Source organism: Aliagarivorans taiwanensis DSM 22990 (assembly GCF_000429505.1).
GTDB classification, from domain to species: Bacteria; Pseudomonadota; Gammaproteobacteria; order Enterobacterales; family Celerinatantimonadaceae; genus Aliagarivorans; species Aliagarivorans taiwanensis.
Genome location: NZ_AUBZ01000032.1, coordinates 1 through 57,671 on the forward strand (window position 1 = coordinate 1; position 57,671 = coordinate 57,671).

Below are 57,671 nucleotides of genomic sequence, written 5' to 3' on the forward strand. Positions count from 1 at the left end.
CAAACTGATGAAGCGGATGGCTTACGGCTATCGAGATACCGAGTATTTCTTTTTGAAGATAAAAGCAGCATTCCCCGGAGATCCGCGATGAACCTTTTATTTTAGTCTGACAGTTGGTATTGCTCTGACAGGCGATGGCACAACCATTTGTAGAGATTAAATGCGGTAGGAGACTTAGCCGTTGGCAGCAAATTGTCATCCAGGAAGGACTCGCCGCGAAAAGTCAGCACATCACCATGTTGGCTGACCTCGCGAACTTCCAAGCCCTCGATGTAATCTTCGTGCTCTCGCAGCAACTGATTGGCAAGGCTAATAAGCTCTTGAGCGGAGATCTCTTGTTTACTCATGTCTTTCGTTCTCTGGTATGGGTTATGTTCATTCTAGCGAATCCCGATTGATTGTCGCAGTAACCAATAAGCATTCACTAAACGGCATGCTTAAGTGGCTTGGTTGGCGGAGCGCGCTTTCCCCCGCCACTGCTGCACTAACAATCCAGAGATAATCGCCACCAAACCAACGTAGGTGGCAGGCTCAATGCTCTCCCCCAGGATCTTGTTGATAAAAAGCAGCGACAAGAAGGGTGAGATAAAAATAAGATTGCTGATACTGGAGGTGTTGTTGGTGTGCTTGAGAGCCATCACCCAGCAGACAAACGCTAGCCCCATCTCAAATACACCAACATAGGCCGCGCCAGCCCACGCCTTTAACTCAAACGGCGGCAAGCCATCGCTCCACCAGCAATAGACAAAGGTCATCGGTAGGCTCATCACAAAGGCCACCAGCAAGCTGGCGATGGGGTCTTGCTGATTGCGGGTGTTTAAGATCCAGTAGCCCGCCCATAGCAGGGTCGACAGCAGGGCCAGCACCACCCCGGGCACACTGTCGAACTGCATGGAAAACACATCGCCGCGGGTGGCAATGATCAACACGCCCATATAGCCCAAGGCCATCGCCAGCAGATCTTGGCGACGCAGGCGTTGACCTAAAAACGGCACTGCGAGCAATGACAGAGTAATAGCCCAGGTGTAATTAAGTGGCTGCGCCTGTTGCGCGGGCAGCAAGTCGTAGGCTTGAAACAGCACCAGATAGTAAAGAAAGGGGTTAATCGCCCCAAGGCTTAGCAGATACCATGGTCGCGAACGGGCACACTGCCACACCAACGAGAGCCGCCCTTGCTTAAGCAGACATAAAAGCAGCACGATGATGGAAAACAGCGAGGCCAGCAGCACTAGCTGGGCAGGGCTAACGACCGCGAGCGCCAACTTGAACGCGGTCGCCACCGTGGACCACATTAAAACCGCAGAGATACCAAAGGCATAGGCGAGCTTTTGAGATGTCATGATAAGTACTGCTTGATAAAAGGCAGAGTGTACCGAGGGGGGGCAGAGCTCGCAATCACAAGCCGCAGCCAAGGCTACGAGTTGGCTTTGTAACGGCCGAATAGCTGCACCTGATCGCGCCCGTTGCGCTTGGCCCGGTACATCGCTTTGTCGGCGCTCTCCAGCAACACTTGGCTGTCTTGGCCATCGTAGGGAAAGACGCTGGCGCCAATGCTCAGGGTAACCGGCAGCTTGTCACCATTCGGCAGGTAGACCTCGACATTCATCTTCTGCCGTAGCTTGTTCAAGGTCTGCTCGATATCATCAATCAGCAGGTTGTTTTGCAGCAGCACCACGAACTCATCGCCCCCCAAGCGGGAAAGGTGGTCACTACGGCGCAAGGTTTCACGCAGCCGCGCCGATACCTGACAAAGCACCTGATCGCCCATCTGATGACCAAGCTCATCGTTGATCCGCTTAAAGTGGTCGATGTCGATAAACGCCACCGCCAGCAGCCCACAACGGCGCTGAGTCACACTGATCGCCTGCTTGAGCGAGTCCTCAAAGGCCAAACGATTGGGCAGCCCGGTAAGGCTGTCGTGGTGGGCCATCTGATAAAGTTTTTGCTCACTGTACTTGAGCTGAGAGATATCGGAGTAGTTGACCACGTAGTTGCACACATCGCCGTGGTGGCCGTAGATCGCGCTGATCGTAACAAGGTAAGGGAAGAACTGCCCCGCCTTGCTGCGATTGTAAAACTCGCCATGCCATTGGCCGTTGCGCAGCAGCAGATCAACAATGTCTTCCACCTCTTGCCGCTCCCGCTCAACCCCGGGGTCCAAGCATTGCGGGGGATTACCGCGCAGCTCTTCCACCGCATAGCCAGAGAGCTGGCAAAACGCTGGGTTCGCTTCCACGATGCGAAACTGCTGGTCGGTAATCGCGATGGCATCACCGCTGTGGCTAAAGGCCTTGGCGTTGAGCTGCTCTAACTGCTGGCGCCGCTTAGCGATATCAATATCCACCACACTGAGCAGCGAGTGCTGGCCCTCCAGCCTTACAATGCCGAGCATCACCCACACCCCTTGGTGCTCCAAGCGGCATTCAAAGCGCTTTGGTAGCGCTCCGCGATAGCCGTTGCAGCCTAAGCGATGCCACAGCATCAACTGCTTGCTAAAGCCGGCATCAAATAGCTCCCAGTAAGGGCGGTTCAGTAGCTGTTCGACCTGATGGTTAGCGAGTGTAGCCAAGGCGCCATTGGCCAGCTGGATCCGTCCACAATCATCGAACAGGGCATAGCCAACGCCGCTTTGCTCCATGGCATATTGCAGGCGTTGCTGGGATTCAGTGTAGTGAAACACCAGCAAGGTACGCTTGGTGTCTTGCGAGAACAGCATCAACTGCCAGCCCGGCCACTCAATATCCACCCGGGCGCTATCGCCCACCAGCAGGCGGCTCAGCTCCTCTTCAACCGCGTTCACCGCCGCCGGATGCAGCACCTGCTTGATGCTCATAATGCCACCTTCAACCATATTGGCATCGGGCAAAGGGCGGTAGAGGCGGTACTCCTCCACCGTAAGCTCGCCGTCGATAATAAAATAGTTATGGCCAAGCGCATCAAGAATAGACTTGCTGAGGATGGGCTGGCCCATCTCGGTGAGCTGTTGCTCGATCACCTCCACCACCAGCGAAACAGCCTCATGATGCCGCTGAAGCTGGGACTCGATCTGCTCACCCCACAGGCACAGGATCAATCCCTCTTGATAGATATCTTGCTGGAGGTAGCAGGCATTACACTGCAGGGGGGCAACCGCGAGCTCGGCCACTGGAAACCATTTATCCAAGCCCGGCTCACGGGGAGGAAGCGACTGATCAACCACAGACAAACAGGCGGTGGGAAGTTCACAGCTAAGCTCACCCGCCATCGCCGAACACACCCCGCCCTCATGGTTCACCCGCAACAGCGCCGCGGCAGAAAAGGTGGTGGCACGCACACAGCTATCTAGCAAGACCTGCCAATGGCTATGCTGATACGCGTCATGCTGGGGCTTAAGCGCTTGCTCCATGTCCGTTATCCTGCCTCCCTGGCTAATAATGAATATGTAAATAGTAAGTTAAGCGCGAAGTAAAACCTAGCCTTCGTTACCAGTCTAGCAATACAAAGGCACTAAAACTGTGGGGGCTTACACTGAAACGTCAGAGAAGAGTTACAGCTAGCGGGAAATAGCGGAGAAATATTCGGAAGAGAAGGGAATGGCCAGAGCTAAATTCTGGATAAGCCTTGGCCAACACCCTATAACATCAAGAAAACTTAGTCGCCGTAAACCTTAATGGTAACTTTTTCCATCAACGACATGGCCAGATTATTATCATAATAAGCAGCTTCGTTGATAAAGGCGGGATACACCACCTTCTCGCCTTGATAGCTTATATCCTCGCCATTAAAGCTGCGGAAGATCGGGTCGCCGGGATGGATGGCCTCAAAATCATGGTCTTGCACCCGGCTATGCACCATCGCCGTTCTGCGCCCTTGTTCATCCACTGGCAGGGTCAGGCTTTCCAGATAGAGGTAGGCCTCTACCTGTTTAGGCAATTCGGGCAAGGCATCATCGCTATACAGTTGGATGAAGTCGAGGATATGCCCGGTCATGGTCTCCATCTGCTCAAACACATCTTGGCGTATTACCGATTGCGACTGCGGGCCAACCTCCACAATCACCCCAAAGCGGCCGCAGCTAGCCAGTAGGTGATGCTGATCTTTAGCCAGGTGGTCTTCATCGCGGAAGATTACCGCTTCTGGCATCTTCATCTTCAGGTAACCGGCCAGCAGGTTGTAGACCGGATCTTGCTGAACCAGCAGCAAGCACGGCCCCATGTTTGAGGTGGTGTTATGCAGATCAATCACAAAGTCGCTGTTTGGGGCATCCTTCGGCCCCAAGTGCTGATGCAATACCTTGGCGCGGCTCTGCTCGTAGTTAGCCAGCGTCGCATCGGCCAGGTCTTTGCTGGCAAACTGGCGGTTCAAATCACTATCGATATAGCGTTTGTTCTCGCCATGGGCCTTGGGGTTGGCAAACACGGTTTCCACCGTCAATCCGTCGCGGGCGATCAACTGTGGCTGTTGCTGCCACTTTTCAACTAAATAGATCCCGGTGAACTCATTACCATGAGTTCCGCCCACAATAGATACCTTATTGATTTTGTCTGCCACCATGCATCTCCCTGCTCTATTCCACACCAAAAGTTAAGTTGTTGAAGCTTAATTACAAAACAGCCCAAGCACAATGCTCGGGCTGGATAGTTTCAGTGCCAATAGCGACAGCTCTTACTCGTCGCGCTCCTGACGAGACAAACGGTAGGCCTTCGGTGTCAGGTTTAAGTCTTTCTTAAACACCGCGTACATGTACTGCAGCGACGGGTAACCACATAGCTCAGCGATATCCGCGGTCGACAGGTCGGTGTTACGCAGCAGGCTCATCGCTTGCTCCAGCTTGGCGCAGTGGATCTCTTGGTGAACCGAGTGGCCAATGTCTTCCTTAAAGCGCTTCTCTAAGTTCGAGCGGCTTACCTTCACATAATCGAGCACCTGCTCAACCTTGATACCTTTACAGGCGTTATGGCGGATAAAGTGCATCGCTTGAATTACATAGGGGTCTTTCAAGGCTTTGAAATCGGTGGATTGACGCTCCACCACCTTCTCTGGCGTCACCAAGTGGCGGATCGCGCCAAGATCTTGGCCCTGCAGCTGGCGGTGCAACAGCTTCGCCGCTTGGAAACCCATTGCCCGGCAACCTTGGGCAACCGAGCTCAGCGACACCCGGCACAGGTGGCGGGTCAAATCTTCATCGTCGATACCGATGACCGACACTTTGTCAGGCACGATAATGCCCAAGTGGTCACACACCTGCAGCAGGTGACGAGCGCGGGCATCGGTGACCGCTAGAATCCCAACCGGCTTGGGTAGCGACTGCACCCAATCGGCCAAACGGTTCATCGAGTACTGCCACGACTCCGGGGTAGTTTCCATACCGCGGTAAACGGCACACTCGTAGCCATCGGCGGCGACCAGCTCAGGGAAAATCATCTCACGCTCAGCAGCCCAGCGGGTTTGCTCGGTGAGCGGTAGACCATAGTAAGCGAAGTACTCCAGACCTTTTGACTTGAGATGCTCATAAGCGCTTTGCACCAGAGCGCGGTTGTCGGTGGCCACATAAGGGAACTTAGGATACTTCTGCTCGTCTTCGTAAGAGCTACCAACCGCCACCACTGGTACCTTCACGCCAGTAAGAGCCTGCTCCACTTGAGGATCGTCAAAGTCGGCGATAATACCATCGCCAACCCAATGTTGTAGCCCGGAGATCCGAGTGCGGAAGTCTTCTTCTAAAAAGATGTCCCAGTCACACTGGGAAGCCTGAAGGTAGTCACCAATGCCGTGAATCACTTCTCTGTCGTAAACCTTGTTGGCATTAAACAGCAAGGTGATCTTAAAGCGTTTGTCGAACATGCAGAGCTCCAACGTTAAAGCTACACCGCGTCCACGTCGGTGTTAAAAACCAGCGATATTGCCTTGAGAAAAAGCGTAACTGGCCCAAGGCCGTGGGATGTTACCAAATTTCCCCCTTGGCTAGGAATAGCTTTGAGTTTAACCGCAGATTAAACAAATGGCTGAGGCACATATCAAAGAAAACTGTGAGACCTCGCACGCATCCCAAAAACCACAAGACACCGAGAAAAATTCGTAATTGAGACCAATAGCACGGATCGTGGAGGATCGCCGCATATGCGTCGCAACAGCGCACTAAAGTGACATCAAAGAGGAATCTTCATGTACATCGGTATTGATTTAGGTACGTCAGGCGTAAAAGCGGTACTGCAAAACGAACAGGGCGAGATCGTCGCTCAGCACAATGCGGGACTCACCGTTTCTCGTCCACAACCACTTTGGTCTGAGCAAGCGCCAGCCGACTGGTGGGCCGCCACTCAAGACGCACTCGATGCGCTGGCGCAAGCTGAAAACCTGGCCTCAGTGAAAGCCATTGGCTTTAGCGGTCAAATGCACGGTGCCACCTTGTTGGATGCCAATGGCGACGTACTACGCCCCGCAATCCTGTGGAACGACGGCCGCTGTGCAGCGCAGTGTGCTGAGCTAGAAGCCAAGGTACCTAACTCACGCGAGATTGGCGGCAACCTGATGATGCCAGGCTTTACCGCACCGAAGCTGCTGTGGGTTAAGCAAAACGAGCCGGAAGTGTTTGAGCACATCGCCAAAGTACTGCTGCCAAAAGACTACCTGCGCTTCTTGATGAGCGGCGACTTTGCCTCGGATATGTCTGACTCCGCCGGCACCATGTGGCTGGACGTTGCCAAGCGCGACTGGAGCGAAGAGCTGCTACACGCCACCGGCCTAACCGTTGAGCAGATGCCAAAACTGTTCGAAGGTAGCGACATCACTGGCCACCTTAAGCCTGAACTGGCTGAGCGTTGGGGCATGCCTGCGGTACCTCTGGTTGCCGGCGGTGGCGACAACGCAGCAGGCGCAGTTGGCGTGGGCATCACCAAGCCTGGCCAAGCCATGCTGTCACTGGGCACCTCGGGCGTATACTTCGCGGTAAGCGATGGCTACCTGAGCAACCCAGAATCAGCACTGCACGCCTTCTGTCACGCCTTGCCGGGAGCTTGGCACAGCATGTCAGTGATCCTGAGCGCCGCATCTTGTCTGGACTGGGTGGTTAACCTGACTGGCCAGAAAGACGTACCAAGCATGCTACAAGCGGTAGAAGCTGCGCCTGAGTCCAATGACCCTGTGGTATTCCTGCCTTACCTGTCGGGCGAGCGTACCCCGCACAATAACCCAGAAGCCAAAGGCGTGTTCTTCGGTATGACCCACTCAACCGGTCCTCTGGATCTGTGCCGTGCGGTACTGGAAGGCGTATCGTTTGCCTTCGCCGATGGTCTGGATGCATTGCATGCCACTGGCCTTGAGCCAGAAGAAATCACCCTTATCGGTGGCGGTGCACGCAGCAAGCTATGGCGCCAAATGCTGGCCGACGTATTCGGTAAAGCTGTAACTTACCGCTTGGGTGGCGAAGTAGGCCCAGCACTAGGCGCCGCACGCCTGGCGCAACTGGCTGTTACCGAAAATGCTGATCTTGACGTTATCTGCCCAGTGCCAGAGCTGGTAGAAGTTCACCAGCCAAACGCTGAGCAGCACGCGCTTTACGCTAAGCGTCGTGAGACCTTCAAAGCCTTGTACCCTAAGATTAGCGAGCTGTTCTAAGCCTTAGCTCGAATACTGCGCAATCAAAAAAAGCGGCCCGATGGGTCGCTTTTTAGTTTCTATCAGCCACAAAAAATCCCATCGAGATGACTCAATGGGATTGCGTTCAACAAGCTCGCTTACTGCTTTTGAATAACCGTTAGCGCGCCTTGCTTCATCATCGCATTCAGCAGGTTTTGCTGCTCGTCTGGCGTTGAGATCATGCCGTTGGCATAGGCGTAGTTTGAATCAACCGATTCCATATCGAAGCTTTGTGATAACAGGAACTGGACCTCATCGCGACTGGCAGTCTCGCTCTCTGCATCGCCCTGCAACAGGGAGATCTCAAAGCCTAGCGACTCACCAAGGGCGAAGTCGACCACGCTGGGGCTAGGGATCACTTGGCTAGCCGCCGGAGCACCTACCACCGTCTGTACGAACAGGCGATCGTTTACAGCGTTCATCGCTGCAAAGTAGCTGCGCTGCACCGCAAAATCAGCAGGACTGAACGAGCGGCCGTAGTCGATGCAGTAGTTCGCAGCAGCGCAGGACTGACTCACTCCAGCCCCTGCGATGCTTGCCATACCGCGCGGCAGTTGCACACTGATATCTTCACCATCCAAGGCCACAAAGCTTTCGAACTGCCAATTACTTACGCTATCGATACCGCTAAACAGGGCAGCCCAGAAGCTAATCTCAGCATCGTCAAACTGGGTCAGCGGCTCACCATGATATAGGTATTGCCACAAGTAGTTCTTGTTCTTACGCTGCACCAGAACTGCGCTGCCAGCATCCAGCTCAAGGCCTGCATCAACCTCCCAGAAAACCTGGTCGCCAAAATACTCCAGTTGCAGCGGATCCTTCGGGGTTAAGTCTTTATCGAACACGTGAGCACTGGTGGCAAAGCCGTAGCCTTCCAATTGGGTGGCTCGCTCGCCATCAAAGTTTTGAAAAGCGGTCACCAACACATCATGGCGTGGCGGGATAGGGCTCTTCACCGGAATATCGGTCGAACCATCCCGCCCGCCGAGATAGTTGGCATCTGGGGTATAGCTGGTTTGGAAGTAGGCCGAGCGCTGCTCATCTCGCACATCTACCACTGCGTTGTCATTGATGGCAAAGGTGTTATCGAAACGACTGCCGCTCAAACAGCCTTCGGTGCGAGTGCCATTACGCAGGTTAACGGTCATCGAACTCAGCATCTCTTTTTGCACTGAGAACATGTAAACCTGCTGGTTGCCGACCCCTTCGGTGTACTCCTCAAGGGAGACAAAACCGCCATCGGGGATCTCAGCGGTATCGATGCGGGCTTTAAGGTCTGGGGCAAGTTCGGTGTCGGTGATGGTTTTAATCACGCTGCCATCGGCATCATGGAACAATATATTGAACGGGGTAATCGCGCGCTCTGCAGTCCAAACCAAAGAATCGCTGCCAGCAACCTCGCCGTACACGATACAACCACTGGCGACGTTAGCCGCCTCTTTTTGCACTACCTGAGCCATCTGCCAATGGTAGACTGGCGGAGGTGTTGGACCACTACCACCACTGCTCCCACCACAACCAACAAGTACCGCTGAGGTAGCCAAAGCTACCGAAATCATCTTGTTCACTTCACACCCTCAAATTAGATAGTCAAAAATTTGCTACGGGAGAGCATGAAGCAAGTTGTTTACCAAAATAACTTCAATTTTGGCATTTTTATCTTATTTTTTAATCATTTACCTGACGAAAAACTGAATCACAGCGTGATCCGCAAAGACGCTTGCTGAAAGTAGAAGTACCACAGCCAAATACCCGCTATCACGCCAAACAGCCCAGCCACGCCGAGGTATAAGATCGGCATCGCCAAAATGGCCACTGAGGTCCCCACCCCGATATGCACTTGAAATACCTTGATCAGTATCTGACCGAATGAGAACAGCACCTCTTGTTGTTGGTGCTCCTTACGCAGCATGGGTAGCCATATTGATGCCGCCAGTCGACACAAAAGGATAAAGATGACCGCCACCAGCGCAACTTGTAGAACAAAATCCATGGTCCACTCCCTGTTGCTTGAGTTCTTTTAGTAAAGCGAATCTCTCAGAGCAAGTCTTTGAGCTTACATGCAAAAATGCGCACTTACTGCTCTGAGTAGCAGCACGAACGATCAGGTAGAATTCCACCAAACAGGCACAAAAAAGCCCGAAATACAGGAGAGGATTTCGGGCAACTTGAACTAGCGGAGCACTACTAAGGCACTAGCAGCGCCGAGGCTAGCCAATATGCAGCCATTGTAATCAGCACCACGCCCACAATATTCAGGGCGAAGCCTGCTTTCACCATCTGCTTGATCTGCAACTGGCCGGAGGCAAACACGATGCTATTGGGCGGCGTGGCCACCGGCATCATAAAGGCGCAGCTGGCCGCGAGCGCCGCTGGTACCACCAGCATCAAGGGGCTCTCTCCCATCGATACCGCAATAGGGCCGAGCAGTGGTAAGAACCCTGCCGCCGTGGCGGTATTGGAGGTCACTTCGGTGAGGAAGATAATCGCAGCGGTGACAATCGCAATCACCAACAGCAGCGGTAGGTAAGAGGTCTCACCCAAGCTGGCACCGATAAAATCGGCCAGGCCAGAGCTTTTGATCTGCGCAGCTAGACTCAAGCCACCACCAAACAGCATCAGCACGCCCCAAGGCAGCTTCTTGGCGGTATCCCAATCCATAACCATCACCTGTTCGCGCCAGTTCACTGGAATCAGGAACAAACTCAAAGCAGCCAACATCGCAATACCGGTATCGGTGATCGGCAAGCCCGTCATGCTGGCCAGCAATGGCCGGAAAATCCAGCCAATCGCGGCTAAGCAGAACACCACTGCGACCGCTTTTTCGGGACCACTCATGGCGCCCAGTTGATGCAGTTGCTGACGCAGTAGCTCGCGCGAGCCTTCACTGCCGCCATCACCCAAGCGATAGTTAATCTTGGTCAGCCATACCCAGCAAATCGCCAACATCACCATCGAGATGGGCACGCCCACCATCATCCACTGGCCAAAGCCTAAGTGAATGTCGTAGCTATCCGCCAGATAGGCCGCCAACAGCGCGTTTGGCGGTGTGCCAATCAGGGTTCCCAAGCCGCCAATGCTGGCCGCGTAGGCAATCCCCAACAGCATCGCTGGGGCAAAGTTATCGTCGTTGGAGTCCTTGGTGACCAAGGTAATAATCGACATACCGATGGGCAGCATCATGACTGCGGTGGCGGTATTGCTCATCCACATACTCAAGAACGCGGTGATCAGCATAAATCCGCCCACTTGCTGAGCCGGTTTATCGCCCACCGCCAGCATGGTGGCCAAGGCAATCCGCCGATGCAGCTGCCAGCGCTCCATCCCCAAGCTGAGGATAAAGCCGCCCATAAACAGGAAGATCAGCGGATGCGCAAAGCTGGCGGTAGCCACTTTAATCGTTGCGATTCCGAGTAAGGGCGAGAGCACCATAGGTAGGAAGGAGGTCACCGGGATGGGCACGGCTTCGGTCACCCACCAGATCGCCATCAGTGTGGCCAAACCCATAGTACGCCACGCCAGCGGGCTCAAGCCTTCAAAGGGAGGCTCTGCCACCAACGTCAGCAGCAAAACCACCGGGCCCAGTATTAGGCCAATCAGTTTCGCTTGGTGCTGTTGAGCATAACTCGGGTTTGCTAAGGCAACGGTCATAAGCCCTCCTGGCTAAACAAGATCGTTAACAGAAAATTCACATACTATTTGTAAGGAATTATCAATCCACCACCCTGCTGGCCCAACTAGACAAAGGTCGTAAGGCCGCCGCATCAGCTCACAAAAAGCTACAAATTATTGATAATTGGATAAAGTCGCAGCTTAACGGCTGCTTGGAAGGAGGCGGCTACCGACAAAAGCGAAAGCCGCAAGTACGAGATACGAAAAGATAAGCGCGATACTTTAAGGATTAGTGAGTTAGGCAACGCTTCATGGTCAGCACCACATCGCCTGGCAGGGTCACTTCAAAACCGAAGCGTTGATACAGCTCTTGGGCACGGCAGCCACGAAACACCCGCAAGCGCAGGTTGTGGATGCCTTCCGCTTGGGCTTCTTCGATCAGTGCTTCCAAGGCCCAACTGCCCAGACCCTGATTCTGAAAATCCTCAGCCACCTGCAGATCACGGATATACCAGTCATCACCTTGGGCCTGCCAGCGCACCACCCCAACTACTTGCCCATCCACCAGCAACTCATAATTCTCGCAGTCCTGCCAGCTATCAACGAAGGCCTGAGCGTTCCACTCAACCTGTTGCTGGGTATAGTAGTTCTTCATATTCAGGCGCACTAAGCGCTGGGCGAGCTGATAATTTTGGGCGGGGCGGTATTCAAACTTCATAAACCATCCTTAGCATGTGGCCGCTTGGCCACTAACGGCTCGCATCATGCGAACCAACGAGCAATCCGTCGATTATACCAATCTGGATAAGTTAATGGCCAGTTATTGCGCAGGGAAAATCATTGAGGACAAGGAGGCGCTTGCCGTAACTAGTGGACTAATTACAAAAGCGCTGACGCTGTGATCAATGATTTTAACCAGCAAGAATGGTCAGTTACTTATGTAGATTGGTATAACATCAGCTTTAACTCTTTATTGCTGACCACCGGTTGATGCTCCGCTAAACCAGCTCAAAGCCGTGCTCGCTAAAGCTTAATCGATGGGTCACGCTGGGCAGGCAGTCTTCTTGGTGGTGGGTCACATACACCAACTGGCAAAGCTGCTGCTCGGCAATCCGCTCCAAGGCAGAGAGCACTACTTGGCGATGCAGAAAATCCAGCCCCTGACAGGGCTCATCCAGCAACAACAGTCGCGGCTGTTTGATCAAGGCCCGGGCAATCAACAGCAGGCGCTGCTGGCCATAGGACAGCTCTTTGAAGGGCAACAGAGCCAGCTCTTCCATCCCCAATAGCGCCAGCCAATCCATCGCCAGACGCTGCTGCGGCAGCGAGGCCGCTTGATAGAGGCCAATCGAATCGAACAAGCCCGATAAGACCACCTCGATGGCCTTGCAGCTGACCCGGTATTGCAGATGCAGCGCCGACGAGACAATGCCCAACTGCTCCTTGATCTGCCAGATACTCTCGCCGCTGCCACGGCGATAGCCCAGCACCTCGATATCGTTGCTATAGCACTGTGGATGATCGCCACTGATAAGGCTCATCAGGGTGGATTTACCGCAGCCATTGGGGCCACTGACCTGCCAATTCTCGCCGGGGTTAATCTGCCAATCCAGCCCGGAAAACAATTCTTCACCGCCATAGCTGACCCGGCCATTGCGAATGCTAAACAGCGGCTGCTCGGCTTGCTCTGGCGCGTCACTGCGCAGCTGTTCGGTGAGTTGCTTGGCTTGTTGCTGGGCCAAACGCGTTAGCTGCTCGCGCTCGGGATTGTTTAGCCACTGCTGACGGCTAAAGGTGCGTGAAAGCCCCTGCTCGTCGAGCAAAGCGACATGGCTAATACACTCAGGCAGCTCCTCATCACGGGAGGTGATCAGCAGCAGCTGGCAGCCCTTGGCTACCTCTTCCAATAGCGTCATCAGTTGCTGCTGGTGCTCCACATCCAAGCCAGCAAAGGGCTCATCCAGTAGCAGCAATCGTGGCGACTTTAATAGCGCCAGCGCCAGCATTAGTCGGCGACTCTCGCCGGTGGAGAGCTGGCGAAAGCCACGTGTTAACAAGGGGGAGAGATCGCACTGGCCCACCACCGTGGTAATCAGCGACGGATCGTCGGATTGCGAGTGCAACAGCTCAGCCACGCTATGGCCAAACTCCTGCACTTGGCTAAAGTCGCTGTCATCTTGCTCCAGCTCTAGCTCCAACAAGCGTTGTTGCTCGGCTAATGACACCAGTTCCACAGGCTCGGGCAGGTTTTCCACCCAGCCCTGCTCAGCGGTGTACAAGCCCGCCAGCCACTCACCTAACAGGCTCTTGCCACTGCCGCTGCTACCAAACAGCGCCCAATGCTGACTAGCTAGATCCCAATCCTTGATGGCTAATTTGTGTTGGCTTCCGGCCAAGGCTAACTGGCAAATTCTCATTAAGCTCTCCTATGCTAAGCAATGTCAGCTTAACTGTGTTAAGTGATTAAGAGAAAGGCAAAAAATGCGCATATTCAACAAAGCGTCATCATCTTCTGGTAGACGTGAATAGTTTTTCTCATCGCATCGGTCTTTCTCATGGCAACTCAGTTTTACACTCATACAAGGACGCATAAGTGACTAGAAAGCCCGAGAAACCCTATGTAAGCCCCGGCATGCCCCAACTCGACACCAGTGGAAAAACCACATCATTTTTCGAGTTCTGGCCTGCGTGGGCGATGTACTTCCCGGTCGCAATCCAGTGGCTGCTGCTCAGCCTGCGCCACCGCAGCTTGATGCTGCCCTTACTGGCCAACCCCAAACTGCCGCTCTCAGGGATGGTTGGCGTGGCCAAGAGTGAACTGTTTGAACAGGCCCGCGGCCAATGCGCCGAGACGATCCTGCCGTGGATCAAAGTGATACGCACCGCCCCCTTTGCCGATGAGCAGCTACCGAAGATTGTGCAAGCCATGGAGCAAGCCAATCTGGCCTTTCCACTGGTCGCCAAGCCCGATATCGGCTGCCGTGGCGTAGGCGTAAAACTGGTGCACAACGAGCAAGAGCTGGCGGGAGCCTTCCGCCACTACCCAGCTGGTGCATCGATGCTGCTGCAAAAGCTGGCCAAGCACGAAGCCGAAGCGGGGGTGTTCTATGTACGTCACCCTAAAGCCGAGCAAGGCAAGATTGTCTCTTTGGCACTGAAGTACATGCCCTACGTGGTTGGTGATGGTCGCTCAAGCCTAAAAGAGCTGATCGCCCAAGACCCACGCGCCAGCGAGCTGCAACACCTGTATCTGCCGCGCCATCAGAATCATCTGGACGACATCATCCCTGAGGGTGAAGCGTTTCGCCTGATCTTTGCCGCCTCACACAGCCGCGGCGCGATCTTCCGCGATGCCAATGACCTGATTACCCCAGAGTTAAGTGCCGCCATCGATGGCCTGATGCAAGATTTGCCGGAGTTCTACTACGGGCGTTTGGATATCAAGTTCGCCGATATCGAGGCGCTGCAAACCGGTAAGGGCCTGGAGATTGTTGAGATCAACAGCGCCAGCTCGGAGTCGCTGCATATCTGGGATCGCGCCACCCCCTTGAGAGAAGCCGTTCGTTCGCTGCTGTTTCAGTATCGAACCCTGTTCGAGCTGGGAGCCGCCCAACGTAAGCGCGGCTTTCGGCCACCACGCCTCCGGGAGCTGCTACGACGCTGGCACCTGGAGCGCACCCTGACCCCGCACTATCCAGAAACTGATTAGAGAATAACTATGACGGAGCAGTACAATCCCTTTCGCATCACCGTGGGACCTCGTTGGTTTTCAGCCACACTGGAACGGGCACTCGGCCTTTACCCATTGGCAGAGAAATACCAACAACGCCCAGAGCGCAGCAAGGACAATGCCGCAGAGTTTTTAGAGCACACCACCAAAGCGCTCGACTTCGACCTGCTGCTAAACAACCCCGAGGCACTGAAATCACTGCCTGAGGAAGGCCCTTTGCTGATTGTGGCCAACCATCCACTGGGCGGGTTGGAAGGGGTGGCGATGAGTAAACTGCTTCTCAAGTATCGACCCGATCTCAAGGTGCTGACCAACGAGCTACTGGCCACCATCCCCGAGTTTAAAGACCTGTTTATCGGCGTGGATGTACTCTCCAAGCAAGCGGCGAAGAAGAACGCCAAGGGCATCCGAACCGCTAGCAAGCACCTCTCTTCCGGTGGCGCACTGATGATCTACCCGGCCGGCCAAGTATCCTGCATCCAAAAGGGTAGCTGGAAGATCTGCGACCGCCAGTGGAACAACTTAGTTGGTCGACTCGCCCGTCGCTACAAGCCCCATTGCCAAACCTTCTATGTGCAAGGCCGCAACTCCCGACTGTTCTACCTAAGCGGGCTGATCCACCCGCGCCTACGCACCCTGATGCTGCCGCGTGAGCTGCAAAACAAGGGCGCTCAGCAGTTCACCATGCAGGCTGGCGCGCTGATCTCCCCCAAAGATTACGCCGAGCTGGAGAGCGATCAGGCGGTCACCGACTACCTGCGTGTGGCCACCGAGCTGCTGAGCCTGCCCGCCAGCCAACAGCGAACCGAGGACAGCAGACTGCCGCCGCTGAGCCTGGTGGAATCCCTGCCCAACGGACGGGTATCGATCCGCCAGCAGTTAGATGAGCTGGAGCCGCGTAAGCTGTTAAGCCAACGCGAGTTTAGTGTCTATTGCGCCCCCTATGCCGAGCTGGGGCCGCTGATGGACGAGATCGCACTGGCTCGCGAGGTCACCTTCCGCGCGGTTGGTGAGGGTACCGGTAAGACCCTCGATAGCGACCAATTCGATCCACACTACTGGCATCTGTTCGTGTGGGATGACAAGGCCCATGCCTTGGTGGGCGGCTATCGCATCGGCCACGCCAAAGAGATTATCCGCGAGCACGGCCTGAACGCGCTGTATAGCCGCTCGCTCTACCACTTCGATGAAAGCTATATCGAGCGCCTTGGCGACTGTCTGGAGATGGGCCGCTCCTTTGTGGTACCCAAGTACCAGCGCCATCCACGCGCGCTAGACCTGCTGTGGCAAGGCATCGGTCACTATGTGGCGAAGCAGCCAGAGCACCACACCCTGTTTGGCTGTGTCAGCATCTCCCGCGAGCTGTCGACGCTGGCACAGGCCTTTATCTCCGATTCGATGGTATCGGCCTTCTGCGCCGAGCAAAAATACCTGCAGAAGGTAAAACCTCTGACCCCCCTTAAGGTGAAGGGCAAGGTGTGGGACAAGGCGATCTTGTCCTCCATCAGCAGTATCTCAGCAATCAACAAGCTGGTAGGGCAGTGCGAGCCCGGTCGCTCGATACCCATCTTGCTGCGTCATTACCTGGCGCTAAACGGGCGTTTTGTCTGTTTTTCAGTCAACACCAGCTTCAACCAATCGCTAGATGGCCTGATTGTTGTCGATTTACGTAAGACCCCGGAGAAATATTTACGACGTTACCTCGGTCCACAAGGATGTGCCGATTTTCTGGCGAAATGGAGAGACGATGAAGCTGCTGCTTAATGCAACCATAGATACTCTGGAACAAGTTAAACAACTGATTGGCTTTGCCTCGGGGCCTTTATATAACCAGCCCTCGGCGCATAGCCAGTCCGGGATAGGCCGCCATGTTCGGCATATCCTCGACCATTTCTGGGCGCTGCAGCTGGGCATGGAGCAAGGCGTGATCGACTACAACCAGCGCCAGCGCGACTCAGCACTAGAGCAGCAGCCTGATCTGGCACTGGCCCGCTGCCAGCAGTTAATCGAATGGCTCGATGGTCAAATTGAGCAAGACAACCCGCTGCAGGTCATCTCCGAGATATCGGTGCATGAGCAGCAGAACATCGAGGTCAGCAGCCTGCTCTCGCGTGAGCTGCTCTACTTGATTAACCACACCATCCACCACATTGCCTACGCCAAGCTGCTCGGCCAACAGCTGGGGCTGCAGTTTGACGCCGCACTGGGCCTCGCACCCAGCACCGCCAGCTACCTGCGAGGCCAGGGCTGATGTGTACCCTGAGCCTGCTGCGCAATGGCAAGGATTGGCTGATCACCATGAATCGCGACGAAGCGCGCGATCGCCATGAAGGTCAGCTGCAGATCCGCCAGCACGGCACCTTGCACTACTGCTATCCGCTGGACCTGCGCGCCGCCGGCAGTTGGTTTGGCTTTAATCAGCAGGGCATGGCAGCGGCCTTACTCAATCGCTACCAAGACCCACAAGCGCTACACAAGCAAAGCCGTGGCGCGCTGGTACCGATGTTGCTGCAACACGCCGATATCGATGCCGCGCTGCAGCAGCTGCGCGCGCAGCTGCTAAGCCAGTTCAACCCCTTCGATTTGTTGCTGTTTGCCAATCACCAACAGTGGCACCTGAGTTGGAATGGCCAGCAAGCTAGCTGGCAACAGCTGGATAGCCCGGATAGCTGGATCCTTAGCTCATCATCCTTTGAAACCGACGCCACCTTGGCCTATCGCTATCAACGCTTCGAGGCATGGCTAAACCAGCCCAAAGCCGAGGAGACCGAAGCGCTCGCCGATCAGATACTGGAAGACGTCCACCTTAACCGCGACGATCCGATTCGTTCAGTGATGATGGACCGCGAGATCGCCCACAGCAAGAGCATCTGCCAGCTGCTGCTGAGCAACCACCGTAAACAACTACGCTACTTCGATGAGACGTCGCTGAACCTTAGCCGCGAAGGCGTGAGCCCCAGCGAGCTGCCGCGACGCCTTGTGACCTTCAAGCCGGACCCCAAGGAGGCCCTATGAAGCACTCACCGCTCGCCCTGTTACTGGTACTGGCCAGCATCTTTTTGCCCGGCCAGGTAATGGCAGCCAAGGACCCGATCTTCACCCCGTGGAGCAGCAATAAAGCGATTCGCGGCTATGATCCAGTGGCCTACTTTACCCAGCAAGCCGCGGTAAAAGGCAGCAAGCAGTACACCTTGGAATGGCAAGGCGCTGACTGGCTGTTTAGCTCAGCGGAAAACCTGGCCGCCTTTGAGGCCGAGCCAGAGCGCTATGCCCCCCAATACGGCGGCTATTGCGCCTATGCCTTGGCCAACGATGAGCTGGCCCCCATCGACCCAGAGCAGTTCACTATTGTCGATGGCAAGCTCTACCTCAACTACAGCGCCAAGATCCAACAGCGCTGGCTGAAGAATCGCGATGAATACATCAGCGATGCCGATGGCCATTGGCCAACGGTGCTAGAGCGCTAATGCTCAAACTCTATCGCCAAGGACTACAAAGCCTCTCACCGTGGCAGATATCACTGCTGGCAGCGGTCATTTATGGCAGCTGGGCGGGTTGGGTGAACAGCGACCATGGCAGCATGGTCGCGCTACGGGCAGGGCTGGTGCAAGCCAGCTATGCCTTTGTCTCAACCGCCTTAGTCACCTACATTGCCCGCTACTTCCTGCTCAAGCCCTGGTCGAGCCCTTGGCCGCTGGCCGCCGCATTGGGCGTGGGCTGGAGCTGCTTGCTGGCGATCCCGCTGTCGCTGCATCACTGGCAGAACACTCCAGATATCTTTGAGGCGATTGCGCCCGGATTAGCCATCGGTACCCTTTATCTGTACAGCTACTGCCACTACTTCGACGGCAATCGCGCTGAAGGCGCTAGCTAGCAGGGCCACCACGATGATCTGGCGGCTAGCGATGCTCTGGCGTATGGCACTGATACTCACCAGTGCACTACTCGCCGCGTGCAGCAGCCGACCACCCGCTCCCCTCGACTGCCATCAAGCGTTAATCGCGCTAGAGCAGCAGATCAGCCGCGATATCGGTATTAGCCTCGGCAATCCCATCGACAACTTACCTGCCTTGCGCAGCGATCGCTTTGTCGAAAGTTGGCTGACAGAGCCACTCGAGCAGTCTCAAGCGCAAGCGCTGATCACGTACATGGCGGCGCTGGCCAAGCGAGCATGGCAACTGGAGTGGGCCCAGCTTTCCCCTGAGCAGCAGCTCGCTTGGGAGTCGCGACTAGCCACTCAAACGCCACAAGGTGAGTTACCACTTACCCACTGCCTAGAGCAGCAGCAATCGACCTACCTACAGCAATGGCAACACACCCTTATTCAGCTGCAAAGCCAACAGCCGGACGATGATTATCAAGACTGGGCGCGGGTACTTGGCCTGTACCCCTTGCTAAAGGGGCCGTTTAAACAGGCCGTTGAGAAAGAGCAGGCACGCCTTGCAGCCGACTGGCAAGCACATATCCCCAACCAAGACCATGCCCTCTACTTGCCTGACGACCATGCAATCGCACCTCTCTGGCCAGCAGCCGATGCGCTAGGCCTGCCCCAGTTTAGCGCCGCCCAGTGGCAGCAACTGGCCATGGCCTACGCACCGCAGTGGCAGATCGCGACCAATGACCCTGCCAATCGGCCGGGTCGGGTTGAGTATCTTCAAGACGAGCAGCTTAGAGTAAATATCGAGAAGCCCAGCTACTACCACTTTGTCAGCTTTGGCAGGCATCACCGGCAGACCACCACTCAACTGAACTATCTGTTGTGGTTTAGCGAGCGGCCCAAGCTCAGCCGCTTCGATTGGGTGGCGGGGCAGCACGACGCCCTGTTGTTTCGCATCCATCTCGACCAGCACGGTGAGCTACTGGCCATGGACAGCGTGCACCTCTGTGGTTGCTGGTATCAGCTGATGCTACCCGAGGGGCGCGGCTATACGGCACAGATGCAAGGCGAGCCGGTGATGATGCAGCGAGTAACCAGCGACTTGCCGGTCAGGCTGCAGGTATCTGCGGATGAGCATCATATCGTTGGGGTAGCAGCGGCCAGCGAGTCGAGCCCTGCCAGCAACCAGATTGCACTCACCGCTCTGCCTTGGGATAGGCTGTATCAGCTAAGCGAGAGCCCAGCGCCGAATAGTTCTGACAAGAGCGCGTTTAACCGCGAGGGGATCGTGCCCGGTTCCCAGCGCCCGGAGCGCTGGTTTTTCTGGCCGATGGGGGTTGCCGATGCGGGTAGCCTACGCCGCTTGGGCGATCATGCCATCGCCTTTGTCGGCAAGCGCTATTTCGACCAAGCCCGGCTGTTAGAAGGCCTTGGCGTCGAGTGAGTTACTCGAATTTAAGCAGGCGAGCGTCCACTACCATCACTGCGTAGGGGCCAATCCCGCTGCCGTTGCCCTTGCGTCCCCATGCCAGCTCTGGCGGGATGACAAACTCATAGCGGGAGCCCAGCGGCATCAGCTGCAGGCCTTCACGCAGACCGGGGATCGCCTCTTGTAGCGAGTATTTGTCGGGCAGGCTTTCTTTATAGGTATCAGCAATCACCGCGCCGTCGGCCAGCAAGATACGCTGGTTAACCGTCACCGTGTCGAACTCGGTAGGGGTCGGCCCTTCCACCTGCTCAATCACCCGATACATCAGACCTGAAGGCAGACAATGGACATCTGCTTTCTGCTGATATTTGGTAATAAACTCTGCGCCGTTGTTCTTGTTACTGCCTGCCGACCCTTTAGCCCGGCGGCGCTGGTTGTTTCGTGCCATACGTCTTTTGATAACTTGCTGAAAAGCTCATCATTATACTCACATCTGAGCGGCTACGCAGCGACTGGGGCCGCTAACTGCGGCTGACATCATCCTGTTCTGTGGTGGTGGCAGTAGGGTTACTGGCAGTCTCCTCCGGCGCCTGCTCGCTCTCGGCGGTCGATTCTTGCTGCGATTGCTGCACCGCTGCCACCAATTGTTCAACTTGCGGACTCGGACGGTGCTCAAGTTTCCATGACAGGTAGAGCAGCATGGCCAGGCACAGCAGGTGTAAGGCTTCAAAAATAGCCAGCAGTAGCGGTAGGTTTAGCTGGGGCGCCAACGCCCGGTCGAGCAGATAGGCCAGCGCACAGACCCGCAGCAGCCACATGCCATGGCGGCTGGCATAGAGCAGCGAGTAGGCCGCCAGCACACTGACAAAGAACAGGCTAAGCGCCCAAGGGAAGCTCAGTGGAAACGGCCCCAAGCGGGTGATCATATCCGATACCTGGAATGCCCCCGACAAGGCCTGCGACAACAAAGCCAGGCTACCCAACAGGGCATAGGCGCTGACCGTAAAGCGTAACCAGCCACGATAGCGAACAGAAAGTAAGGAGTTGAGCTGGCGCATCACGGCCTCCAACGATAGCGAGCGTCAGCTCAATACTAGGGGGAGAGTGACAAGGCTGTCCAAAGTTCCTGCCAATAAGCGCGACCGGGTCAAACAAAACCGCCTTCCGATACAATAAGGCCCCGCTATTTGCAGGGCCTTCATTGAGCATCAAAGCGGATTACACACTCATCCACTGCTTAACTTGCTGAGGATCAACTGCTTGCTTGTCACCTTGCAGCACCACGTTGCCCCGGTCCAGCACGGTGTAGTGATCGGCCAGCTCAACGGCGAAGTCGAAGTACTGCTCCACCAGTACGATGGCCATATCGCCACGGTCCCGCAGGTGAGCCAGTACCCGTTGAATGTCCTTGATGATCGAAGGTTGGATCCCTTCGGTAGGCTCATCAAGCATCAACAGCTTGGGCTGCATCACTAGTGCTCGGGCAATCGCCAGCTGCTGCTGTTGCCCCCCACTGAGGTCACCGCCACGTCGAGCCAGCATCTTTTTCAGCACCGGGAACAGACGGTAGATCTCATCGGGGATCACCCGCTCAGATTTTGGCAGGACCGAGAAGCCGGTTTTCAGGTTCTCCAGCACCGTCAGTTGGCTGAAGATCTCCCGCCCCTGCGGCACAATAGCAATCCCCAGCTTGGCGCGCTGCGCCGCCGAGAGCTTGCTGATGTCCTTGCCTTCAAAGCGGATCGCACCGCCTGAGATACGTTGCTGTCCGGCCAGCGAACGCAGCAGCGTGGTCTTGCCCACACCATTGCGCCCCAACACACAGCTGATTTGGCCAAGCTCGGCCTTTAGATCGATACCATACAGCGCCTGACTGGCACCGTAGTGGCTATCTACATTAGCAATTTCTAACATATATTCCCCTAGCGCCCCAGATACACTTCAATCACTTGTTGGTTCTGTTGAACCTGCTCCAGCGTGCCTTGTGCCAGCACCGAGCCCTCGTGCAACACGGTTACCGGGCAGTCCAGTGCTTTCACAAAGTCCATATCGTGCTCCACCACCACCAGCGAGTGGTCTTGGGCCAGCTGCTTAAACAGCTCGGCGGTCAGCGCGGTCTCTTCATCGGTCATCCCGGCTGCCGGTTCGTCGATCAGCAGCAAGCGTGGCTCCTGCATAATCAACATGCCGATCTCCAGCCACTGCTTCTGGCCATGTGAGAGTGAGCCAGCCAGCCAACTGCGCTTGTCCTGCAGGCGGATCAGCTCCAGCACCTCTTCGATGCGGCCAAAAGACTGATTGCTCAGCTTATGTAGCAGCGATTGGAACACCCCGCGGCCGCCAGAGAGCGCCAGCTCGAGGTTCTCGAATACCGTCAGGTTTTCAATCACCGAGGGCTTTTGGAACTTACGACCAATCCCTAAGTTGGCGATTTCCGCCTCGTCGTGCTGGGTCAGATCGATGTCTTGTTCGAACATCACGATGCCTTCATCAGGGCGAAGCTTGCCGGTAATCACATCCATCATGGTGGTTTTGCCGGCACCATTGGGGCCGATAATCGCCCGCATCTCGCCGGGCTCCATAATCAGTGACAGGCTGTTGAGCGCCTTAAAGCCGTCGAAGCTCTTGGTGACGCCATCCACATATAGCAGGGTATTCTGTGGAATATGCTTTGGCTTAGACATTGGCGGCTCCTTGATCAAGGTTCTTGGGGGTCGGCTCGGCTTGCTTGTCCGGCTCTGGCGCGACCTGAGACGCTTGCTGAGGCTGTGGCTCAGCCTCAACAGCTTGCGCTTGAACCGGTGCTTCAGTATTAGCCCCTGAAGCCGCCTTGCTGCGACGCATCTTGCTCAGCTGAGCACTCAGCCCCACCACACCCTTGGGTAGCCACAATGTCGTTACCACAAACAGGCCACCTAGGAAGAACAGCCACAGCTCGGGGAAGGCGCCGGTAAACCAGGTCTTACCAAAGTTCACCATCCACGCGCCGAAGATCGCGCCAAACAAAGTGCCACGGCCACCAACCGCCACCCAGACAATGCTCTCAATCGAGTTCAGCGGCGCAAACTCGCCCGGGTTGATGATGCCCACTTGCGGCACATACAGCGCACCGGCGACACCCGCCAACATGGCGGAAACCACAAATACGAACAGCTTAAAGCGCTCCACTCGATAGCCAATAAAACGGGTGCGGCTTTCGCTGTCGCGGATCGCAATCAGTACCCGGCCCAGCTTGGAGTTAACAATAAAGCGACACAGCAGATAGCCACCGGCCAGCGCCAGCGCGCTTAGGCTAAACAGCGCGGCCCGGGTACCCGAATGCTGCAGGTTAAAGCCCAAGATATCTTTAAAGTCGGTCAGGCCATTATTACCACCAAAGCCCATGTCGTTACGGAAGAAGGCCAACATCAACGCGTAGGTCAGCGCCTGGGTGATAATCGACAGATACACCCCGGTCACCCGCGAACGGAAGGCCAAATAGCCGAACAGGAAGGCCAGTGCGCCCGGCACCAACAGCACCATCAGCATGGCGAAGCCGAACATATCAAAGCCCTGCCAATACCAAGGCAGCTCAGTCCAGTTCAGGAACACCATAAAGTCTGGCAACAGTGGGTTGGCGTACACCCCGCGCTCACCGATTTGACGCATCAGGTACATGCCCATGGCGTAGCCGCCGAGGGCAAAGAAGGCGCCGTGGCCAAGGCTCAAGATACCGCAGTAGCCCCACACCAAGTCCACCGCAACCGCTAGCAAGGCGTAGCAAAGATACTTGCCCAGCAAGGTCACCCAGTACGATGACAGATAAAAGGTATCGCCCGGCTCAAACACCAAGCTACAAAACGGCACGATAATCGCCAGTGCCAGTAGCACCGCCAGCAGGGCATTGCCCACCTTATCGCGCATCAGAAAAGATACGATAATAGAACGACTCATCGCTTAGTCCTCCACCATGCGGCCTTTCAGAGCGAACATGCCCCGAGGACGTTTTTGAATAAACAGGATGATAAATACCAGCACCAAGATCTTCGCCAGTACCGCACCGGTAAACGGTTCTGCCAGCTTGTTGGCCACCCCAAGGGTCATTGCAGCCACCACAGTGCCGAACAGGTTGCCGACGCCACCGAACACCACCACCATGAACGAGTCGATGATGTAGTTCTGGCCAAGGTTGGGGCCAACGTTGGTTAGCTGACTGAGTGCCACACCGGCAATACCGGCCACCCCAGAGCCCAAACCAAAGGTCATGGCATCCACCCATGAGGAGCGAATACCCATGGCGTTAGCCATCGCCCGGTTTTGCGTTACCGCGCGCACCTGCAGGCCGAAGAAGGTCTTGCTAATCAGCAGCCACAGCGCTGCCACCACCATAAAGCTGAAGATAATGATGTAGAGGCGGTTATAGGTCAGCGCCAGCACGCCGTTGATCTCCAACGAGCCGCTCAGCCACTGCGGAGTGATTACCGCTTGGTTAAGTGGGCCAAAGATACTGCGCACCAACTGCTGGAGCACCAGACTCAGACCAAAGGTCGCCAGCAGGGTTTCCAGTGGTCGGCCGTATAAGAAGCGAATAATCCCGCGCTCGATCAGCACACCCATGGCGCCCGATACCAAGAAGGCCGCAGGGATCGCCACCACCAAGGACAGTTCAATATGCCCCGGCATCAGCTGCTGCACCACGTAGGTGGTGTAGGCGCCCAGCATGATCATCTCGCCGTGGGCCATGTTGATCACGCCCATCACGCCGAAGGTGATCGCCAGACCCACCGCCGCCAATAGCAGCACTGCGCCTAAGCTCAGCCCGAAGTACAGGTTCTCGGCAGCGCGATTGAGTTTAAGTAGCTGCTGGTTACGCGCCACCGACTCATTGATTGCTGCTAATACCTCAGCGTTTTGCTCGTCAGATTGGGCACGCAATAGCGCATTACGCGAAGGGGCATCCATGCGTCCGCCCAGAAACTCAGCCGAGCTCTGACGCTGGGCGTCATCGCCATTTTCCAACAAGATAATCGCTTGCAGCTCGCGCAGTTTGTCCTGCACCTTGGCGCTGGTTTCAGCAACTAAGCGCTGCTCGACCAAGGGAAGTTGCTCGGCCTCTACGTTGGCCATCAATGAGCGCACCGCACTAAAGCGGGCATCTTCATCGGGGCCGGCTAGGGCCATCATTGCCAGACCCGAGCGGATCTCGCGGCGTATTCTGTTGTTAACGGTAATCCGTTTTATTTTTGATTTGGCTACCTCTCCGAGGGACTCGCCCTGTAGATCGGTCAGCAGGAAGCTCCTGCCACTCTTCGTTGCAATAACCAGCTGGCGATCGGCTTTCACGTAGTAAAGCTCAGCATCTAACATGCCTTGAAGCGCGACCGCGTTACGCGGGTCATCAAACTCCAGCATGGCCTCAATCGCTGCCAGTTTGTGATTACTGCTTTTTCCGGTCAGGCCGCTGGCGGCTTGTTGCCAATCGTCGGCGAGTACGCCGAAGCTCAGTACAACCAGTCCAACAAGACCGAGCAGTTTATTTAGCATAGTTTTCACGACAACCTCTCCTGGTGAAACTACTTTATGTGCGCGCACCGGCGTGCGCTTAGAAGCGGGGCAGCAAGGCTGCCCCGACTTAAGGCTTGGCTAGCTAACTACTGGGATTAGTAGTTTTGGCCAGAACACTGAGAGGTAGTGATGTTGAAGTTGCCGCAGGAGATAGGCGCGGTCCAGTCAGCCACCAGGTTGGCACTCTCTGGCAGGTGATCGGTCCATGCATCACCGATTACGCCACCAGCAGTTTGCCATACCACGTCGAACTGACCGTCTGCTTGGATCTCACCGATCAGTACTGGCTTGGTCAGGTGGTGGTTGGTGTTCATTACCGCATAGCCACCGGTCAGGTTAGGTACGGTAATGCCGTACATGGCGTCACGTACGCTGTCCACTTCCACAGAGCCGGCTTTCTCAACCGCTTCTGCCCACATCTTGAAGCCGATGTAGGTCGCTTCCATTGGGTCATTGGTTACGCGCTCTTCTGAGCCGATAAAGCTCTGCCACGCACCGATGAACTCTTCATTCAGCTCGCTATCGGCGCTTTGGAAGTAGTTCCAAGCCGCCAAGTGACCGACCAACGGCGCAGTATCAAAGCCAGATAGCTCTTCTTCACCCACCGAAAAGGCCACAACAGGAATGTCTTCCGCGGCGATGCCTTGGTTAGCCAGCTCTTTGTAGAACGGCACGTTAGCATCACCGTTAATGGTGGACACTACTGCAGTCTTCTTGCCCGCTTCACCGAATTTCTTGATGTCAGATACGATGGTCTGCCAATCAGAGTGGCCGAATGGGGTGTAAGAGATCATGATGTCTTCGTCAGCCACACCGGCAGTTTTCAGGTAGGCTTCCAGGATTTTGTTGGTGGTACGTGGGTAAACGTAGTCGGTTCCCGCCAATACCCAGCGCTCAACACCTTCTTCGCCCATCAGGTAATCCACCGCTGGGATAGCCTGCTGGTTTGGCGCAGCTCCGGTGTAGAATACGTTTTTAGAGCTCTCTTCGCCTTCGTACTGTACCGGGTAGAACAGCAGGCCGTTTAGCTCTTCAACCACTGGCAGTACCGACTTACGCGATACCGACGTCCAGCAACCAAAGATCACATCTACCTGCTCTTTTTCTAGCAGTTCACGGGCTTTCTCGGCGAACAGCGGCCAGTCAGAGGCAGGGTCAACCACAACCGGCTCGAGCTTCTTACCTAGCAAGCCACCGGCCTTATTCTGCTCTTCCACCATCATCAGTACGGTATCTTTCAAGGTGGTTTCACTGATAGCCATGGTGCCTGACAGCGAGTGCAATACCCCAACCTTGATGGTTTCTGCTGCTTGAGCCAGCGACATACCGGAGGTAAGCGCCAAAGCCATAGCTGAAGCGGCCAGCTGTTTGCTCCAGCGAGAAGAGTGTTGTTTCTGTTGTGTCATGGTTAAAGTCCTTTTCTATGTGTGTTTGCCGCTATCGAACGCTAGCTCTTCGACAGCGAGGCTAATCAGGCTGGAGCAGACTCTGTGCCAGATCCCCTCAGCCCAGAGCTGACGCGACTTTAGTCGCATATGGGACATATTTATTCAGTGGAAGCTGCACAATAAAGGCGCGAAGAATCAGCAGCTTGCACCAAAATGAGCAAAAACTCACAAAGCACCAAAATGAGGCAAAGAAGCAGGAAATGCCGCACCATATGAGTGCAACACTGATCAGATAAGCTATTGATAAACTTGCTAAAGGCAGAGGGCGCGCCCTTCTTCAAAGCTGGCTTAGTCTTTGCTCTTGTTTATAGCTCTACCCCTTGGTGGTAGTCCGATTTCGAATAAAAATTCTAAAAAAAGCAGGAAATACCTCGTCCAATGGATGTTATTGAGCAAATGGAAGCGCAGACCGAGACCAGCTTGCGCAGCTGGCCTGCCCGTTTAGATCTCGGTTTTGCACAACTTGTGGGCAAAACCCGGCTATTGCATAACCATAGCCAGGGGCCACTGCGCGTTCAGCGTCCGTTTTTCCCCGCTGACGACAGCGCCTGTCACTGTTATCTGTTGCATCCGCCCGGAGGCTTAGTGGCCGGCGACCATCTACGTATCGGCGTAGACTGCGCTGAGGCGAGCCAAGTGCTGCTGACCACGCCTTCATCCGGCAAGGTCTATCGCTCCAACAAACTGCGCCAAGCACAGATCCAACAGCAGCAGTTTAGCCTGGCCGAAGGCAGCCAACTGGAGTGGCTACCGCCAGAGACCATTGTGTTCGACGGCGCGCAGGGCGAGCTGCATTCTCGTTTCGACTTGGCCGAAGACGCTCGCTTAGTCGCCTGGGAGATCACCTGCCTGGGCCGCCAAGCGGGCAATCACCCGCTGACTGAAGGCAGCCTGAAGCAAAGTATTGAAGTGTGGCGCGGCGAGCGCCCACTGCTGTTGGAGCATACCCGCATAGATGCCGCCAGCAGCCTGAATAACCCCGCCGCACTCGCGGGAAAAACCGTCTACGCCTGTATGTTGGCCACGGTGGATCACCTAAGTGACACCGAGCAGCAACAAATCCAACAACAGCTGCGTGACATGATTGACGATAAGGCCTTGGCCATGACCCTGATCCGCGGACTACTGGTGCTGCGCTATCTGGGGGATCGCGCCGATCGGGCCATGGATCACTTTAAAGCCAGCTGGCAAGTACTGCGCCCTTCTGTAATGGGACGCCCCGCCAGCCCGCCACGAATATGGAATACCTGAGGATAGAGCTATGGAATTAAGCCCAAGAGAGAAAGATAAGCTGCTGTTATTCAGTGCCTTCTTGCTGGCCGAACGGCGCAAAGAGAAGGGATTGAAACTGAACTACCCGGAAGCTGTCGCCTATATCTCCGCTCAGATCGTTGAGGGTGCCCGCGAAGGCCGCAGCGTTGCCGAGCTAATGAGTTGGGGACGCACCCTGCTCAGCCGTGAGGAGGTGATGGACGGCATCCCCGAGATGATCCATGAGGTTCAGGTTGAGGCCACCTTCCCCGATGGCACCAAGCTGGTCACCGTTCACAATCCCATCCCCTAAGGAGCAGAGCATGATCCCTGGAGAACTGATTATTGAAGCCGGTGAGATCGAACTGAATGTCGGCTTGGCGACCATCGAGGTCGAAGTATCCAACAGTGGCGACCGCCCGATCCAAGTGGGCTCGCACTACCATTTTGCCGAAACCAATCCCGCGCTGCTGTTTGACCGCGCCGCGGCGCGTGGTTTTCGTCTGAACATCCCTGCCGGCACTGCCGTGCGCTTCGAACCCGGCCAACACCGCTCCGTTGAGCTGGTAGCACTTGCTGGCGAGCGCGAAGTCTTTGGCTTCCGCGGTGAGGTAATGGGCGATCTGGACAAAAGCGAGCAGATCGATGACGACGAACAAGGAGAGCAATCATGAGCAGCATGGATAAGCGCGCTTATGCCGAGATGTTCGGGCCCACCGTGGGCGACCGCGTTCGCCTCGGCGACACCGAACTGATCATCGAAGTAGAGAAAGACTTTGCCCAATACGGCAGCGAAGTAAAATTTGGCGGCGGTAAGGTAATCCGCGATGGCATGGGCCAAAGCCAAGCCGGTGCCAACAAGGTGCCGGATACCCTGATTACCAACGCCTTGATTTTGGACCACTGGGGCATCGTCAAAGCCGACGTGGCCATCAAAGACGGCCGTATTATGGCCATCGGTAAGGCCGGTAACCCGGACATTCAAGATAATATCGACATCAACATCGGTGCCGGTACCGAAGTGATTGCCGGTGAAGGCCAAATCCTCACCGCTGGCGGCGTTGACTCGCACATCCACTTTATCTGCCCACAGCAGATTGAAGAGGCGCTGATGTCAGGCACCACCACCATGATCGGTGGCGGTACTGGCCCTGCTACGGGCACCAACGCCACCACCTGTACTCCGGGTGCCTTCCACTTAGGCAAGATGCTGCAAGCCGCCGAAGAGTTTCCGATGAACATCGGCTTCCTCGGTAAGGGTAACGCCAGCCTGCCGCGCCCTCTGGAAGAGCAGCTGCAAGCCGGCGCCATGGGCCTTAAGCTACATGAAGACTGGGGCACCACCCCGGCCTCCATCGACAACTGTCTGGAAGTGGCCGAGCGCTACGACGTGCAGGTGGCCATCCACACCGATACCTTGAACGAGTCCGGCTTTGTGGAAGACACCTTGGCCGCCTTTAAAGACCGGGTGATCCACACCTATCACACCGAAGGCGCCGGCGGCGGCCATGCCCCCGACATTATCACCGCCTGTGAGCTGCCCAACGTGCTGCCATCGTCCACCAACCCAACCCGCCCTTACACGGTCAACACCGTGGATGAGCATCTGGACATGTTGATGGTCTGTCACCACCTCGATCCGGCCATTCCAGAAGATGTGGCCTTTGCCGACTCAAGGATCCGCAAAGAGACCATCGCCTCGGAAGACATCCTGCATGATCTGGGCGCGTTCTCGATGATCGCCTCAGACTCACAGGCCATGGGCCGGGTGGGCGAGGTGATCTGCCGTACCTGGCAAACCGCCCACAAGATGAAGGTGCAGCGCGGCCTGCTGCCAGAAGACCAAGACCTGGGTTGCGATAACTTCCGCGCCAAGCGCTATGTGGCCAAATACACCATTAACCCTGCGATTACCCACGGGATCAGTGAAGAAGTGGGCTCGGTGGAAGTGGGCAAACTGGCCGACTTGGTGCTGTGGAAGCCGGCCTTCTTTGGCGTGAAGCCGTCGATGATTATCAAAGGTGGCGCAATTGCCGCAGCGCCAATGGGCGACCCGAACGCCTCGATCCCCACTCCTCAGCCGGTGCACTACCGTCCGATGTTCGGCAGCTACGGTAAGGCCATGAAGCAGACCCGCATCAGCTTTGTTAGCCAAGCCGCACTGGAAGCCAATATCGACCGGGTGTTGGGGCTGGAGAGCCAGGTTATCGCCTGTAAGAACACCCGCACTATCAGCAAGGCCGACATGATCCACAACAGCTACCAGCCCAAGATGGAGGTCAACTCCCAGACCTACGAGGTGCGGGCCGATGGCGTGTTGCTGGAGTGCGAGCCTGCCACTGAGCTGCCGCTAGCTCAGCGTTACTTTTTGTTTTAGGAGTCCCCATGTTAAAGGTCTATCAATGCCTCAAACACTGTCATGAAAAAGCTCGCCACCAGCTGGAGTTGAGCTTTGACCTGCGCAAGAAGGCCCGCTTCAAAGCGCTGACCACCGACGAAGTTGAGGTTGGCCTGTTCCTGCCACGAGGCCAAGTGCTGCAAGACGGCCAGGTGCTGCAAGCCGAAAGCGGCGAGCTGATCGAAGTGAAAAGCGCCGCCGAAGAAGTGGTTACCGCCTATGCTGACGATCCGCTGATCTTCGCCCGGGTGTGCTACCACCTCGGTAACCGCCACACTCCGCTACAGATCGGTGACAACTGGCTGCGTTTCCAGCCCGATCATGTGCTGCAGGATTTAGTGGAGATCTACGGCCTGCGCTGCGAGCAACATCAAGCGCCATTTGAACCCGAGAGCGGTGCCTACCACAGCCATTTGCCAACGGGACACAGCCATTAATGGATAGCGCTCAGTTTAACCCCGGTTTGGCGCAGCTACAGCTGCTGCGCCTCTCCTGCCCCTCGCTACCGGTGGGCGGCTTTGCCTACTCGCAAGGGCTGGAGTTTGCCATCGAAGAGGGCTGGGTCAGCAACCCTGAGCAGCTACGCGGCTGGCTGCAAGGGGTATTGACTGAAGGGCTAGCGCAGCTGGACCTGCCGATTTTGGCAAGGCTTTATCACGCTTGGCAGCAAGGCGATTACCACGAGTTCGAACGCTGGAATCTACGCCTGATAGCCAGCCGTGAAACCGCCGAGCTGGAGCTAGAAGACTTGCAGATGGGACGCGCCCTGCGCGAGCTACTGCGCAGCGTGGCGCCGACTACCTTCGACAAGCTCCCCAGCGAGGACTACAGCTGGACGGCGGTATTCGCCGCCGCCGGTTGCCACTGGCAGATCCCTCTGGATGCCCTGACTGATGGCTACCTGTGGAGCTGGCTGGAGAACCAGTTAACCGTGGCAGGCAAAACCCTCCCCTTGGGGCAAACCGCCTGCCAACTGCTGTTGAACGATCTGCTGCCGCTGTTGCCGCAGGCACGTCAACAAGGATTGAGTCTCAATGACTCACAGATTGCCGGCTCGCTGCCCGCCTTAAGTATGGCCAGCAGCCTGCACGAAACCCAATACTGTCGTTTGTTCCGTTCGTGAACAAAGGGCATAGAAGAGCCAAGGAAATATTATGAGCAACAAACAAACCCTACGCGTCGGTGTCGGCGGCCCGGTCGGCTCGGGCAAGACCGCACTTCTCACCAACCTGTGTCGCGAGCTGCGCCACCGCTTTAACTTGGCTGTGGTCACCAACGACATCTACACCAAGGAAGATGCCCAGTTCCTGCTGCGTAACGAAGCATTGGAAGAAGACCGCATCCTTGGCGTGGAGACCGGCGGCTGCCCGCACACCGCCATCCGTGAAGATGCCTCAATGAACTTGGCGGCGATTGCCGAGCTGCAAAAGCGCCACCCGGGTTTGGACTTGGTGCTGGTAGAGAGCGGCGGCGATAACCTTAGCGCCACCTTTAGCCCGGAACTGAGCGATCTGACCCTCTACGTTATCGACGTTAGTGCTGGCGACAAGATCCCCCGCAAAGGCGGCCCCGGTATCACCAAATCTGACCTGCTGATTATCAACAAAACCGACTTGGCCCCCATCGTGGGTGCGTCACTCGAGGTGATGGACCGCGATGCCAAGAAGATGCGCGGCGATCGCCCGTTTGTCTTCAGCAACCTGAAAAGCGGCCAAGGCCTGCAAGAGATCATCAATTTCATTATCGAGCAAGGCATGCTGGAAGAGTCAGCTGCGCTCAGCAAATAAGGTAAGGAGAACCCCATGAAACATGCAATCGTTGCACTGCTACTGAGCCTGATGAGCGCACCGACCTGGGCGCACAACGGCGACCACCACGGCATTTGGTCTGGCCTGATGCACCCACTCACCGGTGTCGATCACCTGTTTGCCCTGAGCTTGATTGGCCTATTAGCGGCGCGTCAGCTGACCCTAAGCCGCACCCTGCTGCTTGGCTTGGGTAGCTTTCTTATCGCGGCGATGATCGGTCAGCTTGGCTGGTTGCCACCGATGTTTGAAGCCACGCTCGCCCTGTCGCTGATCATTCTGGCGGCGCTGGCGGCCCGTGTTCTTAAGCTAAACAGCTACGCCTTGTTGCCACTGCTGGCAGGTCTGGCGGCAATGCATGGCCTGGCCCATGGCGCAGAAGCCCCGGGCGGCGCAGCCACTACCCAGTTCTTTGTTGGCTTCCTGCTAAGCTCAACCGCCTTGCTAAGCCTTGGCCACCTTGCTGGTCGCGGTATCGAGCGCGGCATGCTGTCTAATCTGCTGCTGAAACTCAGCTCTGCCGCTTCTGCCGGCACCGGTCTGGCCCTTTTGCTTACTAACAGCTAGGACATTGCACGCGTCATGGGGCATAATGCGCCCCATGAACGCATTGCTCCCTCACCACAACCCGCTTTGGTTCCGCTGCCAGCACGATGGCAACGCCCTCGCTTTGCTCAACGATCAACGCAGTTACAGCTTCCGCCAACTGGCCAACGAAGTTGCCCAGCTGTGCGCCAGCTTAGAGCGGCAAGGGGTAAGCTCGGGCGATCCGGTGGTGGTGATCAGCAATAAGGCCACCGCACAGTTACTGCTGCAACTGTCCTGCCTGCAGCTTGGGGCGATCTTCTGCCCACTGAGCTTCCACCAGCCACAAAGCGCGTTAGAAGCGATGGCGGCCAAGCTGGGCGCACGCTTTTACTGGAGCGATGACCACCAGCTACCGGGCCTGCAAGCGCTGACGCTCGGCGATGGGGTTGGGGAAGGCGAAGGGAGTTTTACCTTACCTGCCCATCTAAACAGCAAGCAAGCCAACAGCGTGGTGTTTACCTCCGGCTCAAGCGGCGCCCCGAAAGCCGTGGTACATAGCTGGAGCAATCACTTTTTTAGTGCGCTGGGCTCTAATAAGGGACTGAGCCTGAAACCGGGCGAGCGCTGGTTGTTGTCGCTGCCGCTGTTCCACATTGGCGGCCAAGCCATCCTGTGGCGCTGTCTGGTAGCGGGTGCGGCGGTGGTTACCAGCAGTCATAACCTCAACACCCAGCTGTTGGCAAAACAGGGCATCACCCATTTGTCGCTGGTGCCCACCCAGTTGTACCGTTTGCTACGCGATCCCGGTTTTAACCCCACCCAACTGCCACTGCGCAAGCTACTGATCGGCGGTGCCAGTTGCGAAGAATCCTTGCTAGAGCAGGCGATCAACCGTGGCTTCGAGGTGTATAGCTCCTACGGCAGTTCTGAGCTGTGTTCACAGATCGCCACCCGCAACCACCGGATCCATGAGCACTATCAAGTGCTGCCGTTCCGCCAGGCCAAGCAGGTAAATGGCGAGCTCTATCTCAAAGGCGAGACCCTGTTTATGGGTTACTGGGGCGCACAGGGGATTAAGCGCCCAGAAGATGGCGAAGGCTGGTTTAACAGTGGTGATAGGGGCGAAGTGCAAGGCAGCGACCTGCAGATCTTTGGCCGCAGCAGCAATATGTTTATCAGCGGTGGTGAGAACATCCAGCCAGAAGAGATCGAACAGGTACTACTGCAGCACCCGTCCATCGAGCAAGCGGTGGTACTACCCCAGCCCAACCCAGAGTATGGCCATCGACCAGTAGCCTTCGTGCAGTTAGCCGCCGGGCTCAACTATAACGAGTTAGAGGCCCACCTGCGCCAACAACTAGCCGGACTCAAACTGCCGGTGCGCTACTATGAGCTGCCGCCTTTGCGCAGCCTTAAACCGCAGCGACAAAACCTACAAAAGCTGCTTAGTCGCGATCAAGCACAGCCCGCCAGTATTGAAGGTCTTTAATTCCGATTTCGCCCTGTAGGTAGGCGTGCTGAAGTGCACTAATGCAAACCTCATCCGGGCGGACAAGCCCACAATCAAAGCTCGGGTTACAGGCACCCGCCGTGTAACGCTCTCGGGCGTCAAGAAAACGCTGCATAATGCCGGTTTGTAAGAAACGGCCCCATTCACCAGAAGCTACTGCAACAGCCATAGACATACTCCTCAGTGTTTGCTCAAGTTGTACAGAAATCGTTACATTGTCACTAATTACTGCTCTATGAAATTCTCTGCATAATTAGTACCAGTATTTTCACGGCTCCGCCCTCGCTCTAGAATGCGTTCTTTTTGCACAATTGATTAATCGGACCTTCCATGAAGAAGCACTGTTTAGCGGTAGTCTGCGGACTTGGACTTTGCACCTCGGCCCAAGCCTTAGAGCTTGGCGCTTACCTTGGCGATGACGCCGGTATCGGGATCTTGCACCACGACCTACGAGTGAATGTGGGCTTAAGTAACTTTGCCCTGTCGCTGGATAAGATCCACAGCTTTCGCGATAACCCGCAGTATTTCTACTGGGGTTATGGTGCCAAGTACCGCGACAGCAACAAACACAGTTTTGGTATTCGCGGCAACTTCGGCATCAAAACCCAGGTCGACAGCTTCGTGCTCTACGCAGAGGCGCAACCGATTGCCTATCTGCTGGAGGACACCGCGATGAAGCTGGAAGTAAACGCAGGTGTACGTTACCGCTTCTAGGACAACAGCACACTCTTGCTGTTCGAGGCGCGTCCTATCAGAACTACCGATAATTCTCTGCTAGCCTTATAAAAAACGTCTTGCAGAGAGCCCCATGTCACAACCTCCGATGGAACAGCTGGTCGCCTTCGCCCAATTGGTCGAGCGCCACCAGCAACGTGCCGCAGGGTTAATGGGGCCCGCCACTCAAGCGCTGGAAAAGACCCTAGAGTGCCAGTTAGTTGATCGCCGCACCGCCCAGCTCAACCAGCTCGGCAGACAACTGTTCAACCACGCCCAAGCCCTGAGCAAAGCCCTCGGCCATTTCAGCCAGCGCCCACCACAGCGACATAACGCTGAACTGGTGCTGGCGATGGATGAGCTGGTCCCCAGTCAGGCGCTGCTGAACTTCTATCCCAAGTTACTCTCTGAGCTGCCGCTGCAAGAGTTCGTACTGCGTCAGCTGCCCAACGAAAGCTTAGTCACGGCCTTAGAGCAAGGTGAGACGGATATGCTGCTGCGTCTGGCTGAGCAGCAAAAGCCACCGCGTACCCAATCGCGGCGATTTTGCTCGATGAGCGTATGCTGGGCCTGCGCCCCCAACCACCCGCTAGCCAAGCGCCAGCAGCTCAGCATTGAGCAGGTGCTACAGTTTCGTCAGCTACATATCAGCAGCCTGCCCGACTATCTGCTGCTTAACCCACTCAACCATTGGCAGGTCAATCAGCGCGATCTGCTCAACGATCTACTGGTGTTGGGCGAGGGCTGGGCCATCGCGCCACGCCATTGGCTCAATCATGCCCTCAACTCCGGGCGCTTAACCGAATTGCGATTGGATAATCACTACGTACCCAACAAGCTCAATATCGAGCTGATGTGGCTCAGCCATCGGCGCGATGCCCAATTTGTCCATTGCCTGAACCTGCTTGGAGTATCCAGCCATGAGTAAACCACTGCTGGCTAACCAAGCCCAACTGACCGCGCTAAGACTCGTGGCTGAGCATGGCTCACCGCCTCAAGCCAGTCGCTACAGCAACTCCAGCGCCGCTGAGATAGAAGGCCAGCTACAAGACTTACAGGCGCTGATTGGCGCCGAGCTGTTTGTGGTGCGCGATGGCCACTATCACTTAAGCCCATGTGGACTGGGGCTAATCGAGCAGGCTCAGCTTATCGAGCTGCTCTACCAACAGAGCCTGCAGCAAGTCGAGCATGCGCTAAGTAACACCCCCCAGCAGCTGCAGCTGGGCTATGCCGCGTGGTTCCCCAGCCCACTGCTGACCTTGGTGTTGCGCCAGCTTAGCCAGCGCTACCCCCACCTGCAGGTGGCGGTGAGCCACAACCCCCTGTGCGACGTGTTCTTCTCGTTCTCGGCTCAGCCTCCCAACAGCGATCCGCCATGGCATAGCAGCCTATGGCAGTCACTCAAGCTGGTTAAGGTGGCCCAGCCTCAGCTGGTTAAGCCGCAGCGCTTCGACGGCCATATGTGCCTTTTCGATATCGCCAATCCAAGGGATATCCATTGCTTGTTTGATGGCGAGGGCTTGCTGTTGGATGCCCTGCAAGCCGGACTCGGCTGGGCGGTACTGCCAGAGATCAGCGTGGAATCACGCCTGGCCGACGGCACGCTGAAAGCCTGGCCACAGAGTATGGGCGAGCTCCCTTGCTATCGGCATTGCGCCTATAGCTGTCCGCCGGAGCTAAGCAGTTGGCTCAATGGCCTGAAAATGTCGCCTTGCTAGACACAAGGCGATATCCTTTAGCCACTTTGCCATTACAACGCTATCTTGATGTCTCGCGCTCGCTGCCCTCACTGCCAACGTCCACTCAGCCACTGCCTGTGTGCCGATATCTCTATGCTCGAACACCAGCGTCCGGTGACCATCTTGCGCCATCCGAGTGAGCAGCAACATGCCAAAGCGACCGCCCATTTAGCCGCCTTGTCACTGAGTCGCTGTGAGCTGATAGATGGCGAAGGCCCCGCTGATTTCGCCGCGTTTATCGCCAACTCAGATCTGAGCAGGGTAGGCCTTATCTACCCAAGCCCCGCGAGCCAGCCACTCGAGCAGGCGGATGTCGGTGAGATTGACTCATGGCTGTTTCTCGATGGCACTTGGCGCAAAGCGCACAAATTGTTACAGCTCAACCCTTGGTTGCAATCACTGCCCAGCTTCCACTTTGCTCAAGCCCCCGCCAGCGCCTACACCATTCGCAAGGCCAAACGCAGCGATAGCCTGTCAACCTTAGAAGCCATTGCCTATACCTTGGCGACGACGGAGCAGGCAGAGGTGAGCGGCTTACACCAGCTGCAACGCGCGCTTGTTGAGCAGCAGCTACAAGCCATGCCAAGTGCCGTTCGTCAGCGTTATCGCGAGCTGTAACAGCGATTTGTTCGGCTTGCGCCGTTAAAAAATTGCAGAAAATATCAACAGTCTCTAAGCAAAGGCTAATATTGTTGTAACAACCACACCGCTTGTAGTGATTTTGTAAGTTCGCTGTGAAAGAATAGCGCCCCCGCATGTTCAATAGCCCCAACAGAGAGTCGTGAATGGAAGAGTTTAAACGCCCGCTTTTTATTCCTTACGCCGGTCCGGCATTACTAGAAACCCCCTTGCTGAACAAAGGCAGTGCCTTCAGTCAGGAAGAGCGAATCTTCTTCAATCTGGAAGGGTTGTTGCCAGAGAACATCGAGAGTATTGAAGAGCAGGCAGAGCGCGCTTATCAGCAGTATCAAGGCTTCACCACCGATCTGGACCGCCATATCTACCTACGCAACATTCAGGACACCAACGAGACCCTGTTCTATCGCCTGGTAGAGGATCATATCAGCGAGATGATGCCGATTATCTACACCCCAACCGTGGGTGCGGCCTGTGAGCAGTTCTCCAATATCTACCGTCGTTCACGCGGTCTGTTTATCTCTTACCCTAACCGCCATCGCATTAACGAGTTGTTAAACAACGCCACTCGCCACAACGTGAAGATTATCGTGGTCACCGATGGTGAGCGTATTCTCGGTTTGGGCGACCAAGGCATTGGTGGCATGGGTATTCCTATCGGTAAGCTGTCGCTGTATACCGCTTGTGGCGGGATCAGCCCGGCCTACACCCTGCCGATCGTGCTAGATGTGGGCACCGACAACCAGCAGCTGCTAAACGATCCGATGTACATGGGCTGGCGCCATAAGCGCATCAGCGGTGAAGAGTACAACGAGTTCGTTGAGCTATTTATGCAAGCGGTTAAGGTTCGCTGGCCAGACGCACTGATTCAGTTCGAAGACTTTGCCCAGAAGAACGCCATGCCAGTGCTGCAGCGCTACAAAGACAAGTTCTGCTGCTTTAACGATGATATCCAAGGCACCGCGGCAGTAACCGTGGGCTCCTTGCTGGCAGCCTGTAAAGCGGCCAACAGCAAACTGAGCGAGCAGCGCGTCACCTTTGTCGGCTCTGGCTCAGCCGGTTGTGGTATCGCCGAGGCGATTATCATGGCCATGCAGGAAGAGGGCATCAGCGAGGCGCAAGCCCGCTCGCAGGTTTACATGGTTGACCGCTGGGGCCTACTGCAAGACAACATGCCAAACCTGCTGGACTTCCAGAAGCCCTTGGCTCAACCTGCCGATCTGCAGCAGCAATGGCAAACCGCACAAGACAGCCTGTCGCTATTAGATGTAGTGACCCACGCCAAGCCCACAGTGTTAATCGGTGTATCGGGCGCGCCGGGCGTGTTTACCCAAGAAGTGATCGAGACCATGCACAGCAACTGTGCCCGTCCTATCGTATTGCCACTGTCCAACCCGACTAGCCGAGTAGAGGCCTTGCCAGAAGACATTTTGCGCTGGACCGATGGCCAAGCGCTGGTTGCCACCGGCAGCCCTTTCCCCGCAGTGCAACTGGGCGACAACAGCTACCCAATTGCCCAGTGCAATAACAGCTACATCTTCCCGGGCATCGGCTTGGGCGTATTGGCGGTACAAGCCGAGCGGGTCAGCGATGGAATGCTGATGAGTGCTTCGCGTGCACTGGCTGAGTGCTCGCCACTGGCGCAAAACGGTGAAGGCGCGCTGTTGCCCGCATTGGAAGATATCCAGCAGGTCAGCAAGGTTATCGCCCGCCAAGTAGCAATTACCGCTATGCAGGAAGGCCACGCGCTGCGTATCGACGACCAAGCGCTGGAACAATCGATAGAAGCGGCATTCTGGAAGCCAGAATATCGCCAGTACAAACGTACCTCGTTCTAAGTAGGGTAAAAGCTGGGCACTAAGCAAATGGCTCAGCTAACCTGATAGAAAACAAGGAAGTAACCGGCGGGCTCCCCGCCATTGCCCAAGGAGGGGCGATGAACATCAAACACTTAACCATTCGCCAAAAGCTGACGCTGTCGATGATTACTGCAGTGCTGGCATCTACCCTGTTGGTGGGCTGGCTGAGCCAACACCAAGCCAAACTGGTTATCGAATCACGGATGCAAGAGCGCGAGCTACCCGCCGTGCTCAAGCAGATCCGTAACCGCATCGACCGCGAAGTCACCGTGCTACTTGGCGCCGCGGAAAGCTTAGCCAATAACCCGATGATCCTCGAGCGCACCACCACGACCACCAACCCAGAAGGCGAGCAGCAAGTTGTCGACCTGCTAGTCGATACTAAGCGTCAGTACAACTTGGCCGATGCCTCAGTCTCTAACCGCGAAACCGCCAACTACTGGAATCAAGAGGGTTTTCTACGAACCCTGACTCCTGACCGGGATGGCTGGTTTTTTGCCTTCCGCAGCTCTGGTGAGCCGAAAATGGTCAGTGTTTACACCTCGTCCACAGAGGGCGTCAAACTGTTCCTGAACTACCAACAGGTGAACGGAAAAGGTCTGGCGGGCGTCTCCAAGACCATGGGTGAAATGATTAACTTTTTGGATGGCTTTAAGCTCGAGCAGAGCGGCTTTGTCTACTTGGTAGATGGCGAAGGCACCATCCGCATCCATCGCGATGAATCCAAACTGGGCAAGCTCACCCTTGTTGACGAGTATGGCAGTGCAGCCAGCGCACTGACTAACAAGGCCCCATTTGCGCTGATTGAGCAAAAACACCAAGGCAAGAACCTGTTGGTGGCCACCAGCTACATTGAGTCCATGGGTTGGTATGTGGTGGCCGAACTGCCCAAGGCCGAAGCCCTTGCCGCCCTCAACAAAGCCACCCGTTACATCCTGCTAAGTACCCTACTGGTGGTGGTGCTGTTTGTGTTTGTCGCGCTGTGGCTGGCCAATAGCATCAGCAGACCGATTAGCCAACTGGCCACGGTGTTTCAAAACCTGGGAGCCGGCGATGGCGATCTCAGGCAGCGGCTCGAAGTAGTCGGCAACGACGAGATGGCCCAGCTCGCCAGTGGCTTTAACGGCTTTATCGGCAAGATCCACGACTCGGTCAAGCAAGTCGCCAGCAGTGGTGAACAGTTGAATGATGCATCTCGTAACGTCGCAGACCAAAGCCAAAGCAGCTTGGATAATGCCCATAACCAACAGGATCGGGTCACCCAAGTCGCCACCGCCATCAACGAGATGGGCTCAACAGTAAACGAGATTGCCGGTAACGCCTCTCAAGCGGCCGATGCTGCCCAGGATGCCGAGCAGGAGTCCTCTCGCGGCCAAGAGGTGGTACTCAAGGCCCGCGACACCATCATCAACCTTGCCGAAGAGATGCGCCAGGTGGCGGAAGTAGTGGACTCACTGGCAGAGAGCAGCCAGTCCATCGGTGGGATCCTCGATGTGATCCGGGGTATCTCCGAGCAAACCAACTTGCTGGCACTGAATGCTGCCATTGAAGCAGCCCGCGCCGGAGAACAGGGCCGCGGCTTTGCGGTAGTAGCCGACGAAGTGCGCAGCCTGGCCAGTCGCACCGCCGAGTCGACCGATGAGATCCAGCAGATGATTAACCGCCTGCAAGAGCAAGCGCGCAACGCGGTTAGTGCCATTGAGCAGAGCACCGAGATGAGCAGCCAAGGGGCCGACGATGCCGAGCATGCCTATGGCGCACTGCAGGAGATCTCTAAGCGGATCAGCCTGATTTCAGACATGAATATTCAGGTCGCCACCGCCACCGAAGAGCAATCCTCGGTAGTGGCCGAGCTTAACGGCAATGTCGATGAGATTAACCTGACCACCCAGCTGAGTACCGAGTCTGCCTCGCAGATGTCGGACGCCAGCAAGCAGCTCAATCAGCTAGCCGATCAACTGGCCAAGTTGGTCGGCAGCTTTAAGCTGTAAGCCCACCGAGCACTGCCGCGAGCCGCTTTCCCCGAGCTCGTGGCAGATTCTGCACCAAAACGCAGTGACCTATGAAGAATGCAGCGGGTCAAGCACCATCATTCACACCTCTGACACGCATCATCTAAAAGTCATTTTTTTCTTTCTTTACATAGATTTAATAAATAATCTCAAAGACTCATGGTATTTCCCCAAACAGACAAATAACTATATCCAACATAAGGAAAATACAGTGGATTCTTCTCTTCTTATCTCCCTTGCGGTCGTTGTCGTCGTACTGTTCTTTTTGGTATCGATGTTCAACAAGCTGGTGACCATGCGCAACCGCTACCAGAATGCCTTCTCTCAGATTGAGGTGCAGCTGAAGCGCCGTTATGACCTGATCCCGAACCTGGTAAACGCAGCCAAAGCCTACATGAAGCACGAGTCAGAAACTCTGGAAGCAGTGGTTAAGGCGCGTAACGAAGCGATGAGCGGCCTGAACAAAGCCAGCGGCGACCAAACCGGTGCCGGCATTGCTGAGCTGGCTGGTGCTGAGAATCAGCTAACTGCGGCTATGGGCCGTTTCAACATGGTGATGGAGTCTTACCCAGACCTGAAAGCCAACCAGAACATGATGCAGCTGTCAGAAGAGATGACCTCTACCGAGAACAAGATCGCCTTTGCGCGTCAGGGCTACAACGATTCCGTAACCGGCTACAACTCGTACAAGCAGCAGTTCCCAGCGGTAGTGTTTGCTGGCATGTTCGGCCACTCTGCCGATGCCAAACTGCTTGAGTTTGAAGACAGCGCCGCTCTGCAGAAGGCCCCTGAGGTGAGCTTCTAATGGACTTTTTTGCGCAACAGGATCAGGCGAAGAACCGCTCAAAACAATTGGTCGGACTGTTCGCCCTGTCACTATTCGGGATTGTGGTGATCCTCTATACCCTTGGCTTTATGCTGGTCTCTTTTGATAGCTGGAGCTACTACAGCGCGGGTCAGCTGGCCTCGTTCTACTTCCAAGGCATGGCGACGCCAGATTTCTGGCTGTTTGTGCTGATTATCTGCGCGGTGATCACCGGCATCAGCGGCCTTAAATGGCTTAGCATCAAAGAGGGCGGCGCCAAGGTTGCTGAATCGCTGGGCGGCCAACTGGTAAACAAAACCACCACGAACCACCAAGAGCAAGTGCTGCTGAACGTAGTCGAAGAGATGGCGATTGCTGCAGGCATCAAAACGCCACCGGTGTACATCCTGGAAGAAACTGCCATCAACGCCTTTGCCGCCGGAAACACCGTCGACGATGCGGTGATCGGAGTTACCCGAGGCGCGCTAGAAGCGTTTAACCGTGACCAACTACAAGGCGTGATTGCCCACGAGTTCAGCCACATCTTCAATGGCGATATGAGCCTGAATATGAAGCTGATGGCAACCGTTGCTGGCCTGATTATTGTTAGTGCCATCGGCTATCGCATCTTCCTGTTCACCCGCTTCTCGCGCAACAAGAATGCCAACAAGCTGGCCTTGGTAGGAATTGCCCTGATGGTAGTGGGCTCGCTGGGTAGCGTGTTTGGTAAGTTCATTAAGGCTGCGGTAAGCCGCCAGCGTGAGTATCTGGCCGATGCCTCGGCGGTTCAATACACCCGTAACCCACAAGGGATTGCCAGCGCGCTGAAACTGATTGGTGCGCAATACCACAACGCACCGAAAGAAGAGCGTGAAATGCAAAACGGCGGCGCGGCGCAAGCCAGCCACATGTTCTTCAGCCACTTTAGTCCGGTGAGCATGTTGGCCTCGCATCCGCCACTGGAAAAACGTATCAAGGCGATTGAGCCAAACTGGGATGGCAAGTACAACTAAGCACTCCCGACTCGCTAGTTAGCACAAAGCCCGCTATGTGCGCAATGTAGATCAGTTAAGGATCGGTTGACCGATCCTTCTGATAAGAGACAATCGGAAACCTGTTTTAGGTTTCCGATTTTTTATGTCTGTTCAAAACTGTTTTGCCGACTTCTTAGAAGAAAGCCCTGCTGATATAGCCCAACTCACCACTTTCTCTGAGCATATCCCCGATGAGTGGATTATTAAGGCCGCTACGCTATCTGAAAAAGCAACAATTCGTAGACGGCGATTACCCAGTGATATGGTGTTGTGGCTAATTGTGGGTATGGCCTTCTTTCGTAATGAACCTATTGCCGAAGTCGCTCGCAGAATGAACGTCTGTGCCGACGGTTTGGCTGATGAGGAGTTATTGGCTAAGAGCGCTTTGACTCAGGCTCGGCAGCGCTTAGGGCAAGCGGCGCCAGAGTGGTTATTCAGACAGTGTGGGAGAGCATGGGGTCTCGAGCGATATCCTGAGGATACATGGCAAGGTCTACAAGTATTTGCTATTGATGGTGCGCTTTTTCGAACAGCTGATACACCCGAGCTAAGAGAGCATTTTGGCTCTGGTAATACGTCGAGTAAGAGGCAAACTCCTCACCCAGTATTAAGAGTGGTCACCATGATGAATGTTCGCTCTCATGTCATCGTGGATGCAGCGATAAGCCCTTATCGCCGAGGTGAAATTCCTTTGGCCATACCTTTTGTCAATGCCTTACCAGATAAGTCTGTGACACTACTGGATAAAGGCTTCTATGGCGCGGATTTACTACTTTCTCTGCAGAGCAGCGGCATAAACAGGCACTGGTTACTCCCTGCAAAGAAGGGAGTGAAATACACATTGCTGGACGATGAGGAAAGTAATGACATGCTGGTAGAGATGAAAGTCTCGCCACAGGCTCGTAAAAAGAACCCACACCTCCCGGAAAAGTGGCAAGTCAGAGCCGTCACTTATGAAGTTCAAGGTAAATCCAAAACGGTGTTTACCTCACTCCCTCGAGAAGAGTATGACGCTCAATCGGTGGCGGAGCTTTACCACGAGAGATGGGAAATCGAACTAGGCTATCGCGACATGAAAAGTTCAATGCAGCACAACGCGTTAGTGCTACGAAGCAAAACGGTAGACCTGGTGTATCAAGAGCTATGGGGGCTATTGCTTGGTTATAACCTGGTAAGGCGAGAAGCGAGTCAGGCAGCAGTGGAGCATGGGCGACGTCCCAATGAAATCAGCTTTAAATACGCTTACCAATTTATCTCTAGCCAGCTGAAAGTGATGAGCAACGCGGTGTCTTTAGGTAACACGCCTAAACGCTTGAAGAGCCTGCGTGGAGACTTATCCGCCCTCTTCATAGACAAACGCCCTAAGCCTAATCGGCCTAGGGCGGTAAAAATATCAAAGACCCGGTATCCTGTTAATCGCAATGCAGCCCCTCTTAAGTGAACTACATTGCGCGTCAATGCGGGGTTTTTAGTACTGAGCGCATGAGTTAATGTGCGGATGCTACCAAGGCGACTGCGCCTCCGCGCTAAAGCCATACAACTCGGGGAAGATCAGGATGCTCAGCAGCACCAAGATCTGCAGCGCAATAAACGGCATGACCCCGCGATAGATATCGCGGGTTGCCACCTCGGGCGGCGCGACCCCTTTGAGATAGAACAGACTAAAGCCAAAGGGCGGCGTTAAGAACGAGGTCTGCAGGTTCATCGCAATCAGGATGGCAAACCAAGTCAGGTCGATGCCCAGCACTTCAGCCACCGGATAGAGCATCGGCACCACGATAAATGAGATCTCCACAAAGTCGATGAAGAAGCCGAGGATCAAGATCACCAGCATGGTCAGAATCAGGAAACCCCACTTCTCGCCCGGCAGGCTGGTCATGATCTCTTCAATCACTTCCTCACCACCGGTGTAAGAAAACACCATCGAGAAGGCCGTCGCACCGATAAAGATGGCGAACACCATCGAGGTGACTTTGACCGTTTCAAGGGCCGCCTCATAGACGATCTTCCACGAGAACTGACGATAGATCACCGACAGCAAGATAGCGCCCATGCCACCAATCGCCGACGACTCCGTCGGGGTGGCGATGCCGTAAAAGATTGAGCCCAATACCGCCACAATCAGCGTAAGCGGCGGGGCAATTGCCTTAAAGGCGCGCCAGTATAGTTGGCGACGGCTTTCAGCATCTTCATCGGCGGGCAAGGCTGGCGCAGTGCCGGGTTTGAGCCATGACACCGCCAATACGTAGATCACCAATGCGGCCACCAACACCAAGCCCGGTCCTAGAGCAGCCTTAAACAGATCGCCCACCGGCACACCCATCACATCACCAAGGATAATCAAGATAATCGACGGTGGGATGATCTGCCCCAGGGTACCCGAGGCACAGATCACCCCGGTCGCTAAGCGCTTGTCGTAGTTATATTTAAGCATCACGGGCAAGGAGATGACCCCCATCGCCACCACCGAGGCGCCCACCACACCGGTAGAAGCGGCCAACAACGCCCCCACTAATACGGTCGACACCGCCACCCCGCCGCGCACACGGCCAAACAATTGGCCCATGGCTTCTAACAGCTGCTCAGCCAAGCGGGTCTTTTGCAGCACAATGCCCATAAAGATAAACAGCGGCACCGCCATCAGTACCGAGTTCTGCATAATGCTCATGATCCTGAACGGCATAAACGCGAACAGGTCGATGCCCTCGGCGAAGATGCCGAAGATCAAGGCCACGCCGCCAAACACAAAGGCCACCGGAAAACCGCTGAGCAACATCAGCAGCGCAACCAAAAACATGATAATGCCAATCACAACACAGTCCTTGTCTTAAGATGATTGACTGAGCTTGATAAGGTCTTTCAGTAACAAACCAATACCACTCAGCGCCAAACAGCAGGCAGATGCCGGGATCATCGATTTAATGATCCAGCGATAAGGAAGACCACCGGGATCGCCACTGGTCTCGCCGAGTCGGAACGACTCCAGCGCAAAGCCATGGCCATACCATAGAATCAATCCACAGAAGGGAAGCAGGAACACCACTACCCCGACAATATCGACGATGGCGCGGGTTTTCTCAGACCATTTTTCATAGAAGATATCGACCCGCACATGTCCCTCGGCGTGCAGGGTATAGGCGATGCCCAACATAAACATCGAAGAGAAGAAGTGCCACTCCAGCTCCTGCATTCCAATCGAGCTGGATTTAAAGAAATACCGGGCAACCACATCGTAGAACACATTGAGTAGCATCAGCAGCATAAGTGCTGCACTGAGCCTCCCAAGAAACAACGAAAATCGGTCCAGTTGACGCTTCCAGAACAACATATTACATCCTTGCGTTAAACCAAGACGGGCTGACACCCGATAAGTGTCAGCCCGCAGCTTGTTGACGATTACAGATCAGCGGTGCTGTTCAGGTAACCTTGTTCAGAGATGGCGGTGTAGGCGCGAATGGCCTCCATAAAGGTTTGCTGCGACTCGATGATCTGAGCAGCCATGGCGTCTTCTGCCGCCTTCTCTTGGAGCAGTTCATCATTGGCTTGCTTAAGCGCTTTGATCACATCATCCGGGAAGGTTTTAACCTGGATGTTGGGGTACTCTTCGAGCATGGTTTGCCAGTTCTTGGCACTCTCGGCGTAGGAATGGATGAACATATCGTAGGCCGCTTTGTGCATGGCATTGCTCAAGATAGCTTGCAGATCTTCCGGCAGGCTCTCCATCTTTTTCTTGTTCACGATAAACATCAGCTCAGTAGCTGGCTCATGCCATCCCATGTAGTAGTAGGGCGCAATCTTGTGAAAGCCCATACGCAGGTCGAGCGATGGCCCCACCCACTCCAGCGCGTCGATGGTGTTGCGCTCCAGTGAGGTATAAAGCTCACCGGGCGGAATATTCACCGGGGTAGCACCAAGCTTGGCTAGCACCTCACCGGCGAAACCGGGGATGCGCATCTTCAGGTTCTGCAGGTCATCCACCGAGTTAATCTCTTTACGGAACCAGCCGCCCATTTGCACCCCGGTATTACCGCCGGGGAAGGGCACCAAGTTGTGCTCCGCGTAAACCTGATTCATCAGCTCTTGGCCACCGCCGTATTGTAACCAAGCGTGCTGCTCGGGGGCGTTCATGCCAAACGGCATGGTGGTGAAGTACAAGGTGTTAGGCACTTTACCCTTGTAGTAGTAAGACGCTGAATGCCCCATGTCGTACTGGCCGCTCTTCACCAGATCAAATACGCCAAAGGGCGCTTTGTGTTTGTTGGAGGCATCGATGCGGATTTGCAGGCGACCGCCCGACATCTCTTCGGCCATCTTGGCCATGTTGATTACTGCATCACCAAACACCGGGAAGTTCGGTCCCCAGGTCTGCGCAAGCTTCAGTTTGTACACTTTATCCGCAGCAAGTGCATTGCCCGCCAAGGCAAGTGCGCCCGCTAGCACTAGGGTTTTGGTGGCTAGGGACTTCAGCATGAACGTTCTCCATTTCGTTTCATTGATTGTTTTATTCGTTAAACCAAAGAGTTGGCTACTCACTTATGTTAGACGCTTGTTAAGATGCCGCCATTTGAAAGCGAGGGGTTTGTGAATAAAACCAATGAATTACGCTTAGACTTTAGTCTTAGCGACGCTCTCTAATCATATCCGTAATGAACAAATGGATGGCTTCCGCCATCTTACGTGACCGATTGATACAGCTTGGCCATGGCGAAAGGCAGGGGACCGCAGCACGAAACTGCGGCCTAAGAGGACTATTTCTTCTGGTTGGGGTTTTGCAGGGGTTCGAGTAGTAACTTACCCTTTTCGACCTTGGTCTCTGACGGCCCATATTGGCGACGTGATACCGCCATAAAACCAGCAACGTCCAGATAGACATTGGGGTGGAGCTCTTTAGAGGCGATGATCTTGGCTTTATCGAAGAAGGCTTCTTCCTTCTCCAAGCTACACTCGATGGCGTAGCTGGTTCGTGCGAACTCTTCCTGGGAGTGGCTAAGGGTGACGGCCAGGCGCTGGCTGGTCTCATCATTGCCGTTGCGTTGGGTGCTGAGTCGCAGTTGGGCGTCGAGGATCTTGCTTATCCGCTCAGCCAGCACATTCTTGGTACGAACAAAGCTTTGGTACTCTTCACGGATCTCGCTGATTTCACCCTCAATATGCAAGGAGGTGCTAGTGCCCGCCGTCGCCCCAAGCACCACACACTCGATGGTGTTAGCGGCTTGAACCTTACCGCCCACCAAGGTGCCCTTGAAGCCTTGCTCATCGCGCACCAATACCGAAGCTTTGCTGTTGATGTTGCTATGTAACAACTGGCTGCTGATCAACACATCACCTTCAGATTGCAGATCGGCATACTGGGCGAAGGTGGCGCTGATTGAACCGCCAGCACTAACCGAACAGCTCAGCTCGTCGAGCTCTTCCCGGCGATGGCCAATAATGCCTTTGCCCACCACCACGTCGCCGCCCGCTTCGATATGGGCAGACTCAACGAAGCCGTTAATATGCACGTCACCGGTTGCCGATACCCGCATTCCCTCTGCCACATCGCCGGTGATATGGATCGAGCCTTCAAAATCGACATGGCCATAGCCCACATCGACGGTTTTCACCGACAGCACATCATCCACCTTCATCCCCTGCTTAACCACAAGAGGAAGGCCATTGCGGGTAGCAATCAGCAGCTCAGGATCGCTTGGAGATATCTCGGTGCCATCACCGGGTAACAAGGCCAGCTCTTTCCCTGCCTTATGGGGCAGTGCCTGACCGGTTACGTTCATGCCTTCACGACCGAGGATATGAGGATGGCGGCGCATTAATGTGGTACCGGGCTTCACCGTACCAAGATCGCCTAAGTCGCGCATATCAACCTGGCCATGGTCGAGCTCTTTAGGACGGCGCACTCGCTCTAGTGGGGTATCCACTAAGCGCTCAAAACGGGAGTCTTCACCATTTTCAGGGTGACGCCCCAAGGCTACCACCCGTTTGATGGTGCTACCGGGTTCGGCCTTTTGACCAAAGTGAATCAACTCGGTGGCACGGCGTTTTTGCAGACCAAACTGAATTCCGGCTTCTTGCATTGCCACCACCAGATCGCGGTGACCAATAGGGCGGCCACCATGCGCGGCAGTGATGGTGGCCCACGCGACCATACGATCTTCAGAGATGGTCACCTCTACCTCAGCATTCTTGGCTGAGGCGAGCTTAACTTCAGTATCTCCCCACTCGTCGGCAAGATCGGGTTGCTCCCGTAGCTGAGTGAACTTATCGACCGCTTCCTGCAGCGCCTCTTGATCAATCAGGTACTGACTGAAATCGGAGCGCATCAACAGCGCGCGTATATCGATCTCACTCACCGCACTCGACTGAGGTGCTATTTTTAGCATTACTCCCAGTTTATCTTGCGATGGCCGCAAACAGCTTAAATCTAGCAACTTTCCTCCTAGCGCTCACCCCGGGCCATGGTTACAGCAACCCTAACACTACGGGTACCATCAATAACCGGCAGGCACAATAGTAACTTTATTGCAGGGTGAGCGAGATCGGACTTGTTGGAGAAATCTGGTTCTGAATCAACAAATAATTCAGAACCAGAGTGGCAAATGCCTATTTTGCGGGTTAGAAGAATCGATATATCAGTAACGGGCGAATTCCGCCAACTGCTGCTGACCATAGTCCTCTGTAGTGATTGGGCTCAGCGTAAAGTTGATATTTAATGCGTCACTTTCCAGTAGCACCGTTTCCATTTCATTGATCAGCGGATAGGCACCACACAGTTCACCCTCATCACAGAGCTCGAAGTCATTATCATTGTCCGACGACGCATAAATTTCATACTCCCCGGATTGGACTTGTTCAAACAGATAGGTGAAACGGCCATCAACCATTTGCACCACGATCTGCTGGGTGTCTTGATAGCCGTTTACATCTACCAAGGTGACATACACCAGACCGCTGTCGCCAGCAGTAACGCTACTAATAAGCATCGATACCGACAAAGACAGCTCACTCGCATCTGAGGCCACAACATTCACTAGCCCCTGATACACGCCATCAGCCAAGCCATCACGATTAACCTGAACCCGATAATCCCCCAAGCCATCGCCATCGACTGTCACCGCAGTTACGCTCATCCAATCGGCGCTAGCGCTAATGGAGGTCACCGACAGGGCCGCATCGCCAACCCGGCTAAGGTTAAAGCTGGCTGAATCGGCTGCCAGATCCAGTGCTAACTGGTTTACGTCGAAGCGTAAGTAGGAGCGACCGGGTACCCCGTTACTGTCTGCGGCGGTGTTGATCGCTTTTTCGGCATCGATCAAGCCATAGCCATAGAGGTTGTCTCGGCCAACGCTGCCGATATCTTGGGTTAGCTCGCCCTGCGCCAACAAATCATTGATGGTCGCAGCATCCAAGGTTTCATCCACGGTCATCATCAGTGCAATAACGCCCGCTACGTGGGGGGCTGCCATACTGGTGCCATTTAGATAAGCGTAACTTTGCGAACGCCCGGCACTGTTCTCGGCCACATAGGTGCTGTAAACCCCATCGCCATAGCCATCACCGATTAAGTCGCGGCTGGTATCGCCACCGGGCGCGGCAACATCGATGCTGCTGCCATAGTTGGAGTAATAGGCGAGTGTGTTGTCTGCGGCTGTTGCCGATACAGAAATCACGTTATCAAATGCCGCAGGGTAACTCGGCGACGAGGTGCTCTCGCTTCCGGCTGCAGCCACTACGACCACACCTTGGCCGATCACTTGCTGGGTCACCGAATCAAAGGCCGGATCATAGCCACTGCCGCCCAGGCTCATATTGATCACCCGTGCGGCACGCGTGGGAAGTTGCCCCGACGCATTACTCAGCCCTGCGGCGTAGAGCATTGCTTGCGAGATATCCCAGGTACTGCCGCCAAAGCGTCCAAGTACCCGCAGGTTCATGATCTCGGTATTGCGGCTCACCCCAGCGACGCCGAGGTTGTTGTCGCTTTCTGCGGCAACGGTGCCAGCGACATGGGTACCATGCCAAGAGGAGCTACCATTGGGGCTATCACCGGGATCTTCCGGGTTGTTATCGAAGCCATCACCATCCAACGCATTGCTTGGATCGCTGATAAAATCGAAGCCATCACTGCTTAGCACGGAAGTAAGGTCATCATGGCTTTGATAAATCCCGGTATCTAACACCGCCACCACTGGCGAGTATCCACCGTCATACAAGCGCTGCAGCTCCCAAGCCTGCTCAAGCTTGATGGCCTGGTAGTGCCACTGGCGGTCATACAGAGGATCGTTGGGCACTTCGAAGGCTTGATACATGAAGTTAGGCGATACCTGTTGGTACTTACCTTGATGGTGAAGCTGCTTAATCGCCAGCAGGGTTGTCAGCTTGGCTTGCTTGTCGCCAACCGCAGAACGCGCCACCGGTAAGTCGAGATCGACAAGTTCCATGGCATTGTAGCCATTGCTTCTGGCCAGGGTCGCAGGCGCACCGCTTAAGGCAACCGCTTCTCCCAACATAAAGTCTTGCTGGGTTGAATAGTGCCCCTCGGGTAACACGGTATTGCTATTCTGCGATATCAAACGCAGGGTGTAGTTCCCTGAGCCCTCATAGCTGTATACGCGAACATAGTAACTGCCCGTTTCGGTGACACTCAGGTTTTCGGTTTTATTGACCCCAATGGATTGATCAATCCAGTTGCCGCTTTCATCCAACAACTGAAGGTCGAAATCAACGTCGCCGGTTTCCCACTCGGCAATCTCCAAGAACACCCGCTGACCAGCTTGTAAATCAACCCGAAAATAGTCGGAGGGATCGGCCTGCTGGTAGAAGCGGTCGCGGCTATTGCCTGTTGCCACATCGGTGATGTAGCCGCTGATAACGGCTACAGGGGGCACAGGTTGGGCATCTTGCAGGGTATTGTTTTCGGTATGCTCCGCCACCGGATCATTGATATCAGAATCGACAATGGTGTTCGGTAGCACCTGAATCTCACCGCCAAAGTCATAGCGGGCATCGTTAAACACGGTGATTTGCAGCTGAGCCTGCTCTAACCCTTGCGCCGAGGTATAGCTGGCCGACACCTGGTAGGTACCATCTTGTGCGTAGCTATGCTGCACTAACGACGTCGCCCCGATACTCCGTTGGGTACCGTCGCCAAAGTCCCAGCTGATGGTCTGATCGCTAAAGGTGCCGGTTAAACTGATAGCGCGGAACTCGACGCTATCGTTAACGACTGAGGAGTTCTGGGAGCTGTCGATAAACAGCCCTTCAGGCTCGGTGACCGGAGTGCCGCCATCGCCACCTCCATCACCTCCTCCACCACCACCGCAGGCAGCCAGTAAGCATGTAAGTGCCATCACCAATAACTTGTCAGTGAATCCTTTCATTTACGCTCCATATCTATACCGTCTTCGCGATCAGTATAGATAGCAATTCTGGAGCGCCGTCTGAAAAAGTTGACTTAGTGATATTTAAGTCAACTTATGCAAAGCAACTATTCGATGGTGTAGTCCTGCAGCTGTTGGCGTTGCTCGATTGCTAATTTAGCCAGCTGCTCGCTGGCAGCACTGCTCTGCGCCACGGCATTCACGTTCGACTGCACCAGACTCAAGGTAGCCGCGACGTTGCTAGAGATATCATCGGTGACGCTAGACTGCTCTTCCGCAGCAGCGGCAACCTGGCTATTGATATCAGACATCTTATTTACCACCTCATAGATATCGCTAAAGGCGATACACACCGCTTGGGCACTGTCATCAGAACCCGAGACCAATTGCGCGTTCTTTTGCATGTGCGAGTCAGCTCGCTCAGCCTCATCTTGTAGCTTTTCGATGATATCTTGGATGCTCAAGGTCGAGCGCTGGGTTTGTGCTGCCAAGCTGCGAACCTCATCAGCCACCACGGCAAAACCGCGCCCTTGTTCGCCAGCTCGCGCAGCTTCAATGGCGGCATTCAGCGCCAGCAAGTTGGTCTGCTCTGAGACGCCCTTAATCACATCCACCACCGATTCAATCTCTAACGAGAAGTCCTTCAAGCGGCGCACAATCTGCGAACTGTCGGTAACTGACTCGCCAATCTGGCTAGAGAGCTCAATCAGGTCTTCCAAACTGGATTGTCCGACGTTGACGCTTCCCAACGCGGAGCGAGCCAGGTCGTCGGCGTCAGCAGCATTGCGACTGACCTCACTCGAGGCGCCGGAGAGTTGTGTCACCGCAGTCGCGATCTGCTCCATCTCTTGTTGCTCTTGCTCAGCATTACGGCGCGACTCGTTGAGCACACCACTTAATTCACCAGAGGAGCCAGATAGCGAGTCAGAAGCACCATGTATCCCACCCAACAGCTGCTGCACATTGTCTAAAAAGCTGTTGATTGCCATCGAGATATCGGCGATATCGTCGTGGCCTTCCACCGGGATGCGCTGGGTTAAGTCCTTTTGCTGACGCGACAAGCCAACCACCAGACGTTTCAAACCCAAGATTGGCTGATACACCCAGCTCAGCACCACAAAGAACAGCCCTGCAAACACTGCCACCAACACCAGCGACACCATCATCGCCCGCTGCTTTAGTGCAGCCGCCTCAGCCATCACTTCCTGCTCGCTGATGCTGATCATCAGTTGCCAGTCGATACCGTGCTCCACCGGTACCGCAATGGTATGGGAGATGTAGCGGCGGCCGTGTTGAGTCACGCGCCCCTCAAAGCGCGCGCGCTCAAGCATATCGGCAATCGGATCGGCAAACGACAATGCATCGTCCGATGAGAGGATCACCTGATTGTGCTGGTCGGCCAAGGTGATAATCGCATCATTGCCCGGAAGCTCGGAGATAATGGTGCCAAATTTGTCATGGGTAAAATCGGCCAGATACACCCCGGTTAGCTGGCGTCCCTCGTAAATGGGCACACTTACACCCAACCAGATGCGGTCATCCACATGAGTATCGAAGGGCGCGATAACTTTAGATTGCCCCCATTGGTGTGCTTCACGGTACCAAGGACGCTCAGTGGGATCAAAGTTGTCTTTGGCCAGCGTGCGCTTGTTAACCGGCTTGCCATCGTCGCGCACCAGGTAGGTATCGCGACTCTGTTCAAAACCAAGAAACACCGCAGAAAAATCGCCCGCCTGTTGAACCAAAGGCAGCGCCTGTTCAATGGTCTCAGTAGAAAACTGGTTTAGCCTAAGCTGGGCAACCGAAGCCTCTACCAAGGCCTTTTGGTTGCGGAACAGCGATTGGATCTCACGCGCCTTGGCTTGGCTAATGTCGGCCATCCGCTGTTGCGCTTGGGTTTCGCTCAACTGGTTAATTTGGGTAAATACATACGAGATATAGAGCACGCAAAACAATAGAAATGCGGCAAGAAACGAAGCCAATAGCTTCGCCTTAAGACTGATTTGCTTAAACATAGAGGAAGTCAGGTTGGGGCCTGCCGATCGGCTCTTTGAGCAGAGGGATACAGCAAGACGGCAATTACACTAAAACGCCCTAGTGTAACCGCCGAGACTGACGTTTCTTTAGCTGTAAAGACAGCAAGTGCTTAGCTTTTAAGCGAAAAGACTCACTTTTTCGTTTTGGTAACAGGAAGCACGCATCCTCTTAACGCTCTGGTGACCATGACAAGCCACTACTCGCGCCGCTGCTCAACCAACTCTGCGCGTAATTGGCGTACCTCATCGATAAGCAGCTGCATCTCATTCATCTCTTCGTGACGCAGTGCTTGCTGCTGTTCCAGCTCTTCGTTGCGCAACTTGTTGCGTTCTTCATCCATGACCCCCACCACAATTCCAATCACCATATTGAGAAAGGCAAAGGCAGTGAGGAAGATAAACGACACATAGTAGGACCAACTCATCGGTAGCACCTGCATGGTTTCGTACATCACATCAGTCCAATCCTCGAAGGTCATCACCCGGAATAAGGTGAGCATGGAGATGGCAATATCGCCCCATAGAACCGGATTGATCGCCTGGAACAGCATGTTGCCGATGGCGGCATAGATATAGAAGATGATGAACATCAGCAGCATCACATAACCGAGCTGGGGCAGGGCTTTCAGCAAGGAGTTGATTAAAAAGCGCAGCTCCGGCAGCACCGAAATAATCCGCATTACCCGGAATATCCGCACCAAACGCGCCACCAGGGCGATATCGGAGTTTTCCAGCGGCAACAAACTGATCACCACCACAAAGGTATCAAATACATTCCAGCCACTAGCGAAAAAACGCGACTTCTGCGGACTGGTAATAAAACGTAGGCTGATTTCAGCCACAAAGAACACCGTGATGGCCCAATCGAGATAGAGCAGAGCATCAACCACCACTCGCGGCAACGAATAGGTCTTGGCACCGATCACCAAGGCCGCCAAAATAATTACCGCAATCACGGCGCGCTCGAATAATTTGTTAGCGCTGAGCGCCTCCATCACATTGAGCATTCGATTTAGCATGAGTACTTCCTTTTACAGATAACGCCTTCCCTGACGCGCTAAAGAAATCCAAGTGAGCAAGGGCAATGTTCACCACCGGCCGCCCTAGCACTTGTCAGCCCAACAGATTAAATACTCTCTGGCGGAAAGCAAGCGAAGGCTGCAGTTGTAACAAATCATGACCAAGTGGGCATACAATTGTTACTCGTAGCGAGGTCATCGAACACAAGTTAAGCTATTGATATACAAAGGCTTGCTTTTGCTAGCAAGCCACTTAACCTAGGCAAGAAAAGTCGCTAAGGCAAAGTGGTATCAGCCAGACTTTGCTGCAACAAATAAGGACGTAATATGCTAGCAACTCTGTCTAATAAGATAGAGTGGATTAGCACCAATAAGCTGTTTGAGCGCTGTGTGATTGCAGTAATCATACTGGCAGCTTTACTCGTTGGTGCAAAAACCTTCATCCTCCCCCACGCCGTCAGTGAAGCACTTAGTTACTTAGACTTCGCCATCACCGTGTTCTTCGTTCTAGAAATCTCGATGCGTTTTGCGGCCACTAAGAGTCTCTCAAAGTTTCTCTCAAGTGGTTGGAATATCTTCGACTCCATAGTGGTTATGGTGAGCCTGTTACCACTGGAGAACTCTGAGATAGCACTGGTCGCACGCCTAGTGCGAGTGTTTAGGGTAATGCGGATGATCTCAGTGTTACCTGAGCTGCGCTTCTTGATCAACTCACTGATTAAGGCGTTACCGCAGCTCGGCTACGTCATGCTGCTGATGTTCATCATCTTCTATATCTATGCCGCCATCGGCAATATGCTATTCGCAGATATCAGCGAGTTCCTGTGGGGCGATATTGCTATCTCCATGCTCACTTTATTCCGGGTCATGACCTTCGAGGATTGGACCGACGTCATGTATGAGACCATGGAAGTGGTGCCATGGAGCTGGACCTACTACGTGTCGTTTATCTTCCTCACTGCCTTTGCCTTCCTAAACATGGTGATCGGTATTGTGGTGGGCGTGATGGATGATGAAAGAAACAAGCAACGTATGGCCCAGCAAGCAAAAGATGCTGAAGAGCAAAAGGCCCTTCGCGATGAGGAGATGGACGAGATGCAGTTACTGCTCAACGAGGTAAGGGCGCTCAGACAGGAGCTAGAACAATTAAAAACTAACTAGATTGCACCGCCACTAGTAATAAGCCACTGCAAGTTCAGTGGCTTCTTTCCTACGGACTACACCATCCAACCCACGTGCCCTCGCAAAACAGCCCAATGATCAGTCCCTAGTGCAGAATACCAACTAGATTTTATGAGTAAGAATAGATAGCTGAGTTCCAGCCGCTGACAAGAGCACTAGGGAGAACCCGTGATTCCTACAAAGTTATGGCTACTCAGCGTTACGTTGCTGTTAACTACTCATACAGCTTCAAGCAAGCCCCTAGTCATTGCTTGTCCAGAAAACCTCCCCATCATCACCGTGGGCAGCAAGATCATTGAACACGCCTATGCAAAACTTGGCATTACCCTCAGTTACAGAGCTTTACCCGCCAAGCGTTCGATTCAATACGCCAATGAAGGAAAGGCCGATGGCGAGCTGCTGCGAGTGGCCAGCTTTGCCCCTGACTACCCCAACCTCATCAAAATCCCGGTTGCTATTAGCTATCTAGAGCAAAGCCTGTTTAGCGCGACCCATAAACACGGTCCCAGTAC

At 54.9% G+C, this 57,671-nt stretch carries 53 protein-coding genes (1 of these 53 running past the window's edge); 28 read left to right on the top strand and 25 right to left on the bottom strand.

What is annotated here, in order from left to right; genetic code table 11:
* Window positions 1-101: 101 nt before the first annotated feature.
* The 5 genes from G462_RS0115075 to G462_RS0115095 form a co-directional block, all read right to left on the bottom strand.
* A complete protein-coding gene (locus tag G462_RS0115075; protein WP_026959723.1) occupies window positions 102-347 on the bottom strand; it encodes a DUF2498 family protein in 246 nt (81 codons plus the stop codon).
* Between the two features lie 90 nt (window positions 348-437).
* The gene (locus tag G462_RS0115080) at window positions 438-1,340 is read right to left on the bottom strand and encodes a DMT family transporter (RefSeq protein ID WP_157378632.1); all 903 of its coding nucleotides are present in this window, start codon (window positions 1,338-1,340) and stop codon (window positions 438-440) included.
* 74 nt (window positions 1,341-1,414) lie between these two features.
* Window positions 1,415-3,385, bottom strand: coding sequence for a diguanylate cyclase domain-containing protein (locus tag G462_RS24005; protein ID WP_026959725.1), 1,971 nt, complete (start codon window positions 3,383-3,385; stop codon window positions 1,415-1,417).
* Window positions 3,386-3,630: 245 nt separating this feature from the next.
* Window positions 3,631-4,533: an aspartoacylase gene (locus G462_RS0115090; protein WP_035477889.1), complete on the bottom strand. Its 903-nt coding sequence runs from the start codon at window positions 4,531-4,533 to the stop codon at window positions 3,631-3,633.
* A 111-nt stretch (window positions 4,534-4,644) separates the two neighbouring features.
* Window positions 4,645-5,823: a XylR family transcriptional regulator gene (locus tag G462_RS0115095; protein WP_026959727.1), complete on the bottom strand. Its 1,179-nt coding sequence runs from the start codon at window positions 5,821-5,823 to the stop codon at window positions 4,645-4,647.
* 321 nt (window positions 5,824-6,144) lie between these two features.
* Between G462_RS0115095 and xylB the strand changes: the two genes are divergently transcribed.
* Entirely contained in the window at window positions 6,145-7,596 is a 1,452-nt protein-coding gene (gene xylB / locus G462_RS0115100) for a xylulokinase (protein WP_026959728.1), read from the top strand.
* Between the two features lie 119 nt (window positions 7,597-7,715).
* Here the strand turns inward: xylB and G462_RS0115105 are convergent, their stop codons facing one another.
* The 5 genes from G462_RS0115105 to G462_RS0115130 form a co-directional block, all read right to left on the bottom strand.
* Complete coding sequence (locus G462_RS0115105) at window positions 7,716-9,185, bottom strand: hypothetical protein (protein ID WP_026959729.1); 1,470 nt, start codon at window positions 9,183-9,185, stop codon at window positions 7,716-7,718.
* A gap of 128 nt (window positions 9,186-9,313) precedes the next feature.
* Complete coding sequence (locus tag G462_RS0115110) at window positions 9,314-9,610, bottom strand: hypothetical protein (protein ID WP_026959730.1); 297 nt, start codon at window positions 9,608-9,610, stop codon at window positions 9,314-9,316.
* 194 nt (window positions 9,611-9,804) lie between these two features.
* Window positions 9,805-11,268, bottom strand: coding sequence for an SLC13 family permease (locus G462_RS0115115; RefSeq protein ID WP_035477893.1), 1,464 nt, complete (start codon window positions 11,266-11,268; stop codon window positions 9,805-9,807).
* A gap of 250 nt (window positions 11,269-11,518) precedes the next feature.
* A complete protein-coding gene (locus G462_RS22960) occupies window positions 11,519-11,947 on the bottom strand; it encodes a GNAT family N-acetyltransferase (RefSeq protein WP_051326779.1) in 429 nt (142 codons plus the stop codon).
* Window positions 11,948-12,227: 280 nt separating this feature from the next.
* Complete coding sequence (locus tag G462_RS0115130; RefSeq protein WP_026959732.1) at window positions 12,228-13,646, bottom strand: ATP-binding cassette domain-containing protein; 1,419 nt, start codon at window positions 13,644-13,646, stop codon at window positions 12,228-12,230.
* 176 nt (window positions 13,647-13,822) lie between these two features.
* Between G462_RS0115130 and G462_RS0115135 the strand changes: the two genes are divergently transcribed.
* From G462_RS0115135 to G462_RS0115165, 7 genes are read left to right on the top strand one after another with little or no spacing between them, the layout of a single operon-like run.
* Window positions 13,823-14,938 (top strand): hypothetical protein, encoded by a 1,116-nt coding sequence (locus tag G462_RS0115135; RefSeq protein WP_026959733.1) that lies wholly within the window; start codon window positions 13,823-13,825, stop codon window positions 14,936-14,938.
* Between the two features lie 9 nt (window positions 14,939-14,947).
* Window positions 14,948-16,723, top strand: a complete 1,776-nt coding sequence (locus G462_RS0115140) for a bifunctional lysophospholipid acyltransferase family protein/GNAT family N-acetyltransferase (RefSeq protein WP_035477897.1) — start codon at window positions 14,948-14,950, stop codon at window positions 16,721-16,723.
* Window positions 16,707-17,210, top strand: a complete 504-nt coding sequence (locus G462_RS0115145) for a hypothetical protein (RefSeq protein ID WP_026959735.1) — start codon at window positions 16,707-16,709, stop codon at window positions 17,208-17,210. Before G462_RS0115140 ends, G462_RS0115145 begins: the two co-directional genes overlap by 17 nt.
* Window positions 17,210-17,974, top strand: coding sequence for an NRDE family protein (locus G462_RS0115150; RefSeq protein ID WP_026959736.1), 765 nt, complete (start codon window positions 17,210-17,212; stop codon window positions 17,972-17,974). The genes G462_RS0115145 and G462_RS0115150 overlap by 1 nt, the downstream gene beginning before the upstream one ends.
* Window positions 17,971-18,426 carry a YHS domain-containing (seleno)protein gene (locus G462_RS0115155; protein WP_026959737.1) on the top strand — a complete coding sequence of 152 codons (456 nt, stop codon included), beginning with the start codon at window positions 17,971-17,973 and terminating at the stop codon, window positions 18,424-18,426. The genes G462_RS0115150 and G462_RS0115155 overlap by 4 nt, the downstream gene beginning before the upstream one ends.
* Complete coding sequence (locus tag G462_RS0115160; RefSeq protein ID WP_026959738.1) at window positions 18,426-18,833, top strand: hypothetical protein; 408 nt, start codon at window positions 18,426-18,428, stop codon at window positions 18,831-18,833. The genes G462_RS0115155 and G462_RS0115160 overlap by 1 nt, the downstream gene beginning before the upstream one ends.
* Window positions 18,834-18,846: 13 nt before the next feature.
* A complete protein-coding gene (locus G462_RS0115165) occupies window positions 18,847-20,280 on the top strand; it encodes a hypothetical protein (RefSeq protein ID WP_026959739.1) in 1,434 nt (477 codons plus the stop codon).
* A 1-nt stretch (window position 20,281) separates the two neighbouring features.
* Here the strand turns inward: G462_RS0115165 and G462_RS0115170 are convergent, their stop codons facing one another.
* From G462_RS0115170 to urtA, 7 genes are all read right to left on the bottom strand, one after another.
* Entirely contained in the window at window positions 20,282-20,725 is a 444-nt protein-coding gene (locus G462_RS0115170) for an FKBP-type peptidyl-prolyl cis-trans isomerase (RefSeq protein WP_281171857.1), read from the bottom strand.
* A 61-nt stretch (window positions 20,726-20,786) separates the two neighbouring features.
* Window positions 20,787-21,323, bottom strand: a complete 537-nt coding sequence (locus G462_RS0115175) for a hypothetical protein (protein WP_026959741.1) — start codon at window positions 21,321-21,323, stop codon at window positions 20,787-20,789.
* Between the two features lie 160 nt (window positions 21,324-21,483).
* A complete protein-coding gene (gene urtE / locus G462_RS0115180; protein WP_026959742.1) occupies window positions 21,484-22,179 on the bottom strand; it encodes an urea ABC transporter ATP-binding subunit UrtE in 696 nt (231 codons plus the stop codon).
* 8 nt (window positions 22,180-22,187) lie between these two features.
* On the bottom strand, window positions 22,188-22,949 hold the full coding sequence (urtD, locus tag G462_RS0115185; RefSeq protein WP_026959743.1) for an urea ABC transporter ATP-binding protein UrtD: 762 nt from the start codon (window positions 22,947-22,949) through the stop codon (window positions 22,188-22,190).
* Window positions 22,942-24,198 carry an urea ABC transporter permease subunit UrtC gene (urtC, locus tag G462_RS0115190; protein WP_035477899.1) on the bottom strand — a complete coding sequence of 419 codons (1,257 nt, stop codon included), beginning with the start codon at window positions 24,196-24,198 and terminating at the stop codon, window positions 22,942-22,944. Before urtC ends, urtD begins: the two co-directional genes overlap by 8 nt.
* Before the next feature lie 3 nt (window positions 24,199-24,201).
* Window positions 24,202-25,788: an urea ABC transporter permease subunit UrtB gene (gene urtB, locus G462_RS0115195; protein WP_035477902.1), complete on the bottom strand. Its 1,587-nt coding sequence runs from the start codon at window positions 25,786-25,788 to the stop codon at window positions 24,202-24,204.
* A 116-nt stretch (window positions 25,789-25,904) separates the two neighbouring features.
* Complete coding sequence (gene urtA / locus G462_RS0115200; protein ID WP_157378635.1) at window positions 25,905-27,158, bottom strand: urea ABC transporter substrate-binding protein; 1,254 nt, start codon at window positions 27,156-27,158, stop codon at window positions 25,905-25,907.
* Between the two features lie 477 nt (window positions 27,159-27,635).
* On the opposite strand from urtA, the gene G462_RS0115205 reads away from it, so the two are divergent.
* Genes G462_RS0115205 through menE form a run of 9 tightly spaced genes read left to right on the top strand, consistent with a single transcriptional unit; the run spans window position 27,636 to window position 34,728 of the window.
* Window positions 27,636-28,508, top strand: a complete 873-nt coding sequence (locus G462_RS0115205; protein WP_051326780.1) for an urease accessory protein UreD — start codon at window positions 27,636-27,638, stop codon at window positions 28,506-28,508.
* Between the two features lie 10 nt (window positions 28,509-28,518).
* Window positions 28,519-28,821, top strand: coding sequence for an urease subunit gamma (gene ureA, locus G462_RS0115210; protein ID WP_026959748.1), 303 nt, complete (start codon window positions 28,519-28,521; stop codon window positions 28,819-28,821).
* Between the two features lie 10 nt (window positions 28,822-28,831).
* Complete coding sequence (locus G462_RS0115215) at window positions 28,832-29,182, top strand: urease subunit beta (protein ID WP_026959749.1); 351 nt, start codon at window positions 28,832-28,834, stop codon at window positions 29,180-29,182.
* Window positions 29,179-30,885 carry an urease subunit alpha gene (gene ureC, locus G462_RS0115220; RefSeq protein ID WP_026959750.1) on the top strand — a complete coding sequence of 569 codons (1,707 nt, stop codon included), beginning with the start codon at window positions 29,179-29,181 and terminating at the stop codon, window positions 30,883-30,885. The genes G462_RS0115215 and ureC overlap by 4 nt, the downstream gene beginning before the upstream one ends.
* A gap of 8 nt (window positions 30,886-30,893) precedes the next feature.
* On the top strand, window positions 30,894-31,343 hold the full coding sequence (gene ureE / locus G462_RS0115225; protein ID WP_026959751.1) for an urease accessory protein UreE: 450 nt from the start codon (window positions 30,894-30,896) through the stop codon (window positions 31,341-31,343).
* Complete coding sequence (locus tag G462_RS0115230; protein WP_026959752.1) at window positions 31,343-32,029, top strand: urease accessory protein UreF; 687 nt, start codon at window positions 31,343-31,345, stop codon at window positions 32,027-32,029. The genes ureE and G462_RS0115230 overlap by 1 nt, the downstream gene beginning before the upstream one ends.
* 31 nt (window positions 32,030-32,060) lie before the next feature.
* The gene (ureG, locus tag G462_RS0115235) at window positions 32,061-32,693 is read left to right on the top strand and encodes an urease accessory protein UreG (protein WP_026959753.1); all 633 of its coding nucleotides are present in this window, start codon (window positions 32,061-32,063) and stop codon (window positions 32,691-32,693) included.
* 15 nt (window positions 32,694-32,708) lie between these two features.
* A complete protein-coding gene (locus tag G462_RS22965; RefSeq protein ID WP_051326781.1) occupies window positions 32,709-33,278 on the top strand; it encodes a HupE/UreJ family protein in 570 nt (189 codons plus the stop codon).
* 34 nt (window positions 33,279-33,312) lie between these two features.
* Window positions 33,313-34,728 carry an o-succinylbenzoate--CoA ligase gene (gene menE, locus G462_RS22970; RefSeq protein WP_051326782.1) on the top strand — a complete coding sequence of 472 codons (1,416 nt, stop codon included), beginning with the start codon at window positions 33,313-33,315 and terminating at the stop codon, window positions 34,726-34,728.
* Here the strand turns inward: menE and G462_RS24530 are convergent.
* Window positions 34,685-34,918, bottom strand: coding sequence for a hypothetical protein (locus G462_RS24530; RefSeq protein WP_157378633.1), 234 nt, complete (start codon window positions 34,916-34,918; stop codon window positions 34,685-34,687). The genes menE and G462_RS24530 overlap by 44 nt on opposite strands.
* 161 nt (window positions 34,919-35,079) lie before the next feature.
* Between G462_RS24530 and G462_RS0115250 the strand changes: the two genes are divergently transcribed.
* From G462_RS0115250 to G462_RS0115290, 9 genes are all read left to right on the top strand, one after another.
* Complete coding sequence (locus G462_RS0115250; protein ID WP_026959754.1) at window positions 35,080-35,463, top strand: hypothetical protein; 384 nt, start codon at window positions 35,080-35,082, stop codon at window positions 35,461-35,463.
* A 94-nt stretch (window positions 35,464-35,557) separates the two neighbouring features.
* On the top strand, window positions 35,558-36,391 hold the full coding sequence (locus G462_RS0115255; protein ID WP_084405086.1) for a LysR family transcriptional regulator: 834 nt from the start codon (window positions 35,558-35,560) through the stop codon (window positions 36,389-36,391).
* Entirely contained in the window at window positions 36,384-37,181 is a 798-nt protein-coding gene (locus G462_RS0115260) for a LysR family transcriptional regulator (protein ID WP_026959756.1), read from the top strand. Before G462_RS0115255 ends, G462_RS0115260 begins: the two co-directional genes overlap by 8 nt.
* A gap of 48 nt (window positions 37,182-37,229) precedes the next feature.
* The gene (locus G462_RS0115265; protein ID WP_026959757.1) at window positions 37,230-37,820 is read left to right on the top strand and encodes a tRNA-uridine aminocarboxypropyltransferase; all 591 of its coding nucleotides are present in this window, start codon (window positions 37,230-37,232) and stop codon (window positions 37,818-37,820) included.
* A gap of 167 nt (window positions 37,821-37,987) precedes the next feature.
* Window positions 37,988-39,676, top strand: a complete 1,689-nt coding sequence (locus G462_RS0115270; RefSeq protein ID WP_026959758.1) for an NAD-dependent malic enzyme — start codon at window positions 37,988-37,990, stop codon at window positions 39,674-39,676.
* Window positions 39,677-39,774: 98 nt separating this feature from the next.
* Complete coding sequence (locus G462_RS0115275) at window positions 39,775-41,688, top strand: methyl-accepting chemotaxis protein (protein ID WP_026959759.1); 1,914 nt, start codon at window positions 39,775-39,777, stop codon at window positions 41,686-41,688.
* Window positions 41,689-41,920: 232 nt separating this feature from the next.
* Window positions 41,921-42,514, top strand: a complete 594-nt coding sequence (locus G462_RS0115280) for a LemA family protein (protein ID WP_026959760.1) — start codon at window positions 41,921-41,923, stop codon at window positions 42,512-42,514.
* Entirely contained in the window at window positions 42,514-43,527 is a 1,014-nt protein-coding gene (locus G462_RS22975) for a M48 family metallopeptidase (protein ID WP_051326783.1), read from the top strand. Before G462_RS0115280 ends, G462_RS22975 begins: the two co-directional genes overlap by 1 nt.
* Before the next feature lie 124 nt (window positions 43,528-43,651).
* Window positions 43,652-44,989, top strand: coding sequence for an IS4 family transposase (locus G462_RS0115290; RefSeq protein ID WP_026959761.1), 1,338 nt, complete (start codon window positions 43,652-43,654; stop codon window positions 44,987-44,989).
* Window positions 44,990-45,049: 60 nt separating this feature from the next.
* Here G462_RS0115290 and G462_RS0115295 read toward each other — a convergent pair whose 3' ends face one another.
* The 7 genes from G462_RS0115295 to G462_RS0115325 form a co-directional block, all read right to left on the bottom strand.
* A complete protein-coding gene (locus tag G462_RS0115295; protein ID WP_026959762.1) occupies window positions 45,050-46,360 on the bottom strand; it encodes a TRAP transporter large permease in 1,311 nt (436 codons plus the stop codon).
* Between the two features lie 15 nt (window positions 46,361-46,375).
* On the bottom strand, window positions 46,376-46,876 hold the full coding sequence (locus G462_RS24535) for a TRAP transporter small permease subunit (protein ID WP_026959763.1): 501 nt from the start codon (window positions 46,874-46,876) through the stop codon (window positions 46,376-46,378).
* 68 nt (window positions 46,877-46,944) lie between these two features.
* Window positions 46,945-48,018, bottom strand: a complete 1,074-nt coding sequence (locus G462_RS0115305; protein ID WP_026959764.1) for a TRAP transporter substrate-binding protein — start codon at window positions 48,016-48,018, stop codon at window positions 46,945-46,947.
* Between the two features lie 278 nt (window positions 48,019-48,296).
* A complete protein-coding gene (locus tag G462_RS22980) occupies window positions 48,297-49,925 on the bottom strand; it encodes a flagellar assembly protein A (RefSeq protein ID WP_157378634.1) in 1,629 nt (542 codons plus the stop codon).
* Between the two features lie 249 nt (window positions 49,926-50,174).
* Window positions 50,175-52,922, bottom strand: a complete 2,748-nt coding sequence (locus tag G462_RS22985) for a S8 family serine peptidase (protein WP_026959765.1) — start codon at window positions 52,920-52,922, stop codon at window positions 50,175-50,177.
* 107 nt (window positions 52,923-53,029) lie between these two features.
* On the bottom strand, window positions 53,030-54,904 hold the full coding sequence (locus tag G462_RS24010) for a methyl-accepting chemotaxis protein (RefSeq protein WP_169720177.1): 1,875 nt from the start codon (window positions 54,902-54,904) through the stop codon (window positions 53,030-53,032).
* 251 nt (window positions 54,905-55,155) lie between these two features.
* Window positions 55,156-55,977, bottom strand: a complete 822-nt coding sequence (locus G462_RS0115325; protein WP_026959766.1) for an ion transporter — start codon at window positions 55,975-55,977, stop codon at window positions 55,156-55,158.
* Window positions 55,978-56,304: 327 nt separating this feature from the next.
* Here G462_RS0115325 and G462_RS22995 point away from each other — a divergent pair, with 327 nt between their 5' ends.
* Both G462_RS22995 and G462_RS0115335 read left to right on the top strand, forming a co-directional pair.
* Entirely contained in the window at window positions 56,305-57,138 is an 834-nt protein-coding gene (locus tag G462_RS22995; protein WP_035477909.1) for an ion transporter, read from the top strand.
* 189 nt (window positions 57,139-57,327) lie between these two features.
* Window positions 57,328-57,671 carry the beginning of a substrate-binding periplasmic protein gene (locus tag G462_RS0115335; RefSeq protein ID WP_026959767.1) on the top strand. Its footprint extends 403 nt past the window's final position, so the window shows 344 of its 747 coding nt (coding positions 1-344); it begins with the start codon at window positions 57,328-57,330; its stop codon lies off the right edge, out of view.

Coding starts and splice junctions, on each gene's coding strand:
- G462_RS0115075 (WP_026959723.1), bottom strand. CDS start 347: ATGAGTAAACAAGAGATCTCCGCTCAAGAGCTTATTAGCCTTGCCAAT.
- G462_RS0115080 (WP_157378632.1), bottom strand. CDS start 1,340: ATGACATCTCAAAAGCTCGCCTATGCCTTTGGTATCTCTGCGGTTTTA.
- G462_RS24005 (WP_026959725.1), bottom strand. CDS start 3,385: ATGGAGCAAGCGCTTAAGCCCCAGCATGACGCGTATCAGCATAGCCAT.
- G462_RS0115090 (WP_035477889.1), bottom strand. CDS start 4,533: ATGGTGGCAGACAAAATCAATAAGGTATCTATTGTGGGCGGAACTCAT.
- G462_RS0115095 (WP_026959727.1), bottom strand. CDS start 5,823: ATGTTCGACAAACGCTTTAAGATCACCTTGCTGTTTAATGCCAACAAG.
- xylB (WP_026959728.1), top strand. CDS start 6,145: ATGTACATCGGTATTGATTTAGGTACGTCAGGCGTAAAAGCGGTACTG.
- G462_RS0115110 (WP_026959730.1), bottom strand. CDS start 9,610: ATGGATTTTGTTCTACAAGTTGCGCTGGTGGCGGTCATCTTTATCCTT.
- G462_RS0115115 (WP_035477893.1), bottom strand. CDS start 11,268: ATGACCGTTGCCTTAGCAAACCCGAGTTATGCTCAACAGCACCAAGCG.
- G462_RS22960 (WP_051326779.1), bottom strand. CDS start 11,947: ATGAAGTTTGAATACCGCCCCGCCCAAAATTATCAGCTCGCCCAGCGC.
- G462_RS0115130 (WP_026959732.1), bottom strand. CDS start 13,646: ATGAGAATTTGCCAGTTAGCCTTGGCCGGAAGCCAACACAAATTAGCC.
- G462_RS0115140 (WP_035477897.1), top strand. CDS start 14,948: ATGACGGAGCAGTACAATCCCTTTCGCATCACCGTGGGACCTCGTTGG.
- G462_RS0115145 (WP_026959735.1), top strand. CDS start 16,707: ATGAAGCTGCTGCTTAATGCAACCATAGATACTCTGGAACAAGTTAAA.
- G462_RS0115150 (WP_026959736.1), top strand. CDS start 17,210: ATGTGTACCCTGAGCCTGCTGCGCAATGGCAAGGATTGGCTGATCACC.
- G462_RS0115155 (WP_026959737.1), top strand. CDS start 17,971: ATGAAGCACTCACCGCTCGCCCTGTTACTGGTACTGGCCAGCATCTTT.
- G462_RS0115160 (WP_026959738.1), top strand. CDS start 18,426: ATGCTCAAACTCTATCGCCAAGGACTACAAAGCCTCTCACCGTGGCAG.
- G462_RS0115165 (WP_026959739.1), top strand. CDS start 18,847: ATGATCTGGCGGCTAGCGATGCTCTGGCGTATGGCACTGATACTCACC.
- G462_RS0115175 (WP_026959741.1), bottom strand. CDS start 21,323: ATGCGCCAGCTCAACTCCTTACTTTCTGTTCGCTATCGTGGCTGGTTA.
- urtE (WP_026959742.1), bottom strand. CDS start 22,179: ATGTTAGAAATTGCTAATGTAGATAGCCACTACGGTGCCAGTCAGGCG.
- urtD (WP_026959743.1), bottom strand. CDS start 22,949: ATGTCTAAGCCAAAGCATATTCCACAGAATACCCTGCTATATGTGGAT.
- urtC (WP_035477899.1), bottom strand. CDS start 24,198: ATGAGTCGTTCTATTATCGTATCTTTTCTGATGCGCGATAAGGTGGGC.
- urtB (WP_035477902.1), bottom strand. CDS start 25,788: ATGCTAAATAAACTGCTCGGTCTTGTTGGACTGGTTGTACTGAGCTTC.
- urtA (WP_157378635.1), bottom strand. CDS start 27,158: ATGGCTTTGGCGCTTACCTCCGGTATGTCGCTGGCTCAAGCAGCAGAA.
- G462_RS0115205 (WP_051326780.1), top strand. CDS start 27,636: ATGGATGTTATTGAGCAAATGGAAGCGCAGACCGAGACCAGCTTGCGC.
- ureA (WP_026959748.1), top strand. CDS start 28,519: ATGGAATTAAGCCCAAGAGAGAAAGATAAGCTGCTGTTATTCAGTGCC.
- G462_RS0115215 (WP_026959749.1), top strand. CDS start 28,832: ATGATCCCTGGAGAACTGATTATTGAAGCCGGTGAGATCGAACTGAAT.
- ureC (WP_026959750.1), top strand. CDS start 29,179: ATGAGCAGCATGGATAAGCGCGCTTATGCCGAGATGTTCGGGCCCACC.
- ureE (WP_026959751.1), top strand. CDS start 30,894: ATGTTAAAGGTCTATCAATGCCTCAAACACTGTCATGAAAAAGCTCGC.
- G462_RS0115230 (WP_026959752.1), top strand. CDS start 31,343: ATGGATAGCGCTCAGTTTAACCCCGGTTTGGCGCAGCTACAGCTGCTG.
- ureG (WP_026959753.1), top strand. CDS start 32,061: ATGAGCAACAAACAAACCCTACGCGTCGGTGTCGGCGGCCCGGTCGGC.
- G462_RS22965 (WP_051326781.1), top strand. CDS start 32,709: ATGAAACATGCAATCGTTGCACTGCTACTGAGCCTGATGAGCGCACCG.
- menE (WP_051326782.1), top strand. CDS start 33,313: ATGAACGCATTGCTCCCTCACCACAACCCGCTTTGGTTCCGCTGCCAG.
- G462_RS24530 (WP_157378633.1), bottom strand. CDS start 34,918: ATGGCTGTTGCAGTAGCTTCTGGTGAATGGGGCCGTTTCTTACAAACC.
- G462_RS0115250 (WP_026959754.1), top strand. CDS start 35,080: ATGAAGAAGCACTGTTTAGCGGTAGTCTGCGGACTTGGACTTTGCACC.
- G462_RS0115255 (WP_084405086.1), top strand. CDS start 35,558: ATGTCACAACCTCCGATGGAACAGCTGGTCGCCTTCGCCCAATTGGTC.
- G462_RS0115260 (WP_026959756.1), top strand. CDS start 36,384: ATGAGTAAACCACTGCTGGCTAACCAAGCCCAACTGACCGCGCTAAGA.
- G462_RS0115265 (WP_026959757.1), top strand. CDS start 37,230: ATGTCTCGCGCTCGCTGCCCTCACTGCCAACGTCCACTCAGCCACTGC.
- G462_RS0115270 (WP_026959758.1), top strand. CDS start 37,988: ATGGAAGAGTTTAAACGCCCGCTTTTTATTCCTTACGCCGGTCCGGCA.
- G462_RS0115275 (WP_026959759.1), top strand. CDS start 39,775: ATGAACATCAAACACTTAACCATTCGCCAAAAGCTGACGCTGTCGATG.
- G462_RS22975 (WP_051326783.1), top strand. CDS start 42,514: ATGGACTTTTTTGCGCAACAGGATCAGGCGAAGAACCGCTCAAAACAA.
- G462_RS0115290 (WP_026959761.1), top strand. CDS start 43,652: ATGTCTGTTCAAAACTGTTTTGCCGACTTCTTAGAAGAAAGCCCTGCT.
- G462_RS24535 (WP_026959763.1), bottom strand. CDS start 46,876: ATGTTGTTCTGGAAGCGTCAACTGGACCGATTTTCGTTGTTTCTTGGG.
- G462_RS0115305 (WP_026959764.1), bottom strand. CDS start 48,018: ATGCTGAAGTCCCTAGCCACCAAAACCCTAGTGCTAGCGGGCGCACTT.
- G462_RS22980 (WP_157378634.1), bottom strand. CDS start 49,925: ATGCTAAAAATAGCACCTCAGTCGAGTGCGGTGAGTGAGATCGATATA.
- G462_RS22985 (WP_026959765.1), bottom strand. CDS start 52,922: ATGAAAGGATTCACTGACAAGTTATTGGTGATGGCACTTACATGCTTA.
- G462_RS0115325 (WP_026959766.1), bottom strand. CDS start 55,977: ATGCTAAATCGAATGCTCAATGTGATGGAGGCGCTCAGCGCTAACAAA.
- G462_RS22995 (WP_035477909.1), top strand. CDS start 56,305: ATGCTAGCAACTCTGTCTAATAAGATAGAGTGGATTAGCACCAATAAG.